The 55,976-nt window shown below is 57.3% G+C and carries 55 protein-coding genes, 3 tRNA genes and 1 pseudogene (1 of these 59 running past the window's edge); 42 read left to right on the top strand and 17 right to left on the bottom strand.

Annotated elements, in window-relative coordinates; translation table 11 throughout:
- The 8 genes from yidC to NE637_RS12915 all read left to right on the top strand — a co-directional run.
- Positions 1–562 carry the end of a membrane protein insertase YidC gene (gene yidC / locus NE637_RS12950; protein ID WP_227118267.1) on the top strand. Its footprint begins 1,088 nt before the window's first position, so only the last 562 of its 1,650 coding nucleotides appear in the window; the start codon falls outside the window, past its left edge; its stop codon occupies positions 560–562.
- A 40-nt stretch (positions 563–602) separates the two neighbouring features.
- Positions 603–2,066, top strand: coding sequence for a protein jag (locus tag NE637_RS12945; protein WP_227118266.1), 1,464 nt, complete (start codon positions 603–605; stop codon positions 2,064–2,066).
- A 159-nt stretch (positions 2,067–2,225) separates the two neighbouring features.
- Positions 2,226–3,650 (top strand): tRNA uridine-5-carboxymethylaminomethyl(34) synthesis GTPase MnmE, encoded by a 1,425-nt coding sequence (gene mnmE / locus NE637_RS12940; protein WP_027180648.1) that lies wholly within the window; start codon positions 2,226–2,228, stop codon positions 3,648–3,650.
- Between the two features lie 3 nt (positions 3,651–3,653).
- Positions 3,654–4,313, top strand: coding sequence for a 3'-5' exonuclease (locus NE637_RS12935; RefSeq protein ID WP_215647965.1), 660 nt, complete (start codon positions 3,654–3,656; stop codon positions 4,311–4,313).
- Positions 4,310–5,509, top strand: coding sequence for a GAK system CofD-like protein (locus tag NE637_RS12930; protein WP_256267751.1), 1,200 nt, complete (start codon positions 4,310–4,312; stop codon positions 5,507–5,509). Before NE637_RS12935 ends, NE637_RS12930 begins: the two co-directional genes overlap by 4 nt.
- On the top strand, positions 5,506–6,612 hold the full coding sequence (locus tag NE637_RS12925; RefSeq protein ID WP_227118264.1) for a pseudouridine synthase: 1,107 nt from the start codon (positions 5,506–5,508) through the stop codon (positions 6,610–6,612). Before NE637_RS12930 ends, NE637_RS12925 begins: the two co-directional genes overlap by 4 nt.
- Positions 6,613–6,987: 375 nt before the next feature.
- Entirely contained in the window at positions 6,988–7,617 is a 630-nt protein-coding gene (locus NE637_RS12920; protein WP_192112313.1) for a DUF47 domain-containing protein, read from the top strand.
- Positions 7,610–8,614 (top strand): inorganic phosphate transporter, encoded by a 1,005-nt coding sequence (locus tag NE637_RS12915; protein ID WP_215647968.1) that lies wholly within the window; start codon positions 7,610–7,612, stop codon positions 8,612–8,614. Before NE637_RS12920 ends, NE637_RS12915 begins: the two co-directional genes overlap by 8 nt.
- Positions 8,615–9,025: 411 nt before the next feature.
- Here NE637_RS12915 and NE637_RS12910 read toward each other — a convergent pair whose 3' ends face one another.
- From NE637_RS12910 to dut, 3 genes are all read right to left on the bottom strand, one after another.
- Positions 9,026–9,247, bottom strand: a complete 222-nt coding sequence (locus NE637_RS12910; RefSeq protein ID WP_022657782.1) for a TraR/DksA family transcriptional regulator — start codon at positions 9,245–9,247, stop codon at positions 9,026–9,028.
- Between the two features lie 129 nt (positions 9,248–9,376).
- Complete coding sequence (locus tag NE637_RS12905; protein ID WP_022657783.1) at positions 9,377–10,576, bottom strand: aspartate aminotransferase family protein; 1,200 nt, start codon at positions 10,574–10,576, stop codon at positions 9,377–9,379.
- A gap of 74 nt (positions 10,577–10,650) precedes the next feature.
- Entirely contained in the window at positions 10,651–11,121 is a 471-nt protein-coding gene (dut, locus tag NE637_RS12900; protein ID WP_227118316.1) for a dUTP diphosphatase, read from the bottom strand.
- A 296-nt stretch (positions 11,122–11,417) separates the two neighbouring features.
- Between dut and NE637_RS12895 the strand changes: the two genes are divergently transcribed.
- From NE637_RS12895 to tnpA, 15 genes are all read left to right on the top strand, one after another.
- Positions 11,418–11,684: a CD3324 family protein gene (locus tag NE637_RS12895; protein ID WP_192112316.1), complete on the top strand. Its 267-nt coding sequence runs from the start codon at positions 11,418–11,420 to the stop codon at positions 11,682–11,684.
- 188 nt (positions 11,685–11,872) lie between these two features.
- Positions 11,873–13,240: a methylenetetrahydrofolate--tRNA-(uracil(54)-C(5))-methyltransferase (FADH(2)-oxidizing) TrmFO gene (gene trmFO / locus NE637_RS12890; RefSeq protein ID WP_227118263.1), complete on the top strand. Its 1,368-nt coding sequence runs from the start codon at positions 11,873–11,875 to the stop codon at positions 13,238–13,240.
- A 184-nt stretch (positions 13,241–13,424) separates the two neighbouring features.
- Positions 13,425–13,501, top strand: a tRNA-Val gene (locus NE637_RS12885).
- A 162-nt stretch (positions 13,502–13,663) separates the two neighbouring features.
- Positions 13,664–15,595 (top strand): threonine--tRNA ligase, encoded by a 1,932-nt coding sequence (thrS, locus tag NE637_RS12880; RefSeq protein ID WP_227118262.1) that lies wholly within the window; start codon positions 13,664–13,666, stop codon positions 15,593–15,595.
- A gap of 1 nt (position 15,596) precedes the next feature.
- On the top strand, positions 15,597–16,133 hold the full coding sequence (gene infC / locus NE637_RS12875) for a translation initiation factor IF-3 (protein WP_022657788.1): 537 nt from the start codon (positions 15,597–15,599) through the stop codon (positions 16,131–16,133).
- A 121-nt stretch (positions 16,134–16,254) separates the two neighbouring features.
- Positions 16,255–16,452 (top strand): 50S ribosomal protein L35, encoded by a 198-nt coding sequence (rpmI, locus tag NE637_RS12870; protein ID WP_022657789.1) that lies wholly within the window; start codon positions 16,255–16,257, stop codon positions 16,450–16,452.
- Between the two features lie 365 nt (positions 16,453–16,817).
- Positions 16,818–17,171 (top strand): 50S ribosomal protein L20, encoded by a 354-nt coding sequence (gene rplT / locus NE637_RS12865; RefSeq protein WP_192112319.1) that lies wholly within the window; start codon positions 16,818–16,820, stop codon positions 17,169–17,171.
- Between the two features lie 328 nt (positions 17,172–17,499).
- On the top strand, positions 17,500–18,537 hold the full coding sequence (pheS, locus tag NE637_RS12860; protein ID WP_192112320.1) for a phenylalanine--tRNA ligase subunit alpha: 1,038 nt from the start codon (positions 17,500–17,502) through the stop codon (positions 18,535–18,537).
- 18 nt (positions 18,538–18,555) lie between these two features.
- On the top strand, positions 18,556–18,981 hold the full coding sequence (locus NE637_RS12855) for a translation initiation factor IF-2 (protein ID WP_256267750.1): 426 nt from the start codon (positions 18,556–18,558) through the stop codon (positions 18,979–18,981).
- A 30-nt stretch (positions 18,982–19,011) separates the two neighbouring features.
- The gene (gene pheT, locus NE637_RS12850) at positions 19,012–21,420 is read left to right on the top strand and encodes a phenylalanine--tRNA ligase subunit beta (protein WP_227118260.1); all 2,409 of its coding nucleotides are present in this window, start codon (positions 19,012–19,014) and stop codon (positions 21,418–21,420) included.
- A gap of 78 nt (positions 21,421–21,498) precedes the next feature.
- Entirely contained in the window at positions 21,499–21,852 is a 354-nt protein-coding gene (locus NE637_RS12845; RefSeq protein ID WP_192112323.1) for a MerR family transcriptional regulator, read from the top strand.
- Positions 21,853–21,958: 106 nt separating this feature from the next.
- Complete coding sequence (rpe, locus tag NE637_RS12840; RefSeq protein WP_227118259.1) at positions 21,959–22,678, top strand: ribulose-phosphate 3-epimerase; 720 nt, start codon at positions 21,959–21,961, stop codon at positions 22,676–22,678.
- Positions 22,679–22,689: 11 nt separating this feature from the next.
- Positions 22,690–24,696: a transketolase gene (gene tkt, locus NE637_RS12835; RefSeq protein WP_192112325.1), complete on the top strand. Its 2,007-nt coding sequence runs from the start codon at positions 22,690–22,692 to the stop codon at positions 24,694–24,696.
- 44 nt (positions 24,697–24,740) lie between these two features.
- On the top strand, positions 24,741–25,910 hold the full coding sequence (locus NE637_RS12830) for a phosphoglycerate kinase (protein ID WP_227118258.1): 1,170 nt from the start codon (positions 24,741–24,743) through the stop codon (positions 25,908–25,910).
- 400 nt (positions 25,911–26,310) lie between these two features.
- Positions 26,311–26,769 carry an IS200/IS605 family transposase gene (gene tnpA, locus NE637_RS12825; RefSeq protein ID WP_215648811.1) on the top strand — a complete coding sequence of 153 codons (459 nt, stop codon included), beginning with the start codon at positions 26,311–26,313 and terminating at the stop codon, positions 26,767–26,769.
- Positions 26,770–26,888: 119 nt separating this feature from the next.
- Here tnpA and NE637_RS12820 read toward each other — a convergent pair whose 3' ends face one another.
- Positions 26,889–27,794 (bottom strand): LysR family transcriptional regulator, encoded by a 906-nt coding sequence (locus NE637_RS12820; RefSeq protein WP_227118257.1) that lies wholly within the window; start codon positions 27,792–27,794, stop codon positions 26,889–26,891.
- 123 nt (positions 27,795–27,917) lie between these two features.
- Between NE637_RS12820 and NE637_RS12815 the strand changes: the two genes are divergently transcribed.
- From NE637_RS12815 to NE637_RS12780, 8 genes are all read left to right on the top strand, one after another.
- Positions 27,918–28,871 carry a DMT family transporter gene (locus tag NE637_RS12815; protein WP_192112328.1) on the top strand — a complete coding sequence of 318 codons (954 nt, stop codon included), beginning with the start codon at positions 27,918–27,920 and terminating at the stop codon, positions 28,869–28,871.
- Between the two features lie 101 nt (positions 28,872–28,972).
- A complete protein-coding gene (locus NE637_RS12810; protein ID WP_227118256.1) occupies positions 28,973–30,049 on the top strand; it encodes an NAD(P)H-dependent amine dehydrogenase family protein in 1,077 nt (358 codons plus the stop codon).
- A 144-nt stretch (positions 30,050–30,193) separates the two neighbouring features.
- A complete protein-coding gene (locus NE637_RS12805) occupies positions 30,194–30,544 on the top strand; it encodes a NifB/NifX family molybdenum-iron cluster-binding protein (protein ID WP_227118255.1) in 351 nt (116 codons plus the stop codon).
- A gap of 6 nt (positions 30,545–30,550) precedes the next feature.
- Positions 30,551–31,456 (top strand): nucleotide-binding protein, encoded by a 906-nt coding sequence (locus NE637_RS12800; protein ID WP_227118254.1) that lies wholly within the window; start codon positions 30,551–30,553, stop codon positions 31,454–31,456.
- The gene (locus NE637_RS12795; protein WP_227118253.1) at positions 31,449–32,372 is read left to right on the top strand and encodes an ATP-binding protein; all 924 of its coding nucleotides are present in this window, start codon (positions 31,449–31,451) and stop codon (positions 32,370–32,372) included. The genes NE637_RS12800 and NE637_RS12795 overlap by 8 nt, the downstream gene beginning before the upstream one ends.
- A 12-nt stretch (positions 32,373–32,384) precedes the next feature.
- A complete protein-coding gene (locus tag NE637_RS12790) occupies positions 32,385–32,762 on the top strand; it encodes a NifB/NifX family molybdenum-iron cluster-binding protein (RefSeq protein ID WP_192112333.1) in 378 nt (125 codons plus the stop codon).
- 6 nt (positions 32,763–32,768) lie between these two features.
- Positions 32,769–33,134 (top strand): response regulator, encoded by a 366-nt coding sequence (locus NE637_RS12785; protein ID WP_215647981.1) that lies wholly within the window; start codon positions 32,769–32,771, stop codon positions 33,132–33,134.
- Between the two features lie 270 nt (positions 33,135–33,404).
- Positions 33,405–34,121 (top strand): DUF134 domain-containing protein, encoded by a 717-nt coding sequence (locus NE637_RS12780; protein ID WP_192112335.1) that lies wholly within the window; start codon positions 33,405–33,407, stop codon positions 34,119–34,121.
- A gap of 101 nt (positions 34,122–34,222) precedes the next feature.
- Here NE637_RS12780 and NE637_RS12775 read toward each other — a convergent pair whose 3' ends face one another.
- The gene (locus NE637_RS12775) at positions 34,223–34,999 is read right to left on the bottom strand and encodes a MipA/OmpV family protein (protein WP_215647982.1); all 777 of its coding nucleotides are present in this window, start codon (positions 34,997–34,999) and stop codon (positions 34,223–34,225) included.
- A gap of 120 nt (positions 35,000–35,119) precedes the next feature.
- Between NE637_RS12775 and NE637_RS12770 the strand changes: the two genes are divergently transcribed.
- Positions 35,120–35,719, top strand: a complete 600-nt coding sequence (locus tag NE637_RS12770; RefSeq protein ID WP_192112337.1) for a TetR/AcrR family transcriptional regulator — start codon at positions 35,120–35,122, stop codon at positions 35,717–35,719.
- 52 nt (positions 35,720–35,771) lie between these two features.
- On the opposite strand, the gene NE637_RS12765 is transcribed toward NE637_RS12770, so the two are convergent.
- Both NE637_RS12765 and purM read right to left on the bottom strand, forming a co-directional pair.
- Positions 35,772–36,239 carry a YccF domain-containing protein gene (locus tag NE637_RS12765; protein ID WP_192112338.1) on the bottom strand — a complete coding sequence of 156 codons (468 nt, stop codon included), beginning with the start codon at positions 36,237–36,239 and terminating at the stop codon, positions 35,772–35,774.
- A gap of 162 nt (positions 36,240–36,401) precedes the next feature.
- Positions 36,402–37,460, bottom strand: coding sequence for a phosphoribosylformylglycinamidine cyclo-ligase (gene purM / locus NE637_RS12760; protein WP_227119522.1), 1,059 nt, complete (start codon positions 37,458–37,460; stop codon positions 36,402–36,404).
- Positions 37,461–37,936: 476 nt separating this feature from the next.
- On the opposite strand from purM, the gene NE637_RS12755 reads away from it, so the two are divergent.
- Genes NE637_RS12755 through NE637_RS12740 form a run of 4 tightly spaced genes read left to right on the top strand, consistent with a single transcriptional unit; the run spans position 37,937 to position 40,822 of the window.
- Positions 37,937–38,740 (top strand): hypothetical protein, encoded by an 804-nt coding sequence (locus tag NE637_RS12755; RefSeq protein WP_215648766.1) that lies wholly within the window; start codon positions 37,937–37,939, stop codon positions 38,738–38,740.
- 2 nt (positions 38,741–38,742) lie between these two features.
- On the top strand, positions 38,743–39,747 hold the full coding sequence (amrS, locus tag NE637_RS12750) for an AmmeMemoRadiSam system radical SAM enzyme (RefSeq protein ID WP_227119524.1): 1,005 nt from the start codon (positions 38,743–38,745) through the stop codon (positions 39,745–39,747).
- Complete coding sequence (locus NE637_RS12745; protein WP_192112342.1) at positions 39,747–40,250, top strand: cob(I)yrinic acid a,c-diamide adenosyltransferase; 504 nt, start codon at positions 39,747–39,749, stop codon at positions 40,248–40,250. The genes amrS and NE637_RS12745 overlap by 1 nt, the downstream gene beginning before the upstream one ends.
- 59 nt (positions 40,251–40,309) lie before the next feature.
- A complete protein-coding gene (locus tag NE637_RS12740) occupies positions 40,310–40,822 on the top strand; it encodes a translation initiation factor 2 (RefSeq protein ID WP_227119525.1) in 513 nt (170 codons plus the stop codon).
- A 14-nt stretch (positions 40,823–40,836) separates the two neighbouring features.
- Here the strand turns inward: NE637_RS12740 and NE637_RS12735 are convergent, their stop codons facing one another.
- The gene (locus NE637_RS12735) at positions 40,837–41,118 is read right to left on the bottom strand and encodes a GNAT family N-acetyltransferase (RefSeq protein WP_227119526.1); all 282 of its coding nucleotides are present in this window, start codon (positions 41,116–41,118) and stop codon (positions 40,837–40,839) included.
- Between the two features lie 192 nt (positions 41,119–41,310).
- Positions 41,311–42,207 (bottom strand): LysR family transcriptional regulator, encoded by an 897-nt coding sequence (locus tag NE637_RS12730; RefSeq protein ID WP_215648775.1) that lies wholly within the window; start codon positions 42,205–42,207, stop codon positions 41,311–41,313.
- A gap of 492 nt (positions 42,208–42,699) precedes the next feature.
- Between NE637_RS12730 and NE637_RS12725 the strand changes: the two genes are divergently transcribed.
- The 3 genes from NE637_RS12725 to NE637_RS12715 all read left to right on the top strand — a co-directional run bounded on the left by NE637_RS12725 (position 42,700) and on the right by NE637_RS12715 (position 45,961).
- Complete coding sequence (locus NE637_RS12725; RefSeq protein ID WP_227119483.1) at positions 42,700–44,457, top strand: methyl-accepting chemotaxis protein; 1,758 nt, start codon at positions 42,700–42,702, stop codon at positions 44,455–44,457.
- A gap of 70 nt (positions 44,458–44,527) precedes the next feature.
- A complete protein-coding gene (locus NE637_RS12720) occupies positions 44,528–44,713 on the top strand; it encodes a hypothetical protein (protein ID WP_227119484.1) in 186 nt (61 codons plus the stop codon).
- A 33-nt stretch (positions 44,714–44,746) separates the two neighbouring features.
- Positions 44,747–45,961, top strand: a complete 1,215-nt coding sequence (locus NE637_RS12715) for an HD domain-containing phosphohydrolase (RefSeq protein ID WP_256267749.1) — start codon at positions 44,747–44,749, stop codon at positions 45,959–45,961.
- Between the two features lie 146 nt (positions 45,962–46,107).
- On the opposite strand, the gene NE637_RS12710 is transcribed toward NE637_RS12715, so the two are convergent.
- Positions 46,108–46,800 (bottom strand): BON domain-containing protein, encoded by a 693-nt coding sequence (locus tag NE637_RS12710; protein ID WP_227119486.1) that lies wholly within the window; start codon positions 46,798–46,800, stop codon positions 46,108–46,110.
- Positions 46,801–46,908: 108 nt separating this feature from the next.
- Positions 46,909–48,159: a UDP-N-acetylglucosamine 1-carboxyvinyltransferase gene (gene murA / locus NE637_RS12705; RefSeq protein WP_192112350.1), complete on the bottom strand. Its 1,251-nt coding sequence runs from the start codon at positions 48,157–48,159 to the stop codon at positions 46,909–46,911.
- Between the two features lie 230 nt (positions 48,160–48,389).
- Here murA and NE637_RS12700 point away from each other — a divergent pair.
- Together NE637_RS12700 and NE637_RS12695 are read left to right on the top strand one after the other, a co-directional pair.
- Positions 48,390–48,465, top strand: a tRNA-His gene (locus NE637_RS12700).
- Positions 48,466–48,501: 36 nt separating this feature from the next.
- Positions 48,502–48,578 (top strand) — tRNA-Pro (locus NE637_RS12695).
- 373 nt (positions 48,579–48,951) lie between these two features.
- Here NE637_RS12695 and NE637_RS12690 read toward each other — a convergent pair.
- From NE637_RS12690 to NE637_RS12680, 3 genes are all read right to left on the bottom strand, one after another.
- Positions 48,952–49,881 carry a class I SAM-dependent methyltransferase gene (locus NE637_RS12690; RefSeq protein WP_227119487.1) on the bottom strand — a complete coding sequence of 310 codons (930 nt, stop codon included), beginning with the start codon at positions 49,879–49,881 and terminating at the stop codon, positions 48,952–48,954.
- 543 nt (positions 49,882–50,424) lie between these two features.
- Positions 50,425–51,492 carry an SPL family radical SAM protein gene (locus tag NE637_RS12685; RefSeq protein WP_227119488.1) on the bottom strand — a complete coding sequence of 356 codons (1,068 nt, stop codon included), beginning with the start codon at positions 51,490–51,492 and terminating at the stop codon, positions 50,425–50,427.
- The gene (locus tag NE637_RS12680) at positions 51,455–52,069 is read right to left on the bottom strand and encodes an RICIN domain-containing protein (RefSeq protein WP_215648788.1); all 615 of its coding nucleotides are present in this window, start codon (positions 52,067–52,069) and stop codon (positions 51,455–51,457) included. The genes NE637_RS12685 and NE637_RS12680 overlap by 38 nt, the downstream gene beginning before the upstream one ends.
- A gap of 707 nt (positions 52,070–52,776) precedes the next feature.
- Between NE637_RS12680 and NE637_RS12675 the strand changes: the two genes are divergently transcribed.
- Positions 52,777–54,546, top strand: coding sequence for a methyl-accepting chemotaxis protein (locus NE637_RS12675; protein ID WP_306804724.1), 1,770 nt, complete (start codon positions 52,777–52,779; stop codon positions 54,544–54,546).
- Between the two features lie 66 nt (positions 54,547–54,612).
- On the opposite strand, the gene NE637_RS12670 is transcribed toward NE637_RS12675, so the two are convergent.
- From NE637_RS12670 to NE637_RS12665, 3 genes and pseudogenes are all read right to left on the bottom strand, one after another.
- The gene (locus NE637_RS12670) at positions 54,613–55,305 is read right to left on the bottom strand and encodes a potassium channel family protein (RefSeq protein ID WP_227119490.1); all 693 of its coding nucleotides are present in this window, start codon (positions 55,303–55,305) and stop codon (positions 54,613–54,615) included.
- 99 nt (positions 55,306–55,404) lie between these two features.
- Positions 55,405–55,578: pseudogene (locus NE637_RS15905) on the bottom strand (potassium channel family protein); the annotation flags it as partial.
- Entirely contained in the window at positions 55,523–55,852 is a 330-nt protein-coding gene (locus NE637_RS12665) for a hypothetical protein (protein WP_225529929.1), read from the bottom strand. The pseudogene NE637_RS15905 and the gene NE637_RS12665, both read right to left, overlap by 56 nt.
- Positions 55,853–55,976 lie beyond the last annotated feature (124 nt).

Genomic DNA, 55,976 nt, shown 5'->3' with positions numbered 1-55,976 from the left:
GGTCCTCATCAAGGCCCTGTTCTGGCCCCTTACGGCCAAGAGCTACGCCTCCATGGAAAAGATGAAGAAGCTTCAGCCGCACATGGTGGCTATCCGCGAGAAGCACAAGGACAACAAGGAGCTCATGAACAAGGAAGTCATGGCGCTCTACAAGACCTACGGGGTTAACCCGGCCAGCGGCTGTGTGCCCATTCTCATCCAGATGCCCGTGTTCTTTGGCCTGTATCAGGCCCTGCTCACGTCCATCGAGTTGCGTCACGCGCCCTTCATCACCTATCTGCCCGGCACTGACATCATCTGGCTGGCTGACCTTTCGGCTAAAGACCCGTTCTACATCACGCCCGTCATCATGGGCCTGACCATGTTTATCCAGCAGAAAATGAGCCCCCCGGCCACTGATCCCACCCAGCAGAAGATCATGATGTTCCTGCCGTTGATCTTCACCGCCATGTTCCTGAGCTTCCCCTCGGGCCTCGTGGTGTACTGGCTGGTCAACAACATCCTGTCCATTGCGCAGCAGAGGATGATGGCGAAGAAGTTCTCTACATCCGCAGCGAAGTAGGCCGCCCCGGCGGGTTCGCGTGACACAGCAAGGGGTTCGTATGGAAGGATTTAAGGAATTCCAGGGAAAGGATCTCGACAGCGCCATAGAGGAAGCCTGCGGCTACTTCAACACAGCGCGTGAAAAGCTCGAGATTGAAATAGTGCAGGACGCCAAGTCCGGCATATTCGGCATCGTGGGGGCGCGCAAGGCCAAGGTTCGGGCAAGGCGCGTGCAGCTGCGCGAAACTATGGAAAGCATTCTGGGCAGAAAGAACGGCGAAGGGGCTTCGGCCCCTGCGCCGTCTGCCGGGCAGCCCGCATCTGCGAGTGAGAACGCCGGATCTGCGGAGCAGCGCAAAAACGGCGGCAATCGGCAGGAGCAAGCACCTACGGCTGCACCTGAATCGTCTGCCCCGTCAGCCCCCAAGGCTCCCGTTGCTCCCACCGCTCCGGAGGTTCAGGCCGAAAAGGGCCGGGGCGATGGGCGCGACCGCCAGCAGGAGGCCCGGCCTCAGCGCAATCAGCAAGACGACAGACGTAACCAGCAGGATGACAGGCGCAACCGGGGCCGCAACCGCAAGCCGCAGTCTCTGGACGCCTTTGAGAGTGAAGAAGAGCTGGACGCCGCCATTAATGGCAATGTGCTGGATAAACCTGCTGATCGGCCTTTTGACCGCCGGGGTGAGCGTAACGGCAAGCCTGACAGAAATGGCGCCAAGCCTTCCGGCAGAAATTCCAGAAACGACCGGGGCCGCGAGCGCACAGGCAGAAATGCCGAAGGCGAAGGCGTGGAGGCGGTTAATCCCGCCGAGACTCCTGCACGCGAAGCCAGAGGGCGACGCAATGATTCCCGGCCGGACAACCGGCCTGACAATCGTTCAGATAACCGCCCCGACAGCAGGGGCAACGGCAGGGCAGAGGTCCGTTCCCCACAGCGCGAGAACAATCGCCCCGAGCGCGCACCGCGCCCTGACGCCCCGGTTGATGGACTGGAAGATGATTTTGAAGCCGCAGGCGAAGGTTTGCCGGTTACTCCTCTGGAGCAGCTTGACGCCGCTAAGCTTGAAGCCCTTGTGGATGAAACCGTGCGCAAGCTCATCCGCCCCATCACTGGGGACGGCGTGGGCATCACCGTCAAGATCGGCGGTGGCAGGGTTTATGTGGGCATTGATTGCGATGAAGACTCCGGTCTTCTGATAGGCCGCGAAGGGCAGACCCTTGCCGCCCTGCAATACATGATATCGCGCATTGTATCGCGCGGCATGAACGCTGCCGTGCGGGTGCAGCTTGACGCCGGTGAATACCGCCGCCGTCAGGATGAAAAACTGCGCGAAATGGCTCTGGCTCTTGCAGACAAGGTGCGCCAGAGCGGGCGCTCCTACTCCACAAGGCCGCTTTCTTCGTACCATCGGCGTATTGTGCACGTGTGCCTGCAAGAGGCTGTTGACGTGCAGACCCGCAGCACGGGCGATGGCCCCATGAAGCGCGTGGTCATCATGCGCAGAAAGGGAGAACGCGTCTAGCTTCAGCCTCACTGGCAGACGCGCGTTTGGCGCGCTCATACCGCAAGCGGGGCCAGCAGGGTCTTGAAGGTGCTTGTAACGTTGCCGGAGAAACAGCCCGACTGGGCGCAGATCTCCGGCAACGCGCGTTGGCGAGGCCGCGCAAACATAGGGCAGGATATGGATACAGCAGTGCAGACAGAACGTGGCGACACCATCGCCGCCATTGCGACCCCTCCCGGTGCCGGGGGGATTGGCATCGTGCGCCTTTCTGGCCCTCGGGCCAAGGAAGTTCTTGCCCGCATGTTCCTGCCCCTTTCAGCACAGGTGGAAAATTTCCATCCCTGGCTTTTGCACCGGGGCCGCGTGCTGGACTGGAACGGCGAGGCGCTCGATGATGCCCTGGCTGTTTTCATGCCTGGGCCGCGTACCTTTACGGGTGAAGATGTGGCCGAAATTCACAGCCATGGCGGCCCTTTTCTGGTGCAGGCCGTGCTTGAAAGCGCGCTGCGCCACGGGGCGCGTCAGGCAGAACGCGGCGAATTTTCGCGTCGCGCCTTTGTCAACGGGCGTATGGATCTGAGCCAGGCCGAAGCCGTCGCCGAGCTTATAGCCGCCCCCTCGCGCGAGGCACTGCGCTACGGGCTCAACCGCCTTGAAGGCGTTCTTGGTCGGCGCACTGCCGAACTGCGTGAAGAACTGGAAATGCTGCGCGCCCAGATGTGCCTTGCCGTGGATTTTCCTGACGAAGAAGTTGAAGGCATGGAGCCAGCCGCCCTCTGCGAAGTTCTCGACAGGGTCATGCTGGCTGTGCGGCGGTTGCTGGCCGGGAGCAGACGGGCCCAGATCGTGCAGCAGGGCGCTGTAGTTGTGCTGGCTGGCGCGGTAAATGCCGGCAAGTCCAGCCTTCTCAATGCGCTGCTAGGGCGCGAGCGCGCGCTTGTGACCGATATCCCCGGCACAACGCGTGATTTTCTGGAAGAAACATGCAATCTTGACGGTCTGCCCGTACGCCTGACAGACACTGCAGGCCTGCGACAGGCTGAAGAAACCGTTGAGCAGCTTGGCGTAACGCGCAGCCGCGAAAAAGTTTCTCAGGCTGATCTTGTTGTTCTTGTGCTTGATGGCGGCCTGCTGGGCGAGGAAGGTGCGGCGGCAGAGGTCTGCCCGGACCCTGCGGCCCGCGAGGTTCTTGACTCTGTGGGCGACACGCCCCTGCTCGTGGTGTGGAACAAATGTGACATTTGCATGCCAAAAGTGTTCCCTCCCCGCTGGATTGGTGCGCGAACCTGTTGCGCAGTGAGCGCACTTTCCGATACATATGTCGAAGAGCTTGCAACCATGTTGCGATCTGTGCTGCTTGGGGGCGGTTCGGATACCGCGCCGGAAGACGGCCTTGCGCCCAACGCAAGGCAATCCATGGCGCTGGAAAAGGCTTTGAAAGAACTTGAAGGGCTGCGTGCTGATGTTGTTGCAGGGCAGCCTTACGATTGTTGCGCGGTCAGACTCGATATGGCCGCCGCTCATCTGGGGGAAGTGACCGGGCTTTCCAGCCCGGCTGAAGTGCTTAACAGCATATTTGCCCAATTCTGCATTGGTAAGTAACCTATGGATATGGACGTTTTGCGCCGCAGGTTGAGTTGCGAAGAAATCAACGCCATGCCCCTTTTTCATTACGAGGGGCCGGTGCAGGTTATTCGCACCCTGGAGGACTGGAAGAACGCGCTGCCGGATCTGCGATCCGCAGACCTGCTTGGATTTGATACGGAAACACGGCCTTCCTTTCGCAAGGGACGCCGCAATTTTCCGGCTTTGATCCAGCTTGCCACGGCCAATGCCGTGTATCTGGTGCAGTTGGCCTTTTTACCGTTCGGGCCACATGTGGTCGAGATTCTGGCAAACCCCGATCAGGTCAAGGCTGGTGTGGGCATCCGCGACGATATGCGTGATCTTGGCCGCCTGCATGACTTTGAGCCAGCGGGGCTGGTTGATCTTGGCGGTGTGGCACGCGCGCACAAAATGCCGAGCCAGGGGTTGCGCACCCTTGCGGCCAATTTTTTTGGCTGGCGTATTTCCAAGGGTTCGCAGTGTTCAAACTGGAGCCTCATGGAACTGACGCCGCGTCAGATTGCCTACGCCGCCACAGATGCCTGGATCGGGCGGCTGATTTTTTTGCGCATGTGCGAAATGGGACTCATCCCCTCCTGTCGCAGCGCCTGTGAGGTTGCGCCGGACAGCGATGCCCTGGCAGCGGGGAGCGCCGTGTGAGCGAAAGTGCTTCGCTGTTCTGCTTTCCTCCGCTTGGCCCCAGACTGGTTTTTTTTACGGGCGGCACGGCTCTGCGCGTTCTGAGCCGTGAACTGATCCACTACACCCACAATTCCGTTCATCTCGTCACGCCCTTTGATTCCGGCGGCAGTTCTGCGGCACTGCGCCGCAGCTTTGCCATGCCTGCCGTGGGCGACATCCGCAACCGCCTGCTGGCTCTGGCCGACAGCGCGGTTGTGCCCGCCTCGGTAATGGAATTCTGCGCCAGCAGGCTGCCGGAACAGTCGGCGGAATGCAACGATCCGCACGAACTGCGCCAACAGTTGCGCGCCATGAGCAACGAGGCGCATCCCGCTTGGGCGGCAATGCCGCCGCTGTTTGCAGATGCCTTGCGCCTGCATCTCAATTTTTTTCTGCAACGCATGCCCGAAGATTTTGACCCCTTCCGCGCCTGCCTGGGCAATCTGATTCTGGCCGGGGGCTACCTGCACCACAAGCGGGTGTTTGGCCCGGTCATGGCCTTTCTCAGCCGCTTGCTGCAAACGCGCGGCGTGGTACTGCCCATTGTGAGCGAAAGCCTGCATCTGGCGGCGGAGCTGGAAGACGGTTCCCTTGTAGTGGGCCAGCACCGCTTTAAAAATCTCAGAGGCGCTGTGCGGCGGTTGTTCCTCACCGTGCACGAGCCTGACCGGGGAACCGAGCAGGCAAAAAAGTTGCAAACCCCCTGCCGTCCGCCCCTTGCCCCGGCCTCGGTGGCCTATCTGCGGTCGGCGGCGGCCATCTGCTACCCCATGGGCAGTTTTTACACCAGCGTGCTTGCCAACTTGTTGCCCCAGAATGTAGGGCGTGCCGTGGCTGCCGTTCAGTGCCCGAAAATTTTTATTCCCAATACCGGAACAGACGCCGAACTGCACGGCCTGACCGTGGCGGGGCAGACTGCCATGATTTTGCGGCATCTGCGCGAAGACGCCCCCGACGCCCCCACCGAGGCCCTGTTGCAGACCGTGCTGGTTGATGCCCGCAATGGTCGCTATGAGGGCGGGCTGGATGCTGGAGAGCGTGACGCCCTCGCCCAACTGGGTGTACGGCTGGTAGAAAAACATATGGTGTACGAAAATGATCCGCAGCGCCATGTGCCGGAATTAACCGCCAAAGCCCTGCTGGAGCTTGTTCCCGGCAGTTCGGTGACCCTGTGAGCAATGAAATTTCCTCCGCATCTTGCGCCGAGCCGCAGGAAGCGACTGCAAAACAGTTTGAAGCCTCCGGTGCAGACATGGTCGGTCAGAGGCTGGACTATGCCCTGACCTTGCTGCTGCCGCAGATGGGCCTGCGAGGGCGCAAGCGCAGCATTGAAAGTGGTCAGGTACTCGTCAACGGGCGCTCCTGCACGGCGGCCCAACGTTTGCGCAAAGGGGATGTGGTTTCACTGGCTGATGCGCCGGGCGCAGATCAGCAGGTTCAGAGTGCCGCTGCTGGGGCAACCGTAACTGGCGCATGCCCCGCAGATGCAAATGTTGACACGTTGCCGCGTCTTTTGGAGCGTCAGGGCGAGTTCTGCTTTTTTTACAAGCCCGTGGGCCTGCACACTGCCGCTTTGACAGGCGGCAGGGGCCACAGCCTGGAGAGCATGCTGCCGCAGTTGATGGCAGGGCAGGGCTCCACTGAGACTGATCCCCAAGATGATGCGGGTATGAGTGCGGAGGCTTTGTCCCCTCAGTTGATGCAGCGTCTTGATTACGGCACTTCTGGCATTGTGTGCGCGGCGCTTTCCCCGCAGGCGGCCAAGGCTTTTCGGCTGGCCGAGGCGGCTGGCCGCTGCGAAAAGCGTTATATTGCGCTTTTGGCCGGGCGGCTGGAAGAAGATTTTACCGTGACTTTTGCCCTGCGCACGGACAAGCGCAGCAAAAGCCGCGTGCTTGATCGCGATGCCGGCTGCACGCGCTGGACAAATTTTACGCCTCTCCATTACTTTGATGGGGACGACCTGCCGCAACTCGCCCTCACAAAAGACTCCCAATTTCACCGTGTTGGGCTGACGCTGGTCGGGTGCCGCATCCGGCGTGGCGCGCGCCACCAAATCCGTGCGCATGCCGCCGCTGTGGGGCACCCCCTGTGGAACGATCCCCTTTACGCAGACAAAGATCCCGAAGCTGAAGCTCAAACATCCCACGGCACGTTCTATCTGCACCACGGCGGCCTGCTGCTGCCGGGGGCAAACTGCGTCATGCCGCCGCCCTGGTCTTTTTTGCCAGAAGCAGTTGCCCGGCAAGTCTTGGAGTGGCTGACATCTATTGATTAAACTCCCACGCAGGTTGAGTTGGCGTCCCCTCCACGCAGCAAAGCATTGCGTGCAGAACACGCCTGGATTATAGATTGTGCGTTCAATCCAACGAGAATCTTTCCCGCGGAAAGTCGCGTCAGACGCGGGAATGCGCAAAAAAGTGACCTCATAACATACCGCCATGATTTGAGTTCTTTTTTGCGCATTGAAAAGTTTAATTTGACGCCCTGTTTTCTCTTGGCACAAAGTTCTGCCCGGTATAAACGGAATGGGTCAAACGGGCTGGCGAAGTGATGCACTGCTCGCCCCCGCAAGCTGCATGCCAGGGCAAAGCCTGCGCAAACAGCTACCATTCGTGGCGCTCCGCGCTTGCAACCAGTTCAAGGAGAAAGGATGTTTCCTGCTCTACTGCCTAAATCCGCTCCGTTTTTTGCCATGCTCAACGAGCAGAATGATCTGCTGCGCCGCATGTCCGCCCTGCTGGTAAACATGCTGGAAGACGTTTCCAACATGGATCACGTGCACAAGGAAATCGCCTTTCTGGAAGAAGAGGCCGACCTGCTGCACAGCAAGATCATCCGGGCGCTTTCCCAGACGTTTATCACGCCCATTGACCGCGAAGACATCCTGCGCATCAACCAGGAACAGGAAGAGTGCATGGACTGCCTGCACAGCCTGAGCACGCGGCTGCATATTTTTGAATTTGCCTCGATCCGCTTTCCCGCCTTGCAGATGGCGCGCACCATCAGCTCCATGCTTGATTTGACCTATGAAATGCTTGCCGGCCTCGCCAATCGGCGCGACTGCCACAAGACCCGTGCTTTTCGCGGCCTGCGCAGCGAATGCGACATGGTGCTGGCCGTGGGCCTGGCGGAACTGATGGACGAGCATCAGGAACTGACAAGCAAGGCCCTCATGCGGGTGCTCAAGTGGAGTCAGGCCTATGAGCGTATGAACATCCTGCTTGAGCAGGTCAATGCGCTGGCGGAAACCATTGAAGAAGCGGTGCTGAAAAATGTTTGATATCCCCGTGCTGCTGGCGCTCATTGTGCTGGTGGCCCTGGTGTTCGACTTCACCAATGGCGCGCACGACTGCGCCAACGCCATTGCCACCGTGGTTTCCACCAAGGTGGTGACGCCGCGTTTTGCGGTGGGCGCTGCGGCCTTGCTCAATCTGGGCGGGGCGCTGCTTGGTACTGAAGTGGCAAAAACACTGGGCAGCGGCATTGTTTTGCCGCACGTGGTGGAGGGGAGCCACGTACTTGTGCTGGCCGCTCTCGTGGGGGCCATCACCTGGAACTGCATAACCTGGTATTTCGGTATTCCGTCATCGTCTTCCCATGCCCTGATTGGCGGGCTTATCGGCGCCGCCGTGGCCGATGCAGGCTTTAGCGCGCTGAACGGCAAGGGCATCTGGGACAAGGTGCTGGTGCCCCTTGTGGCCTCGCCTCTGGCTGGCTACGCGGTGGGTTTTTGCTGCATGTGGATCATCTATTGGATCTGCGGGCATATACACCGGCGCAAGGTCAATGCCTCGTTCCGGCGTTTGCAACTGCTCTCCGCCGCATTTATGGCTACCAGCCACGGCCTCAACGATGCGCAGAAGACCATGGGCATCGTCACCCTGGCCCTGATGATTTTTGGCAAGATCGACACAGTGGAAGTGCCCCTGTGGGTCAAGCTTTCCTGCGCAGGGGCCATGGCTCTTGGCACCGCCGTGGGCGGCTGGAAAATTGTTAAGACCATGGGGCACCGTATTTTCAAGCTGGAGCCGGTGCACGGCTTTGCCGCGGAAAGCTCCGCCGCCCTGGTCATCACCGGCGCATCCCTCATGGGTGCCCCGGTCAGCACCACGCACACCATATCCGCCTGCATTTTTGGTGTGGGGTCTACCAAAAGGCTTTCAGCCGTGCGCTGGAATGTGGCCGCAAATCTGGTGACGGCATGGGTGCTCACCTTGCCCGCTGCTGCAGGCGTGGGGTTTGTTTCTTACTGGCTGCTGCATTTTATCTGGAACTGACCGGACTTGGCACGCACTGCGCTGGCCTGGCGGCCTGCCTTGCAAGCGAGATCATTCAAAAACCCTGTCCCCGCGATCTGCCGGGACAGGGTTTTTCGTTTCAGGGGGATGCAGTGCCGCGGGCATTTATTTGTCTGTCTGATACAGCCAGTGAGCATCAAGTTCTTGTCAGAACAAGAATGGTCCGGGGAATGTCGCAATGATTGCGGAGATGGAAGGGCTTGCAGAGGGGGAGAAAATTGCGCGCAAATGGTGCCGTCACGCTGGCAGGATCAAAAGCCGAGCGCAATCAGTACGCGCTCGCCTGTGTGCGGGCGCGCTGCAATGCAGATATCGCCGGGGGTGTCGGGGCCGCAGCCCTTACAGCACAAGGTACGCCAGCGGCAGGCCGCAAGGGCAACCCTGTGAGGGCTAGTCGCGGCTGCCTTCGCGTTCTTCCTGGCAGGCGCGGCACAGGCCAACACCGGGCAGGGCTTCAAGGCGCTTGGCGGGGATGGGGTCGCCGCATTCACGGCAGCAGGCTACGCCGTTGATCCATTCCGGGCCGCCGCGATCCACAGCGGCGCGGGCCCGCAAGAGGGCTGATTCGCGGTCAAGGCGCTCCAGCTCGGTAGCCTGATCAAAAACGTCCATGAGTACTCCTTGTGTAAAGCAAGCGGCAACCCCGCAGAGCGGGGTTGCCGTAATTTTTGCAGAATATTTTCAGGAAGCACTATGTAGTGTACAATCGTGCTTCTGTAAAGACCCGGACAGGTCGATTTTTTAAAAAGCCTTCAAAATGTCTTCGAGCGTGGTCACAAAGCTGTCCAGATCCGCCTGCTCAATGTTCAGGGGCGGCAGGAGGCGCAGGGTGATGCCGTGGCTCAGGTTGCATATGAAGCCCCGGCGCAGCAGTTCTTCCCACACATCCTTGCCGGAAACGGTCAGTTCAATGCCCAGCATGAGGCCAATGCCGCGCACTTCGCGGATTTTGCCAGGAACGCGCTGCTGGAGAGCGGCCAGCTGGGCCTTCATGTGCTCGCCCAACGTGCTGGCGCGGTCTGCCAGCTTGTCGCGCAGCATGATTTCAACCGTCTTGGCCGCCACAGCGGAAACAAGCGCGCCGCCGCCAAAGGTGGTGGCGTGGCTGCCCGCCTCAAAGCCCTGCGCAACTTCGTCCGTAGCCAGCATGGCGCCCATGGGCAGGCCGTTGGCGAGGGATTTGGCCATGCTGATGATGTCGGGCGTGAGGCCGCAGGTCTGGAAAGCCCAGAACTTGCCGGTACGGCACAGGCCCGCCTGCACTTCATCACACATAAAGAGGATGTCGTGTTTGCGGCACAGGGCCTCAACACCGTGCAGGTAGTCTGCGGGCAGGGGCACAATGCCGCCTTCGCCTTGCACCACTTCAACCAGCACTGCGGCGGTGGCGGGGGTGATGGCGGCTTCCATCGCTGCGAGGTCGTTGGCCGGAACCTGCTTGAAGCCCTCGGGCAGGGGGGTAAAACCATTGCTCAGGCTTTCGCGGCCCGTTGCTGCCAGCGATCCGAGCGTGCGGCCATGAAAGCAGCCCTCGAGGGTGATGATTTCGTAGGCATCACGCTTTTTCACGCTGCGCATGTAGCGGCGCGCCAGCTTTATGCAGGCCTCGTTGGCTTCTGCACCGGAGTTGCAGAAAAAGGCCTTGCTGTGGTGGCTCGTTGAGAGCAGCAGCCGGGCCAGTTCAAGCTGTTCTTCCTGATAAAACAGGTTGCTCACGTGCCAGAGCTTGTGCGACTGGGCCTCAAGGGCGGCGCAGATTTCATCATTGCAGTGCCCAAGGGCAGTTACGGCAATGCCCGCCAGCAGATCGACATATTCCTTGCCGTCCACGTCCCAGAGTCGCGCGCCCTTGCCTCGCACGATAGCCAGCGGGTAACGGCTGTAGGAACGGCAGAGCAGGCTCTCTTCCCCGGCTTTCACGGCGGCAAAGGCTTGTGACATGGACAAACTCCTTCTCGGTGAACGTATGAATGGTGGAATGGATGAAAGTCGCTGGCGGTTGCCAGCGCAGAGTATCAGCGCCCGGTGTGACCGAAACCGCCGGAACCGCGCTCTGTGGCAGACAGTTCCGTTACTTCACGCCATCGCGGTCGCACAAAGGGCTGAAAGATGAGCTGGGCCACGCGCTCGCCGTTCTGGATGCGGCGCTCCTGGCCGGAGGTGTTCAGAAGGAACACCAGAATTTCCCCGGTATAGTCCGGGTCGATGATGCCGACGCCCTGGGCGACGGTGATGCCGTCGCGCGCGCCAAGGCCGCTGCGCGAGTAAACAAAACCGGCAATGCCAGCCGCGCGGGGCTGCACACTGATGCCCGTGCTTACCTTGAGCCTGCCCCCGGCGGGAATAACCGCTTCGGGCGTATCAAGGCAGGCCCGCAGATCCATGCCTGCCGACTGGCTGGTGGCGGGAGCAAGAAAATCGTCCTGCCCCTGGGCATAGAGTTCACGCGCGCCGGGGCGCACAAACGCAATGTCCACGGGGGCCATGCCCTCGTGGAGGTCGTTTGCCTTTTCGGCGGCGTGCTGCTGTGCGTGGTCGTCGTGCATCGGTTGTTACTAGCGCAGCTTTTCGTTGGGGGCAAGAGCCGGATTGGGGCGCAACCCTGTTGACTTGGCATTTTGCTGTGTATACAGAAATTCTATTATTAACACTCAACAGGATTATTGGATGTACACTTACCAGGATTCTGCCCGTTATGCATAGCAGGGGCTATTGCATAACAGCTTGATTGTTTAGGCAATAGCCCTTGCTCCGTCCTGACATCTCATCGGGAGGAAGCATTATGGGCTATAAAAAAGCGACTAAAGTTCTGCCGCAACATTTGTTGCGGGCCATACAGGAATATGTTGACGGGGAATACCTGTACATTCCCCGCAAGGAAGAAAACAGAAAACACTGGGGAGAAGCTGCCCCCAACCGTGCGTTCCGTGTTGCCAGAAACAGCGAGATAGTTGCGCGGCGCAAGGCGGGCTGGTCTGTTGCGCAACTGGCGGAACGGTATTTTCTTTCCGAAAAAGCGGTTTACAAAATTCTTGCGGCCTTGAACTGAGGCTGACTGAGCCCCACTGAATCTGGCGGCGGCTGGCCGGATTATTCCGGCTGTTGCGGCTATGCTCGCAGGAATGCATTTGTTTGCCTTCAGCGCCCTGACGTGTCGGGGCGCTTTTTGTTGAGCAAGAAGCGGGCGGGCTTGCCATCAGGCGGGATTTCTTTCAAGCTGCGCGGCAAGGAGACTATATGCAGACTATGTCCATAGCCGTGGTGGGCGGCGGCCTTGCCGGGTGCGAATGCGCCCTGCATCTGGCCCGCGCCGGTCACTCCGTAACCCTGTTTGAACAAAAGCCCGGCCACAGGTCGGCTGCCCATATCAGCGAACATCTGGCCGAGCTTGTATGCTCCAACTCCCTGCGGTCAGATGAACTCACATCCGGCGTGGGCCTGCTCAAGGCTGAAATGCGCGCCCTTGGCAGTGATTTTATGGAACTGGCCGATGCCCACCGCGTGCCCGCTGGCAAGGCTCTGGCCGTTGACCGCGAAGCTTTTGCCCGTGCCATGACCGAACGCGTGGCGGCGCAGGCCAATATCACGCTTGTGGAACACCAGGTGGCATCGTTGGACGACCCGGTGCTCGCGCCCTTTACGGGCGAGGGCGGGGCTGTGGTGCTGGCTGCCGGGCCCATGGCCTCCGAGGGGCTTTCCGCCTCGCTGGCAGAAGCCGTGGGTGCAAAGCACTGCTATTTTTATGACGCCATCGCGCCCATTGTATGGACGCACTCCCTTAATATGGACGTGGTGTTCCGCGCCTCCCGCTATGGGCAGGAAAACGGCGAGGCCGACGGCGAGGGGGACTATCTCAACTGCCCCATGAGCCGCGACGAATACGATGTTTTTTATGCGGCCCTGCTGGAAGCGCAAAAGGTCTCTGCCCACGAGTTTGAGCAGGAAAAGCATTTTGAAGGCTGCATGCCCGTGGAGGCCCTTGCCGAGCGCGGCCCCCGCACACTGACCTTTGGCCCCCTCAAACCCGTTGGGTTTGTGGACCCGCGCACAGGGCGCAGGCCTTGGGCCATTCTGCAACTGCGGGCAGAAAAGGCCAACAGTGAAACCTGCAACCTTGTGGGCTGCCAGACCAAGCTGACCCAGGGCGAGCAGGCGCGCGTGTTCCGGCTGGTGCCGGGCATGGAAAATGCGGAGTTTGCGCGTTTTGGCAGCATGCACCGCAATACCTATGTGAACGCGCCAGACGTGCTGGCCCCGGATTTGTCGTTGCGGGCGCGGCCCGGCGTGTATCTGGCGGGGCAGATCACAGGGGTGGAGGGATATGTGGAATCGGCCGCCAGCGGCCTGTGGCTGGCCCTGCTGCTCAATGCCCGCGCACGTGGCCTTGAACTGCCGCATCCGCCGGTGGAAAGCGCCCTGGGCGGGCTGCTCAACCATCTGCGCACGCCGGTAAAGCATTTTCAGCCCTCCAACGCGCACTTCGGCCTTGTGCCGGAACTGGGCGAAAGGGCGCGTAAAAAAGACCGCAAAGCCCTGTATTCCGCCCGCGCGCAGGAAACATTCGGCGAATGGCTTGCGGCGCAGCGCGAGGCAGGCGCTATTTAAGATGCTTGCAGCGTCCTGCGTTTTTTGTAATGATATTTGGCACACGTGGTTGTAATGGTTTTTCCGGCTCACACACGCAGGTACATGGCGCATCTATCAGGGTTTCAGAGATAAATTGCGGCAATGTGTCAAAAAAGTGTTGACGGCGGCATGGGGAGTAGCTATATAACCGCTTGCCTCATGTAGGAGCGTAGCTCAGGTGGCTAGAGCACTTCCTTGACACGGAAGGGGTCAACAGTTCAAGTCTGTTCGTTCCTACCAAATGACTCTTCGGGGATAGTTCCCCTAAACGGCGGAAGGCCTTGGCCCCGCCCATAGCACAGGTCGCTTGATGCGACCCGAAGACCGGATTCGGCGCAGTGGGGAGGTTTACCTCCCCACTTTGTTTTATGTGCCTCCGGGTATTTTTGTAAGGAGCTTTTCATGGAAGTCCGTGTGGAAGGGCAGATGGTGGAAGCCGGTGACTCCGTTGCTTCTGTCCTGCAAAAAGCCTTGAGCGGCAAAAAGTTCAAGGCGGCTGTGGCCGCGCGCGCCGATAACGGCGCTCTGCTGGATCTTTCCGCACCCCTGCCTGCCGGCTGCGCCGAGCTTGCGCCCGTGTACGCCGACTCGCCCGAGGGGCTGCAGATGATCCGCCATTCTACCGCCCACGTCATGGCGGCGGCGGTCAAGCGTCTCTTCCCCACTGCCAAGGTCACTATTGGCCCTTCCATCGACACTGGTTTTTACTACGACTTTGACGTGGAAAAGCCCTTCTCCAGTGAAGATTTTCCCGCTATCGAAGCGGAAATGCAGCGTATTGCCGATGCGCGCGAGCCTTTCACCTGCAAGGTGCTGCCCAAGGCGGAAGCTGTTGAAGTGTTCCGCAATATGGGCGAAGTCTACAAGGTTGAGCTGATTGAGAGCATTGATGCCGACACGGTGTCGCTCTATACCTGCGGTGATTTTACGGATCTGTGCCGTGGCCCCCACGTGCCGCACACGGGTTTTGCCAAGGCGGCAAAGCTCATGAGCGTGGCCGGAGCCTATTGGCGCGGTGATGAAAAAAACCGTATGCTTTCGCGCATTTACGGCACGGCCTTTGCCGACCAGAAGGCTCTGGACGCCTACCTGAAGCAGCTTGAAGAAGCCAAGCGCCGCGACCACCGCAAGCTTGGCCGCGAGTTGAGCCTCTTTACCTTCAAGGAAGATGTGGCTCCCGGCATGGTCTTCTGGTTGCCCAGAGGAATGATGGTGCGTACCATTCTTGAAGACTTCTGGCGGCGCGAGCATCTCAAGCGCGGATACGAAATCGTGCAGGGGCCGCAGTTGCTGCGCGTGGAAACGTGGCAGAAATCCGGCCACTACGACCACTACCGCGAAAATATGTATTTTACGCAGATCGAGGAAGACACCTACGGCGTCAAGCCCATGAACTGCATCTCGCATATGCTCATTTATGGCAACGAGCTGCACAGCTATCGCGATCTGCCCCAGCGTTATTTTGAACTGGGCGTGGTGCACCGCCACGAAAAGAGCGGCGTGCTGCACGGGCTGTTGCGCGTGCGCCAGTTCACGCAGGACGATGCGCATATTCTGTGCGCGCCCGAGCAGCTTGAGGGTGAAATTCTTGAGGTCATCCATCTTATCCGCGACCTCATGAATCTCTTCGGCTTCCAGTACAAGGTTGCCGTTTCCACCCGGCCCGAGAGCAGCATCGGCACGGACGAAGCGTGGGAGCTTGCCACCAACGCGCTCACCAGGGCTGTGGAAAAGGCCGGACTGCCCTACGAGATCAATGAGGGAGACGGCGCGTTTTACGGCCCCAAAATTGACGTGCGACTGCTTGACTGCATTGGCCGTGAATGGCAATGCTCAACGATACAGGTTGATTTTACCCTGCCGGAACGTTTTGACCTCACCTATGTGGGTCAGGACGGCGAAAAGCACCGCCCGGTCATGGTGCACCGGGCCATCATGGGGTCGCTTGAGCGGTTCATCGGCATTCTCGTTGAGAACTTTGCCGGTGCGCTGCCCACATGGCTTGCGCCCGAGCAGGCCCGTCTGCTTACCGTGACGGAAGCGGGCGACGAAGCCACCCTCAAGATGTGCGAAGAACTCAAGGCGATGGGCATTCGCGCCACCGCCGATACCCGTAACGAGAAACTGGGCTTCAAGGTGCGCGAGGCGCAGCTGGCCAAGGTTCCGTATATTCTGGTGGTGGGGGAAAAAGAAGTGCAGGCGGGCGGCGCCAATGTGCGCCTGCGCAATGGGGACAATATGGGGCTCAAATCCGTAGCGGAAATCGCCGCGCTGATCCGGACGGACGCCGAAGAGCCTTTCAAACAAGGAGGGATGCGCTATAGCTTCGCCTAATATGAGATTCCGTCGCGACATGCCGCAGGACGGCGTGCGTCGCAACGAGATGATCCGCGCCCGTGAAGTGCGCGTGATCGCCGCCGATGGCGAGCAGCTTGGAATTCTGCAACGCAACGATGCTATTGACCGGGCCAAAGAAGCCGGCATGGATCTTGTGGAAGTGGCTTCCACTTCTGAACCGCCCGTTTGTCGCATAATGGACTACGGCAAGTTCAAGTACGAACAGCAGAAAAAGAAGCAGGAAGCCAAAAAGCGGCAGGCCGTGGTGCAGATTAAGGAAATCAAGGTTCGTCCCAAAACCGACGATCATGATTACGAAACCAAGGTCCGCCACATTCGCCGTTTTCTTGAAGAGGGTGACCGCTGTAAGATTACGGTGTTTTTCAGGGGCCGCGAAATTGTGCATAAAGATCGCGGCATGGCCATTCTTGAACGGGTTGTGCAAGACCTTGCCGATATCGCCAAGGTGGATCAGGAAGCCCGCGCCGAAGGCCGCACCTTGCAGATGATGCTGGTGCCCAAAAAGCAGTCGTAGGCCGTCTGTGCGGGGGATGTGAATTTCCCCTTGCGTGGTTCGGTGCTTTGGGGCATTATGCCCTTCCCTCGGTGCGCCCGTAAAACGGCGTCCGAGTGTATACGTTTTTAAGGAGTACGCCATGCCCAAGATCAAAACCCGGCGTTCCGCCGCCAAGCGTTTTTCGCAGACCGGCAGCGGCAAGTTCAAGCGTCGCCGCCAGAACCTGCGCCACATTCTGACCAAGAAGGCCGCCAGCCGCAAAATGCGCCTGGGTCAGTCCACCCTGGTGGATCAGACCAATGAGAAGGCTGTGCGCCGGATGCTGCCCAACGGATAGCTGACTTGCCCATTCGCCCGTTGGCTTTGTCAGCCTGCGGGGCGCGCCTCGGTCACATAGGACTAACTATGCTCCGCTCGGCGCTTCCCTTGGCTTCCGCGCCAACGAACGAATTTGCTGTGTCAGCCTGTCGAAGATGACAGGAATGATCGGCAAGGCAAAGTATGCGCAAATTGCAGCGTGAGCTGCAGTGCAAAAGGCAGATTCTGACGGGAAAATGTAATTCAGCGCGATGCTACGGCATCGGCGGCGCATGCGGAGCCGCGACTGACGTTCAATCCGCGTCTCTCGTTTGAGAGCATGAAGTTTTTTTACGCTCCCCAACGGGCATTCCTCCGCCTAGTTGGGAGAAGGAGGCAACGCATATGCGTGTGAAGAGAGGTCTTGCAAGTCATCGTCGTCATAAGAAATATTTGACCGCAGCCAAGGGTTTTCGTGGTGGTCGCAGCCGTCTGTACCGCACTGCGCGCGAGGCTGTGGAACGCTCGATGCAGTATTCCTATGTGGGCCGCAAGCAGAGGAAACGCGATTTCCGCACTCTGTGGATTCTCCGCATCAACGCCGGCGCGCGTCTGAGCGGTCTTTCCTACAGCCGCTTCATGCACGGCCTCAAGCAGGCTGGCATTGAACTGAACCGCAAGGTTCTGGCTGACCTTGCCGTGTATCACAAGGACGACTTCGCCAAGATCGTCGATCTGGCCAAGGCCGCTCTGAATTAAGAGCGGTGCTCCCCGCGCCGGAGGGAGACCTCCTGGCAGCGACGCCTGCGGCTTTTAAAGCGCAGCGCGGCTTGCGGGAGCGGGGCCTTGCATGGTATAAGGCGCGGGCGGTGCACAAGCGCCGTCCGCGCCTTGATTTTTTTGTATCGCCGGGGATTGCCCGGCGGGCAGGGCGAATTCATGCCGTGAGGATGCGTAGATCGCAGAAATGGCTGGATGTTCCGCAGGGCAGGGCCGTCAGGTCAAGCCGCGAGCGGGTGCCGTCATTTCCGTTTTTCTGCGTCTCCCTTAACAAAAAGCCGCGCCGCGCGGCATTGGGATATCCGCTATGGATCTGATTTCTGCACTGGAAAGCCTGGTTCCCGAACTTGAAAAAGGTCTGGGCCAGGCTTCTTCGTTGGATGCCCTTGAGGCTTTGCGCGTGGATGTTCTGGGTCGCAAGGGCCGCATAGCCCAGATCATGGCCCAGTTGCCCTCGCTGGCCCCTGCAGAGCGCCCCGCCGTGGGCCAGACCGCCAACAGCGTCAAAGAGCGTTGCAACGCCCTGTTTGAAGCCCGCAAGGCCGCTCTTGAGGCCGGGCGCGAGGCCGAAGCCCTGCGCCGTTTCGATCCTTCCGTTCCCGGTCGCGCGCCCTGGCGCGGCAGCCTGCATCCCACTACCCTGGTGACGGAAGAAATCTGCCAGATTTTTCAGGGTTTGGGCTTTGACGTGGCTTCCGGCCCGGAAGTGGAAATCGACTACTACAATTTTGAAGCCCTGAACATGCCGCCCGAACACCCCGCCCGCGACATGCAGGATACCCTGTATGTCACCGAAAAGGTGCTCATGCGCACGCACACCTCGCCCGTGCAGGCCCGCACCATGCTGGCGCGCAAGCCTCCTCTGGCCGTCATTGCCCCCGGCAAGGTGTACCGGCGCGACAGCGACCTCACCCACACCCCCATGTTCCATCAGATCGAAGGTCTCATGGTGGGCGAGGGCATCAGCATGGCCCATCTGCGCGGCACGCTCACAGCCTTTGTGCGCGCTGTCTTTGGCGCGGAAACCCAGGTTCGCTTCCGCCCCAGCTTCTTCCCCTTTACCGAGCCTTCGGCAGAAGTGGACATCTCCTGCTGCATGTGCGGCGGCAAGGGCCACATTGGCGATGCGCCCTGCCGCGTGTGCAAAACCACGGGCTGGGTTGAAATTCTTGGTTGCGGCATGGTCGATCCTGCCGTGTTTGAAGCCGTGGGCTATCCTGCGGACGTCAGCGGCTTTGCCTTTGGCATGGGCGTGGAACGCGTGACCATGCTCAAGTACGGCATCGGCGATCTGCGGATGTTTTTTGAAAACGACGTGCGCTTCCTTGGCCAGTTTGCCCGGTAGGACACTATGCCCAGCGTCATGAGCCCCATAGATTGCAGCAATGCCCGCATGCGCGCAGGCCGCTTCACGGCCCTGCCCATGTGGCTTGTATTGCTGGGCCTCTTGGCGGCGGCCTCCCTGTTGCCCAGTAGCCCGAGCTGGCTGGCGGCGGATGAAGCTCAGGCCGCCTCAGCCTACACCCCGCGCCATTCGGGCATGGATGCGCCGGGCGAACCCAAGCGCATTGAATCCTTGCCCAGCAAGAACGCAGGGCGCACGGCAGAGGGCGGCATGGGGTATACGGACGCTTACGGCAACACCATTGACGACCGCCAGCCGGAAGAAAAACCCGCTCCCAAACGCCCCAGACCCGGGGCCTACGGCGTGGGCGCGGGCCAGAGCGAGCGCTACGAGCGCCCACTGCCCGATCCGCAAAATCAGACTCCTGCCTGGAGTTTCAAATAACCACGCCAAGGCGCGGAAACAGGACGAACTATGCTGCTCTCACTTTCATGGCTGCGTGAATTTACTCCGTATGAAGGAACGGCTGAGGCGCTGGGCGACCGCCTGACCATGCTCGGCCTTGAGCTGGAAGACATCAGGCGGCCCTACGATGCCATAAGCTCCATTGTGGTGGGGCATGTGGTTTCGTGCGACAACCATCCGGAATCCGACCATTTGCACGTCTGCAAGGTGGACGCCGGGCAGGGCGAGCTGCTTGATATCGTGTGCGGCGCGCCCAACGTGGCTGCGGGCCAGAAAGTGCCTGTGGCTCTGGTGGGCACCAAGATGCCCGACGGCATGATGATCAAAAAGGCCAAACTGCGCGGCGCGCCTTCTTTTGGCATGATCTGCTCCGAGCGTGAACTGGGCCTGACCGAAGACCATACCGGCATCATGGTGCTGCCCGAAAGCTTTGTGGTGGGCAAGCCTCTGGTGGAGCAGCTTGAGCTTGACCGCGAAGTGCTGGATATCTCCATCACGCCCAACCGCGCCGACTGCCTTTCGGTTCTTGGCCTTGCGCGTGAAACGGCGCTGGCCTGCAACCTGCCGCTCTCCATCCCCGATCTGCCGCTGGAACTGGACTCCGGCGCGGAAGTGCTGGTGCCCATTGATATTGACGACCCCGAGCACTGCTGGCTGTATTCCGGCCGCGTCATCACAGGCGTCAAGATCGGGCCTTCGCCCATGCGCCTGCGCCACCGCCTGCATGCCGTGGGTGTGCGCCCCATTTCCAATATTGTGGACGTGACCAACTACATTCTGTTTGAATATGGTCAGCCCCTGCACTCTTTTGACATGGACAAGCTGGAAGGCGGCCGCATTGTGGTGCGCCGCGCGCAGGAAGGCGACACCTTCACCACCCTTGACGGGCAGGAACGCGCGCTTACCGCAGCCGACCTCTGCATCCGCGACGGCGCGCGCGCCGTGGCCCTTGCTGGCGTTATGGGCGGCCTGAACAGCGAAATCTCCGATGCCAGCACCAATGTGTTTCTGGAAAGCGCGGTCTTCAAGCCCGCCACCATCCGCAAAACATCGCGCCGCCTTGGCCTCTCGTCCGAGGCGTCCTACCGCTTTGAGCGCGGCATCGACCAGCAGCGCACCGTGTGGGCGCTTGACCGCGCCTGCGCCATGATGGCCGCCGTCAGCGGCGGGCGCGTGCAGCGCGGCCTTTCCATCAACGAGCCCCGTCCCTTCAAGGCGGCCAGCATTGAATTCCGCCCGGCGCGGGCCGATTCCCTGCTTGGCGTGCAGCTTGGCGCGGATTTTGACGAAAAGGTGCTCACCGGCATGGGCTGCAATGTGGACAAGGGCGAAAGCAGCCCCGTGTGGCGCGTGAGCCAGCCCTCCTGGCGGCCCGACCTCACCCGCGAGGCCGATCTGATTGAAGAAGTGGGCCGCGTGCACGGGCTGGATACCATTGCCCCCGTGCTGCCCCCCATAGCACGCAACCTCGACCGCGCAGGCGAGCCGGAATCGCGCTACGGATTCTGGTCGCGCCTCAAGCACTGGGGCGCTGGCCTCGGCCTCAACGAAGCCGTGAACTACAGCTTTGTGGGCCACAAGGATATGGATCACCTTGGCATGCCGCGCGAGGGCCGCATTTCCATCATGAATCCGCTCTCGGCGGAGCAGGATGCCCTGCGCACCGCCCTAGCCCCCGGCCTCATGTACGATCTGCGCAACAACCTCGCCCAGGGGGCTCAGGGCCTGCGGCTGTTTGAACTTGCCAATATTTTTGAAGCTGACGCCGCTTCTGAAACCACCGCCCGCGAAACGGGCATGCTGGGCGTGCTGCTGTATGGCGCGCGCTACGATACGGCCTGGCCCCAGGCTGAGGGCGACATGGGTTATGCCGACCTCAAGGGCGTGGTGGAAAACCTGCTGCACTATCTGCATCTTGGAGCGCCCAGCTATGAACTGGCTCAGGAGCATGCCTTCTTGCTGCCCTGCGTGAACGTCTTTGTGAATGGCCGCGCCGTGGGCTTCATGGGCCGGGTCAAGCCCGCCATGGCCGACGAATACCACGCCCGCAAGGATGTGTGGCTGGCTGAAATGAACCTCGACATCCTGCGCGAACTGCACGATGCCGCTACTGTGCGCTTTGCGCCCCTACCGGTGTATCCGCCGGTGCGGCGCGACATTACCGTGACCGCCGGGCCAAGCCTCAAGGTGGCCGACATCACTGCTCACGTGCAGGGGCTCAAACTGGCCCTGCTGGACGACGTGGCCCTCGTGGACTGCTTTGAACCCAAGACGGAGCAGGGCGGGGAGCCCGTGCGCAACCTGACCTTCCGGCTCACGTTCCGCCATGCGGAGCGTACTCTCAAGGACACGGAAGTGGACAAGGAGCGGGAGAAGGTGGCACAGTCGCTTGTAAGCGCTCTGGGCGTGAAAATTTAACACAGTGCGCGCAGGCCCGGCTTTTTCGGGCCTGCGCAATTCCGGCACATTTTCAGAGAGTGTCAGGAGGGGTATGACATGTCGGACCACACGCCCGACAATACCTACCGCATAGGTGAGGTCGCAGAACTGCTCGACCTCAAAACCCATGTGTTGCGCTTCTGGGAAACTGAGTTTCCCCAGTTGGCGCCGCTGCGCACCGGTAAGGGGCAGCGCCTGTACACGGAAGAAAACGTGGCCCTCTTGAGGCGTATCCGGCAGTTGCTGCACGAGCAGGGCATGACCATTGAAGGCGCGCGCCGCGTACTTGCGGGCAGCGCCGTGGTGGACGAAAGCCTGCCCGAACGCGTGGCGGCGGTGCCGGACCCGGATTTTATGCGCATGCTCCAGCGGGAGTTGATCTCGCTGCGCCGCCTGCTCAGCGAAAAATAGACTGCGGCCTGCTGGCGCAACTAAATATTTCAGGGAAGGGACGCGGGGGAGGCGACCCTTTCTGTTGGTGGCCCTCCCCCGCAAACACGCTCACCCCGATATAATCATGATCTTATCGCCCTCATTGCTGTCTGCCGATTTTGCCCGTCTGGCCGAAGAGCTTGGTGACCTTGAGGCTGCCGGAGTCACCTGGCTGCATCTGGACGTGATGGACGGGGCTTTTGTGCCCAACATCACCTTTGGTCCCCCGCTGATAAAGGCTCTACGGTCTGTCAGCGGGCTTTTTTTTGACGTGCACCTCATGGTGAACGATCCGGCCCGCTATATTGCCGACTTCCACAAGGCAGGGGCAGACATGCTGGTCATCCATGCCGAGGCCGACAAACACCCGCAGCGCACCCTCACGGCCATCCGGGCCATGGGCTGCAAGGCGGGGCTTGCCCTCAACCCCGGCACGGATGTGAACGCGGCCCGCTGGCTGGCGGCGGATATGGACATGCTGCTGCTCATGAGCGTGAACCCCGGTTTTTCGGGTCAGGCATTCATCCCCGCCACGTTCGACAAAATCCGCGCGGCCCGGCAGATGCTTGACGCCAACGGCGGGGCCGAGGCGCTCATCCAGATCGACGGCGGCGTATGCCCCGAAAACACGGCCGAGCTTGTGGACGCCGGGGCGGAAGTGCTTGTGTCCGGCTCGGCCTTTTTTGGCCACAAACCTTACGACAAACGGCTTGCCGCCTTTATGGCTCCGCTTGCGGGCAGAACGCCCCGCCATGCGGAAGATGCCCTGAGACGCCGTGCCGCCAACCATATCACGCAAAAGTAGAGGAAAGAGTCATGCCCACCCGCAGACAGTGCGCCAATGCCATCCGCGCCCTTGCCATGGACGCCATTGAAAAAGCCCGCTCCGGTCACCCCGGCGCACCTCTGGGCATGGCCGACATGGCCGAAGCCCTGTGGCGTCATGGTTTCAAGCACAATCCGAGCAACCCCCGCTGGTTTGACCGCGACCGTTTTGTGCTTTCCAACGGCCATGCCTCCATGCTGCTCTATGCCTTGCTGCACCTCACGGGCTATGACCTGCCCATGGAGGAGCTGCGCAACTTCCGCCAGTGGGGAGCCAAAACCGCAGGGCACCCCGAATACGAGCCTGATCTGGGCATTGAAATGACCACCGGCCCGCTGGGGCAGGGTATTTCTTCCGCAGTGGGCATGGCACTGGCCGAGAGCATGCTGGCCGCCCGTTACAACACGCCCGAGCATAAGGTTGTGGATCACCACACCTATGTGTTCACCGGCGACGGCTGCCTCATGGAAGGCGTTTCGCACGAGGCCTGCTCCCTGGCTGGCACCTGGGGCCTGGGCAAGCTCATAGCCCTTTACGACTCCAACGGTATTTCCATTGACGGCAAGATTGACGGCTGGTTCAACGAAGACGTGGCGGGCCGTTTCCGCGCCTACCACTGGCAGGTTATCGGCCCCATCAACGGGCATGACGCCGCCGCTCTGGACGCTGCCATTGCCGAGGCCAAGGCTGACCACAGCCGCCCCAGCCTGATCATCTGCCGCACCCACATTGGCTTTGGTTCGCCCAAGGCCGATTCCGCATCCTGCCACGGCTCGCCCCTTGGCGACGATGGCATTGCAGCCACCCGCGCGGCTCTGGGCTGGACCGAAGAGCCCTTTACCGTGCCGCAGGAACTGTATTCCGCATGGGACGCGCGTGAAAAGGGCAAGGCTGCCGAGGCCGCCTGGGAGCATACCTATGCCGCCTATGCCAAGGCCAATCCCGAACTTGCCGCAGAATTTACCCGCCGTATGCGTGGTGAACTGCCCGAAGACTGGGCCTCCATTGCGCGCGGCATGATTGAAGAAGCCGTGAGCAAGGCCGAAACCACGGCAACGCGCGTGGCCTCCAAGAAAACCCTTGAATGCCTTGTGCCCCGCCTGCCCGAACTTGTGGGCGGCTCCGCCGACCTCACCGGCTCCGTGGGCACGCTGACCAGCTCTTCCGAGCACATGGACGTGCAGACCCACAAGGGCAACTATGTTTCCTACGGCGTGCGCGAATTCGGCATGAGCGCCATCATGAACGGTTTTGCCCTGCACGGTGGGTTCATCCCCTACGCGGGCACGTTCATGTCCTTTGCCGATCAGGCCAAGAACGCCCTGCGGCTGGCTGCCATCATGGGCATCCGCGCCGTGTGGGTGCTGACGCACGACTCCATCGGCGTGGGCGAAGACGGCCCCACGCATCAGCCTGTGGAACAGCTCGGCATGCTGCGCCTTATGCCCAATTTCAATCTGTGGCGTCCCTGCGACACGGTGGAAACAGCCGTGGCCTGGCGTAGCGCCCTTGAAAGCGTCCATACGCCCACTGGTCTTTCCCTCTCGCGCCAGAATTTGCCTTTCTGCCAGCGCGATGCCGCCCAGGTGGAAGCCATCGCGCGCGGCGGTTATGTGCTGCGTGACTGCGAAGGCACGCCCGAGATCATCCTTATCGCCACTGGTTCAGAAGTATCGCTTGCCCTTGAAGCCGCTGACCAGTTGACCGCCGACGGCCGCAAGGCCCGCGTGGTCTCCATGCCCTGCGCAGAGATTTTTGACGCGCAGGACGCGGCCTACAAGGAAAGCGTGCTGCCCCGCGGCGTGCGCGCCCGCATTGCCATTGAAGCCGCCGCTGCGGATTACTGGCGCAAGTATGTGGGCCTGGACGGCGCGGTGGTCGGTATGGAGCGTTTTGGCGCTTCCGCCCCTGCCAAGATCGTTTTTGAGCGTCTGGGCTTTACCGTGGCGCATGTGCTGGAAGTGGCGGAAGGCCTTTTCCGGCAGCTTGGGAAGTAACTGGCCGACAGAACGAAGCAAATCCTCTTACAGGGAGAACGCATATGCCCATCAAGAAAATGCAGGATCTGGACCTGACCGGCAAAACCGTTGTGATTCGCGAAGACCTGAACGTGCCCATGAAGGACGGACAGGTATCCAACGACAAGCGCATCCGCGCTTCGTTGCCCACCATTACCACGGCCCTTGAAAAAGGCGCGGGCGTGGTGCTGCTTTCGCATCTGGGCCGCCCCACAGAAGGGCAGTATGAAGAGCAATTCTCCCTCAAGCCCGTGGCCGCCCGCCTTTCCGAGCTGCTGGGCAAACCTGTTGCCCTCGCCGCCACGCTGGAAGAAGCCAAGGCGGCTCCCGGTGCGGTGACCCTGCTTGAGAATGTGCGTTTTCTCAAGGGCGAGAAAAAGAACGACCCCGCTCTGGCCGCGCAGCTTGCCGCCCTGGGCGATGTATATGTGATGGACGCCTTTGGGGCGGCCCACCGCGCGCATGCCTCCACCGAGGGTGCGGTGCGCGTTGCCAAGGTTGCCTGCGCCGGGCCGCTGCTTCAGGCGGAGCTGGATGCCTTTGCCAAGGTGCTGAACAATCCCGCCCGCCCGCTTGCTGCCATCATCGGCGGCTCCAAGGTGTCCACCAAGCTGGCCCTGCTGGAAAATCTGCTGGAAAAAGTGGACGTGCTTATCGTGGGCGGCGGCATTGCCAATACCTTCCTTGCGGCTGCCGGGTACATGGTCGGCAAGTCGCTGTACGAGGAAGATCTGGTAACGGACGCCAAGCGCATCATGGAGCAGGCCAAGAATCTTAACAGAGAACTGCCCCTGCCCGTGGATGTTGTGACCGCCGAGGAACTGGCCCCCGGTCAGGCGGCTACCACCCGCGCCGTGGGCGACGTGCCCGCCGACCAGATGATTCTGGACGTTGGCCGCGACACGATTGCACAGTACAAAAAACTGCTGTCCAAGGTTGCCACAGTAGTGTGGAACGGCCCTGTGGGCGCGTTTGAAACTGATCCCTTTGGCGAAGGCACCAAGGAACTGGCGCACTATCTTGCTGATTCCAAAGCCTTTGTGGTGGTGGGCGGCGGTGATTCCGTGGCTGCGGTGGAAAAGTACGGCCTGTCCGAAAAGATGGGCTATATCTCCACCGGCGGCGGCGCATCGCTGGAACTGCTGGAAGGCAAGGTGTTGCCCTCCGTGGCGGCGCTGGAAGCCAGAGGCTAGGGCCTGTGCACTATGGCTCTTTTGCCCTCTGTCTACGTCAGGAAATCTTTTTATTTCGGTCGAGTACCGGAGCTCTGCTGTCTTTAGCCGTAGCTTCCTTCGTCGCAACGGCTAAAGCGAGTACACTCCCTTCATAAAAAGGCTTCCTTCCTTGGCAGAGAACAAAATTGCTCATAGTGTTAACAAACCCTTGTACATGCCGCTCTGCGGCGGAGTTCATAGCTGATTCAGGCCCCCGGATCTCAGGATTCGGGGGCTTTTTGTATGTAGAAAACCCCCCGCTAGGCGGGGGGTTCCGTAAAGCTTAAAGCTTTAAGCATGTCAGCAAAACTCCTTTTGATTTGTTACAACGACTTGCGGTCTGGCAACTGCAAACGAAACAAATCAAAAGGAGGTCACAATGGGTGACGCAAAAAGTTTAGCTCACACAACGTGGAACTGTAAATATCACATCGTCTTTGCCCCCAAATATCGTAGACAAGTATTCTATGGTGAGAAAAGGCGAGCAGTAGGGGATATTTTACGTAAGCTGTGTGAGTGGAAGGATGTAAAAATACTAGAAGCAGAATGCTGTCCTGACCATATCCACATGCTGCTTGAGATACCCCCGAAAATAAGCGTATCGAGTTTTATGGGGTACTTAAAAGGTAAAAGTAGCTTGATGCTCTATGAGCAATTTGGTGATCTTAAATTTAAATACCGTAGCCGTGAGTTTTGGTGCCGTGGCTTTTATGTAGATACAGTAGGTAAAAACACGGCTAAGATTCAAGATTACATAAAGAAACAGCTGGATCGGGATAAACTCGGCGATCAGTTGAGTCTCCCGTATCCTGGAAGCCCGTTTACGGGCCGCAAGTAACAGAAATGCAAATGTCAGATCGTACAATGCGCCTGCTAGGGCGCAGCTGGTAAGAGAGCCTTACAGGCGCACATGAAAAACCCCCGGCTATGCTGGGGGATATTTATTGCGTGCGGCGCTCAGGCCCGAGGGCGCAGGTTTTTAAAAAACGGCAATTGCATGATGAAGTCGCAAAATTGCCGCAGCACCGGGCTGGACGCGGCTGTTTTAAGCACTGTTCGCACCTGCGGCAGGGGAGGCAGAGCGCACGTGCCGTCAAGGATGACAAAGCGTCCGTCCATATCCCAATCGGGCAGCGCTGTTATGCCAAAACCCGCCAGCACCGAGCTGCACAGGCTTTCGTACGAGGCGCTCACATAGGCAAAATCGTAGGGCCGTCCGGCTGCGTTGAGGCTTTCCAGCGTGGCGGCGCGCCAGGGGCTGCCCTCGCTGTAGGTGGCCAGAGGCACCGGCATGGTCGGCGCAAGCTCAATGTGCCCACCGCTGGCCCAGTGCAGGGGTTGCTGCGCCAACACCTCGAATATGCCCTCGGCCGCGTGGCTGCTGTCAAAGCGGTGTTGGTTGATCAGGGCCACGTCCAGGCTGGCGTCCGCCAGCATGCGGTCAATATCCGCAGACATGGCCGAGATGACGCCGATCTGAAGGTCAGAGTTCAGGGCCAGCAGGCGGGCCACGGCAGCCTGCAATTCCACCGTGCTGAAACTTGGCGGAATCCCCACCGTTATGCGCCCCCGCAATTCAGGTTGCCGGGCTGCGCGCAGCACCGCGTCAAAGCGCAGCAGAATATCCTCCAGTTCTGGCAGCAGGCGTTGCCCAGCCGTGGTAAGGCCAAAGGTGTGCCCGTTGCCTCTCTCCACCAAAGTGCAGTTGAGGTGCGCCTCCAGCCTTTTGACAGATTGAGTCACCGCCGACTGGCTGCGGCAGAGCTGCTCCCCGGCTTTCTGAAAGCTGCGGCAATGGGCCACGGCAATAAAAGCCCGCATATGCTCAAGGGTAATACTGCGCGTGTCTGCCGGGAGTTCCATAGCTGCTGACCACCTTAAAATAAGATGAAATGATTTGTTCATGATAAAAATAAATTTTACAAATTATCAAGCCCCCGCCTACTGTGGACGCAATTATATTGCTGCAAGGGGTAGGGGTGAAAAATGGGAAAAACAGCAAGTGTGGAAAGGCCGCTGGAAGCGCACGGGCCAGGATTGGGGAACGGAAGCGCGGCAAGCACGGTCCAAAAGCGTCTGAACTGGCGGCACGTGGCTGCGGGCGTGTGCTTTAGCGTTATCTGGAGTTCAGCCTTTGTGGCGGGCAAGATTGTGGTGACGGAAATGGGGCCATTCGTAAGCCTGTTTTACCGTTTTGTGGGCACCGTTTTTGTGCTTGGCCTCTTGTGCGGCAAAAGCCTGTGGGGGCCGCAGGCAGGCAGGGCGCTGCGGGCTGGACTTGTGCTCGGCTTGCTGAACAACGTGGCCTATCTGGGGCTGAGTTTCTCCGCCCTGCAACTGGTCTCGCCGCCCTGGGTTGTGGTCATTGTGTCCTGTTCGCCCTTTGTCACTCTTATGCTTGGCGTTGCGCGCGGGCTGGAATCGTTTAGCGCGGCAAAGCTGCTGGGCTTTGGCCTGTCGCTGGCTGGCATTGTGCTCATGGTGGGCGTGGGCAAGCTTGAGGGCGGGGCCGTTCAGGGACTGCTGCTGGCTGCCGGGGCAACTGTGGCTTTTTCCTTAGGTGCGGTGCTCTTTCGCGGCAGATACAGCAACATGCCGCTGCTGCCCGTAAATTTCTGGATGTCAGTCTGCGCCATGTTTTGTTTTGCCCCATCTGCCATGCAGAGCAGCGTGACGCCTCTTGCGGTTTCCATTCCGGCCCTGCTGGCGCTGGGCTGGCTTGCTGTGGTGAGCCTGCTGGGCATGGCCCTGTGGCTGTTGCTCATCCGTACGCAAGGGGCATCCACTGCGGCTGCGTATAACATGCTCAATCCCCTGAGCGGACTGGCCCTTTCAGCTTTGTTGCTGGGCGTGCCCACCCTGCCCGCCGATGTGGCGGGGGCTGCCGCCATTGTGGCAGGCCTTGCAGTGGCTTTGGGCGTGAGGCTGCCAAAGCGCTAGTTTTTTCAATCCGTGACATGCTTGTTTTTTCACAAGCGGCGCGTATGGTAGAACTGAAAGCGTATTTCAGGTTGCGCGCATTCCAAACCAGGAGGAAACTCATGAGCAAATTGCGGATTGCCCAGTATGGTTGCGGAAAAATGTCCAAGTATTCCATGCGATACGTGTACGAAAAAGGCGCGGAAATCGTAGCTGCCTTTGACGTGAACCCCGCAGTGATCGGCCGGGATATCAGTGCAATCATTGGCGGGCCGGAGCGGGGCGTTGTGGTGCATCACGCGGATGAGGCCGACAAGGTGCTGGCCGCACTTAAGCCCGATGCCTGCATCATCACTACCATGAGCCTCATGCGCGACATTGTGGATGCCCTCATGGTCTGCGCCAGAAACGGCGTCAACGCCATCACCACCAATGAGGAAGCCATCTTTCCCATGAATTCTTCGCCCGCCATCACCTGCGAGGTGGACGCAATGGCGAAAAAAACGGGCTGCACGGTTTGCGGTTCCGGCTATCAGGACGTGTTCTGGGGCAACCTGATCGCCACCCTGGCCGGGGCCATGCACACCATCAGCAAGATCAAGGGCAGCTCTAGCTACAATGTGGAAGACTACGGCATCGCCCTTGCCAAGGTTCACGGCGCGGGGCTTGACCTGACCGCCTTTGAGAAGGAAATTGCCTCGGCGGATGCCATTTCGCCCGCCGAGCGCCAGCAGTTGATCGAGCGCGGCGAGTTTTTGCCCTCCTATATGTGGAACGTCAACGGCTGGCTGGCGGAGCGTCTGGGCCTTACGGTCAAAAGCCAGGTGCAGAAGTGCGTGCCCCAGACCCACAGCGCCGAGCTGCGCTCTGAAACGCTGGGCATGACCATCCCTGCCGGGCACGCCACGGGCATGTCTGCCGTGGTGACCACGGAAACGGCGGAGGGCATCGTCATCGAGAGCGAATGCGTGGGCAAGGTTTACGCCCCCGGCGAGGTTGACCGCAATGACTGGACGCTCATGGGCGAGCCGGATACGCAGGTGGTCATTACCCGCCCCGCCACGGTGGAACTGACCTGCGCCACCATCGTCAACCGCATACCAGACCTTATCAACGCCGCGCCGGGCTATGTGACCACAGACCTTATGCCGGTCAACAGCTACAGGGTAAAGCCTCTGGATCATTACGTACTCAAGTAGTTTCTACATTCCCCCCCGGGCCGCCTTGTGGCGGCATGTCCGCCGTGTCAGCAAAAGTTGGTGCGGCGGATTTTTTATGGTGTTGACATTTTTGCGTACAGGATTATGCTCATTTGAGCAAAAATAACGAGCAAGGGAGTAGCCATGAAAGTAGCCGTTTCAAGCGAAGGGCCGGGGCTGGAATCGCAGGTTGATCCGCGGTTCGGCAGGGCTGGCGGGTTTGTGATCGTGGATATGGACACCATGCAGGCAGATTATGTGGACAACGGCGCATCGCAGGCGGCGGCGCAGGGCGCTGGCATTCAGACTGCGGAGCGGCTTGCGGGTCTTGGCGCGCAGGCCGTCATGAGCGGCTATGTGGGCCCCAAGGCTTTTACGGCCCTCAAGGCGGCGGGGCTGGACGTGTATCAGGACATGGACAACCGCAGCGTGGGCGAAGCCGTGCGCTGCCTTGCCGATGGCTCGGTCAGCCCGGCCACGGCTCCCAACAAGTAGGCCCTTATGCGTATTGTGATTGCCAGCGGCAAGGGCGGCGCAGGAAAGACCACCGTGACCGCCTGCCTTGCCGGACAGTGGGAGCGCGATCTGCTGCTTGTGGATGCGGACGTGGAAGCGCCCAATCTGCACCTTTTGCTGCACCCGAACCTCGCTGAGCCGGAACCGGTATATCTTGAAGTGCCGGAACTGGTGGAGGAAAAATGCACGGGCTGCGGCGCATGCCGCCCCATGTGTTCCTACGGGGCCATTGCCATGATGGGCGCAAAGCCCATGTATTTTCAGGATATGTGCCACGGCTGCAGCGGCTGTTTTGAGGTGTGCCCGGAACAGGCGCTGCGCGTGGCGCAGCGGGAGCTTGGCGCCTTGTTGCTGGGTTCTGTATCCGCTGGCGGTAAAACAATGCCCTTCCTCATGGGCCGTACCCGCGTGGGAGAGGCCATGACTCCGCCGCTCCTGCGCGCGCAGGAACGCAAGCTGGCAGAGCTGCTTGCGGGGCATCCTTCTGACGTGCTCATGGACGCCCCCCCCGGCGTAAGCTGCCCGGCCATGACAGCGGCGCGTGGCGCGGATGCCGTGTTGCTGGTGGCGGAACCAACGCCTTTTGGCTTTTATGATTTCAAGCTGGCGCACGCGGCTTTTGCGCAGTTGGGGCGGCCCGTTGCCGTGGTGATGAACCGCGTGGGCATGGAAGGCAACGCCGATTGCGAGAATGAGCTGCGCGCATGGTGTGCGGGTGCAAAACTGCCCATACTGGCAGAACTGCCCTTCCAGCGCGAGGCCGCCCACGCCTATGCCCACGGCTTGCCCCCCACGGAAGCGCAGGGCGCGACGGGCCAGGAATGGCGGCAGCGCATTGCAGAACTTGCCTCCAGACTGCGGGAGTTTGCCAAGGGGGCCAACAATGCGTGAGATAGTTGTTATCAGCGGCAAGGGCGGTACGGGAAAAACCACCGTCTGCGCCGCATTTGCCGCACTGGCCCATGCGCAGGGGCAAAAGGCAGTACTCTGCGACCTGGATGTGGACGTGCCGGACATGCACATTCTGCTGAATCCGCAGGTGCAGCAGAAGGAAGTTTTTATTTCCGGCAATACGGCCCGCATCAATCCTGACCTGTGCACAGCCTGCGGGCGTTGTGCCGAGCTGTGCCGCTTTGACGCGGTGCGGTTTAAAGATGGCGTGTACTCCATAGACGAACTGGGCTGTGAAGGCTGCGGCGTGTGCCACAAGCTTTGCCCTGCGCACGCTGTGGAATTTCCCGAACGGCGCTGTGGCGTGTGGTATGTCAGCGACACCCGTTTTGGCCCCTTTGTGCATGCGCAGCTAGACCCAGGGCAGGAAAATTCGGGACGGCTTGTGGCCCTGCTCAAGCGTCAGGCCCGGGACAAGGCAACCCAAATGGGCGCAGACCTTGTGCTGTGCGATGGATCGCCGGGTGTTGGCTGCCCTGTGATCAGCTCCCTTTCCGGCGCGGCCTTGGCCGTGGCGGTTGTTGAGCCAACGCCTTCGGGGCGGCATGACTTTGCCCGTGTGGCGGAGCTGTGCGCGCATTTCCGTATTCCCGTGGCGGTGCTCACCAACAAGGCCGACCTGAACGCGGATGAGGTGGCCCGCATACACGCAGTGGCCGATGAGGGCGGGCACCATGTGGTGGGCGAGTTGCCCTTCAGCCCGCTGGTCACGCAGGCCATGGTGCGGCGGCAGGCCCTGACCGAAGAAATTTCACCCCTTACCAAACCCCTGGCCGAAACTCTGGCAGCAGCCTGGGAGCGCGTGTGCTCTCTGGCATCGCAACCGGGGCGGCAGGGCGACATAAAACACCTGTAAAAGGAAAGCATCATGAGCAAGACTATTCTGGCAATTCCTTCTCAAATGCCCGGCGGCATGGATTCCGGCATGGGTATGCATTTTGGACATTGCGACATTTACACCATCGTGGAACTGGAAAACGGTCAGGTCGCTGCCCAGTCCACCCTTGAATCCATCCCGCACCAGCAGGGCGGGTGCATGGCTCCTGTGCAGTATCTGGCCTCCCACGGCGTCAATGCGCTTCTGGCTGGCGGCATGGGCATGCGCCCCCTCATGGGCTTCAACCAGATGGGCATCAGCGTGTATTTTGCAGGCAACCAGCCCACCGTGGGCATGGCCGTGCAGGCATTTTGCCAGGGCAAACTGACGGAGTTCACCCCCGAGCATACCTGCGGCGGCGGGCATTAAACCGTTATGAAACGCTCCATTCTGTTGCAGACAGGGCGGCCCGCAGTTTTTGCCGCCTTTGTGGAGGAGCTTGAGCGTCAGGGCTGCGCCGTAACGACAGTTGCCGATGCAGAAGCCTGCAAAAAAAGCGTCCAGGGGCATGCCCCAGCGCTGGTGGTGCTGGATTCCGCCTCGCAGGAGCAGGCGAAGCAGGATGTCATCGACATCATGCGTGTGAACGCACTGGTGCATACGGCGGTTGTCAGCGATATGCCGGAAGATGTTTTCCATGACGTCATGGAAGGTCTGGGCATTCTTGCCTCGCTGCCAACCTCTCCTGCAGCAGAAGATGCGCGCCGCGTGACGCGCCTGCTGACGGAGCTTCAAGCCTGATAAAATAATAGCCGCATGCGCGGCAGGCTTTACTGTTCCCGCAAACCATTGTCCGTACCCTTGGTTTGCACGGCGCCTTGGGCGCGCGCTGCCTGCGCGCAAGCAGCCTCCGGCCCACGGGAAGCATGGCCGGGCCTGAACCGGGTTTACCCCTCCCGTTTTTGGCTCGGCCATGCGCAGAGCGGCAGATGTGCATGGCTACGGCTTGCGCCACTTGCGCGAGGCGTGGCATTGGCTTATTCTCAAATAAAACCATATTACTGGGGAATTATGCCAAGACCTTGCCATTGCAGGCGCGTAAGCGCCCTGCCAAAAAACAGATGTTTCAAGCCCAACGGTATTCCCCTGCACGAACTTGAAGAGGTTGTGCTGTCGCTGGATGGCCTGGAAGCCCTGCGGCTGGCTGATTTTGAAGACCTGAACATGGATGCCGCCGCAGCCCGCATGGGTGTTTCGCGGCATACCTTTGGCAGGCTTTTGCGGCGCGCGCGCCGCAGCGTGGCTCAGGCTCTTGTGCAGGGGCAGGCCCTGCGCATTGAGGGCGGGGTGTGCGCTGTGGATGCAACTGCCGGGGGGGCGGAAAGCGAGGATGCCATGCCGGGCGGGCTGGTGGTAGCTGTGCCGAGCATTGCCCCCGGCGGGCCGGATGCTGCGCCCAACGCGCATTTTGGCCGATGTCAGTTCTATACCCTTGCCAGGGTGGAGGACGGCAAGATTGGGGAGGTCAACATTCAGCCCAATCCCATGCATCAGGGCGGGGATTGCGCCGGGCCAGTACAGGCCTTGCTGCGTCTTGGTGTTGGCGCTCTGCTTGCGGGCGGCATGGGCATGCGGCCCCTGCGGGCTTTGCAGGAGGCTGGTATAGCCGTGTATTACAATGCCAATCTGCCCACAGTGGCAGACTGTCTTAACGCCTTTGCTGCGGGCAGGCTTGTTCCTTTCGGCCCTGGGCATCTTTGCCAGGGCGGTTGCGCTTCTGAACGGTAGAGCCGTGCAGGTCGCGGCAAAGGCCCGCAATTCCCGACCGTTCAGAAAGCGCCCTTGGTGATAACCCGGCGGAAAGCCGCCGGGAACAACGTCAATATGCTCTAAAACGCGTAAAGAAAGCCCCCGCTCATTGAATACTTGTTGTTGCGCTCAACCATGGGGCTGTCGGTTATTTCCTGTCCCAAAAACTGGCTTTTACCACTCACAAATGCGCTCCAGCTTTCTGTAAGGCCGACCCGTAACGTCAGCTCGGCATATGGTGAGAGGGCTGATTCCGGCGAGTAGTGGCTCAGTCCGCTGGCCCGCGCCTCGCTTTTGCTCACGCCGTAATAATAGTCGTTGTAGTTCACGTCGGTCCACTGCACACCCGCTGTGGGAATTAGCGACATGTTGGCAAAGCGGATGGGGTAGGAATAGGAGGCATCGGCCATCACGCCCTTGTTCACACCCAGCGCATCGGTGGAAAGGGTGGCTGCCAGCACGCCAAGTTCGGTGCGCAAGCGGTAGTTGATGCCGGCCATGGCCGATGCATAGCGGTCATCAAGCTTTTTCATGCCCGAGTTGTCGCTCCATGAGGCATAAAAATGCTGCGGCAGATACGAAAGCTGCACGTTGACTTCATGGTATTCGTTCTTGAACAGGTGCACGCCGCCGCTCAATCCCCGCAAATACAGATACTCGCCTTCATATCCCAGCAAGGGCAGGGCCGTGCCCAGCCTTTCCACTCCCTTGTATTCCGAGGTGGAAACAGTGCCGCCAATGCCGAGGTTGAATCCCCAGCGGCTGCTGTCGTTTTTGCCTTCTTCCGCAATGGCAGAAAAAGCCGTTAAAAGAAGAATGGTTAATGTCGCCAGATACGACAATCCCCGTATTTTCATGAACCCTCCCGTGCAACAAAGCCATTGCACTTTTCATGGAAAATCTGTAATCAATCGATTACTCAAAAGTAGCCTCATGAAACCAACTGTGTCAAGTCGCAGCAACCATAGGGGATAGCAATGGCTCCTGAACGTAAACCAGCCACGGGCCCGCAGCGTAAACGCAATGCCGCAGAAACCAGAAACCGTCTTTTGCAGGCGGCGCGACGGCTCTTTGCCAAAGCCAACTACGGCAACGTCGGGATACGGGAAATCGGCGCGGCGGCAGGGGTAAACCCGGCACTCATCAGCCGCTATTTTGGCTCAAAAAGGAATCTTTTTCTTGAAGTGGCGTCCATTCTGAATTCAGAAGGCATTGAGGCCCTGCCTGATGTGCCGCCTATGGAAAAAACCAGTATGGCCATGGGCAGCATTCTCTCTGGCGGAGCGCAGAGTGCATGGGCCACAGATTTTCGCATCACGGCCCTTTCTGCGCTGGATCCCAATGTTTCGGACGTGATGGCAAAAACGTACGACAACATCCGTCAGCAGATCATGGAGGTCCTGCCCGGTGAACAGGCCGCCACGCGGGCAGAGCTGATACTAGCGCAGATCATGGGGGCCTCAATGGTAGTCAATCTGCTGCGGGGAGCTGATTCGCCCAGGATCGACATTGAGTACATGAATAAATTTTATGCAAAGCAACTGGCAGAACTGTTCGCGTGCGAATCCTCTGACTAAGCTGCGCCAGCTCCGCGACTTTTGGTCAGGCAGTGATGCGGCAACTTGAAGCCTAGTAACGCCCGTCGCGGAAGCCTCGCTCTGCGGCGGCGCGCTCGGCAGCATCGGCCAGGGGTGCGGGTACAATGGTCTTGCCGATGGGGCAGAGGGCCAGCGCCGCTAGTTTGACGTGCTGCCACGCAAAAGGAATGCCGATTATGGTTACCGCGCACATGACGGCGGAAACCAGATGCCCAAGGGCAATCCACACGCCAGCCAGCAAAAGCCAGATGATGTTGCCTACCGTGCCCCACGGGCCGGTGCCCACATCCTGCCTGCCAGTGAGCACATCGCGTGCAACGGGCATTTTGCCAAAGGGGAAAAAGGCGAAGTTGCCCATGACAAAGCATGCCCTGCCCCAGGGAATGCCCACGATGGAAATAAAGCAGAGCACCCCGTATATCCACCACACAAGGCCCATGAGAATGCCGCCGCACAAAAACCAGATGGCGTTTCCAAGGCAACTTATGGCGCTGTTCATGATATCCTCCTGAAGTGGGCCGTGCGGTATTCTTGCGGCCATTGACGGCTGATTATGTCAACGCAATGCGAAAAAGAAAAGCAGTTTGAAACGAAAAGGCCGCCCGGTGATGCCGGGCGGCCCTTTATAATCTGGGCTAGAGCAGATAAATAATGGCATGCTCTAGAAATTGATGATGACCTGTTCCTGTTCGTCATCCTTGGAGCGGCGGGCTATCTCGCCGATGCACCATGCACGCAGCTTGAAGGCCTGGATGCGGTTGATCGCTTCCTCGGCCTGATCGGCGGGCACCACCAGCACATAGCCGATGCCGCCGTTGAATATTTGCAGAATTTCCGGCCAGCTGAGGTTGCCCGCTTCCTTGAGCCAGTTGAAGACGGGGGCCATCTGCCAGCTGCCAAAATGAATGCGCGCTTCCACCTGTGCGGGCAGCACGCGGGGAATGTTGTCGTAAAAGCCGCCGCCGGTGATGTGGGCCATGCCCTTGACGTTCATGTCGCGCAGCAGGGAGCGCACCGCTTCCACGTAGATGGTGGTGGGCGTCAGCAGCACATCGCCAACGCTGGCTCCATCCCCGCCGGGGAAGGGATCGGTGAGGGAAAGGCCGCTCTGGTCAAGCACCTTGCGGGCCAGGGAAAAGCCGTTGGAGTGCAGGCCAGAGGAGGCGATGCCGATGATTTTGTCGCCCACCTGAATGCCGGAGCCGTCAATGAGCTTGGCATTATCCACAATGCCCACGCAAAAACCGGCAAGGTCATACTCGCCTGGCGCGTACATGTCGGGCATTTCAGCGGTTTCACCGCCAAGCAGGGCGCATCCGGACTGGCGGCAGCCCTCGGCTACGCCGCCAATGACGGTCTGGGCGGTTTCTACGTCAAGCTTGCCGGTGGCAAAGTAGTCAAGAAAAAACAGGGGGTTGGCACCCTGAACCAGAATGTCGTTGACACTCATGGCCACAAGGTCGATGCCCACAGTATCGTGCTTGTTGCAGGCAAAAGCCAGTTTGAGCTTGGTTCCCACACCATCGGTGGAAGAAACAAGCACAGGTTCGGTCATGCCGTTGAGGTCAGGCCGGAACAGGCCGCCGAAGCCGCCAATATCGGAAATGACGCCTCTGGTCTGCGTGCTCTGAACCATGCCTTTGATGCGTGAAACAAGAGCGTTTCCCGCCTCAATATCAACGCCTGCCTGAGTGTAGGCTTTTGCGCGGTCGCTGGACATCCGTTGCCTCCTTTGAATCTGCGCTACATACCACAGGTTCTTTCAAACCCCAAGCGACTTTTTGAGGCCCTGCCCGCGTGTTTTTTCATAGACCGGCCCGCCCGCCACTGCTAGAATAAAGCCGGAGGGGTAAGGAGCGTGCCATGCGTAGATATGCCGGATTGTATATTTTCTGCGCCGTACTGACGTTCGTTTGTTCCGGCGCGTCCCTTGCTGCGGATGGCGCTGCGGAATACCGCGCGCCTGTCTCGGGTGTAAAGCTTGGCCCTGTGCAGGCGGTCCAGCCTGAGCCGCCTGCTGCGCCAGGCCAGCCATCTGTAGAGAAACCAGATGCGCCGCAACATCCTGACCCGCAGCCGGGGCAGCAGCCTGGGCAACCGGTGGGCCAACAGCCAGGCCAACAAGCGGCTGGGCAGTCACCCGCTTTGCAGTCTGCCGCCCCCGGGCAGCCGACCCCCTGGCCCGGTGCAGGGGGCATGGCTCCCTATTCCTCTTTTGGTTCCCTGCCGGGGCCAGCGGAGGCTCCTGCCCCCGCTCCCGCACCCTCTGCGGCTCCTGTGCCAAATCCTGCGGCCGTGCCGCCGCCAGCGCCTGCCCCCGGCTTTGCCCCCGAGTATGCGCCAGGTTATGGGCCTGGCTATGCGCCTTATCCTGCGCCCGCGCCAAGCTGGCAGGGACAGGGCGGCAGCGTTGTTTCAGGCACGGGGCAGCTCCAGGGTGAAAATTTTAACGACAGGGGCATCGCGACCCAGTATCGGGATCCGCAGACTGGCGACATCATTACCTCTGTCGTGCCGCCCGCTCCCCCGGAACAGCAGAATTACGGCACTTTTTTTGTGGCCCCGCAGATTTACCCCGATGGCAACCACTGGGGGCCCAATCCGTATGGGCCCATGCCCAAACCCGGCGGTCCTGTGTGGCCGGGGCAGCAGAACATGCCTTCGGTTATCTGGCAGCCCGCGCCGCAGCCAGACCATAACAGGCCTCGCCATGACGACAGGCGGCATGATGACAGGCGTTATGACGATCGGCGCTATGACGACCGACAGTATGATAACCGACGGTATGATGACAGGCCGCACGATGGCCGTTACGACGGCCCGCGCCGCGATCAGCATGATTCGCGCGATGGTGGCTACAGCGGCCCCGGCAGGCCCCGCGACAACAGCCATGACCAGCGGGGAGACGACAGGTATAACCCGCGCCCCGGCAGTCAGGGCGATTCACAGTATGACCAGCGCGGCGCCGACAGGGGCCGTGATGGAAGGGAGAGGCGTTGAGCATGCTTGCCGCGCTTTGGGATTCTCAGCCTGACGGCACTGTTGTGTGCCGCCTGTGCGCTCACCGTTGCCGCCTGCGCAAAGGGGCCAAGGGCATTTGCGGGGTGCGCGTCAACATGCGGGGGGAAATGGTTTCTCTGGTCAGCAGGGTTGTTACCGCTGCTGCCATGGATCCCATCGAAAAAAAGCCTCTTTACCATTTTTTACCCGGCAGCAAGATTTTTTCTGTCGGCAGCGCCGGGTGCAACTTTTCCTGCCATTTCTGCCAGAACAACAACATAGCCCATGTGCCGGAAAACGGCCTTGTGCCCGGCAAGCGCGCTGCGCCAGAAGACCTGCTGGCTCACGCTCTGGCCAACCACGCCCAGACCCTGGCCTTTACCTACAACGAGCCTACGGTCTTTTTTGAGCTGCTGTACGAGACAGCGGGTATGGCGGCCAAAAAGGGTATACGCAGCGTGCTTGTGACCAACGGCTATATGTCCAAGGATTGCCTGACGGCCCTCAGCCGGTGCATCTGCGCCGCCAATGTGGATCTGAAGTCGTTCAGCGAGGCCTTTTACCGCAAATATTGCGGCGGGCACCTTCAGCCTGTGCTGGAGAATCTGAAAGCCATCAAGAAGCTTGGCTGGTGGCTTGAGGTCACAACCCTTGTCATCCCCGGTCTCAACGACGGGCAGGCGGAGATGGAAGCGCTGGCGGCTTTTATTCGCGACGAGCTGGGGCCGGATACTCCATGGCATGTGACGGGGTTTCACGGCGCGCACCTGATGATCGACCATCCGGACACGCCGCTGGCAACACTTGAAGCCTGTTGGCGCATCGGGCGCGAGGCTGGCCTGAATTACGTTTATATAGGGAACACGCGCAGCCCTCTGGGCAGCAATACGTTTTGTCCAGAATGCAATGCGCTGGTTATTGAACGGAACGGATACGACACGCGGGTGCGGGGCGCAGAAGGCAAGTGCCCCAAGTGCGGCGTGCAGATCCCGGGAGTCTGGAAATAATGATTCTTGTGTATACAGGTGACGGCAAAGGAAAAACCAGCGCCTGCGTGGGGCAGACCGTGCGTGCCCTGGGGCAGAATATGGTTGTGGCCTTTGGGCAGTTTATGAAGCGCGATGGGCAGGCGGGCGAGCAGGCCATGCTTGCCAAACTGCTGGGAGAGCGCTTTTTTGCCGGAGGGCTGGGTTTTTTGCGTACCGATGCAGAGCGCCCCGCGCACCGTGAGGCCGCTCTGAGGGTGCTCGGCTGGGCGCATGAGCAGCTTGAGCAGGCCGACATGCTGGTTCTGGATGAAGCCCTGTATGCCCTGAGCGCCGGGATTCTTGAACAGCAGGAGCTGGAAGAGCTCATGGCGCTGGCTCGCGCCAGGGATTGCCATCTGGTGCTGTCTGGCCGCAGTGCGCCTGAGTGGCTGGTGGATGCTGCAGACCTTGTGACCTCCATGACTGAAATCAAGCACCCCTGGCGTACAGGAGTCAAGGCTGCGCCGGGCATAGAGTTTTAGCCGTAGCTGATTGCCCTTCAGGGTGTGTTTGCCAGTATTTGTAAAAGGAATTCGGGTATATGTCTGTATTGACCATCTATGTGGCCGGGTCTTTCAAACACAAGCACGGCGTGCGCCTTTTGGGGCGCGAACTGCGGAATATGGGCTGTTGCATGCTGGACTGGACAGACAAAGCCGTGCCCCCGCCAGGGTTGACCCCCGCCGAACGCCGCATCTGGATGGATACCGATCGTGACGGCGGCGAGGTGTACGCCTTTTGCCACAGTGCCTGCCTGACGGCGGATATGGTCATCTATTACGGTGCTTCCGGGCAGGATGCCGGGGTGGAGGTGGGGCTGGCCGCCGGGGCTGGAGTCCCTGTGCTGGGTATTCGCGGCCCGCTGGAAGGGCCGGGGCTGATGCTGCACGGGGCTGTCAGCGGATGGGTTGACAGCGCGGAAGAAGCGCTGGACGTTGTGGGCGCCTTGCTGGCTTACGCCGATGCCGACTGGAAAGATTTTGAAGTCGAGCCGAACCCGGTTTTGCGCCGCATGGGCGAGAAGCTGCTGGAGCGGGCTGATAAAAAAATATAATATTCAGCCGATAGTTAACGCCTTTTTTCAAAACGGGCATCGCCGTTTTCCAGTTCTGCCGCGCGTGTCCACCCCAGGTGAGCATAAAATCCAGCGGCGCGGCTACTTCCATCTGTTTCGAGCCACATCATTTCATGCCGGGCAGGCAAAAAGGCCTCCAGCTTCTCCAGCAACTGCTTGCCCACGCCTTTATTCTCCCACTCCGGGCGCACAAAAAGCGCAAAAACGCTGCCGTCTTCCGCATCCGCAACGGCAAAGCCCATACTCACGCCTTCCGCCTCGCAATCCACGTGCATTCATTCTCGTTAATAAGGTCGCCGATGTCAGCGGTGGTAGCTGGCCGGATGGTCATGATTGATCCTGGGCAGCATTTTTTTGTGAGGCTGCCGCTAATGGGGAGTGGATGGTGGAAAAGCCGTATTCTGGCGGCATTCAACATTTTGCCCATCTGGCGTGGATGATTCAGAGATATGAAAATAATAATTTTGTTATATATCTGACAGTCCAAAGTTGCAGAATTGATTGCGAATTATTGATATAATGTCGATGACTTCTTTTCTGTTTTCGCCCTTCCGCAAATAGCAGGTTATATCAATGAAATTATCTCTGGCTCGTATGGGGATATATACATAGCCAGGTATGATTGAATTGACAATTCCGCGTGGAAAAATCCCCACACAGGATCCTGCTGCAATGGTTGCCAGTGCGGCGACGTATCCATTGGCACTAAAACCGATGCGCGGAATGAACCCGGCATTTTTGCATATGGCAGTCATGGTGCTGTTGTAAAATGGAAAGAACTTTTCAGACAGTGTTACAAACTGGTCGTCTTTCATCTCGTCCAGATTGAGCGTCTTTTTTCCAGAAAGCCGATGCGCAGCCGGAATGACCGCGAAAAGCTCCGCCTTATGCAGCGTTATTTGCTCAAGGCCTTCACTGTGGGCTGTGTCCGCACCCCGTGTGATTGAAATATCAATCTGATTGTTCTTTAGCGCTATAAGCTGTCTTTTTGTATTGAATTCATGAAATCTGATGTAATCCATGCTAAAATTTGCGTAGCGCAATTGTTCAATGAGGTCAAAAATCATAATACTTGGACAAAATCCAATGTTTATAACGCATTTTTTATGTGAATTTTTTAGATCAGATATAGTTTTATGAAGCGACGAGGTGATTTTTGTGGCGAGTTTGTAGAATTTTTTTCCATCATTTGTGAGAATCATGCCATCTTTTGTTCTGGAAAACAGTGGGGATCCTACAATAGTCTCTATTTCTTGCACTATTCTTGTCACAGATGGCTGAGACAGGTGTAATAAGTGTGATGCTTTTGAAATGCTCCTTGCAGATGCAACCATCATTAATGTCTTAAGATGTCTTATTTCCATGGTTGTACCTGGTGCATCAAGCGCTTGTCTTTGCAGTTGAGAGTGTGGCCATCAATAAGTAAGCATCAAATTGAAACGTAGAATGTTTTATCCAGATTTTTTTGCATTAGGAAATTTTTCGCACAATATTCCATAGTGCATAAGCCTTTTTACATGACAGTATATGTCAGGAAAATGGTTGAATCAATGTTAAACTCATATATTTGCGGTATGCATGCGGCATGCAAAAATACTATTTTACTTATCAGTATTGATGACATAGCGCATTAAAGTAGGAAAAGTTATTCAATGGCGCATTATGAAGAGGTGTGACGTGAGCTGAGCCTGTACATATATTTATATAGTGCTCGGGTCGATATCGCTGAAATACATCTTATTGTCCATGTATATGCAGCATTATCATCAATAAAAAAGGCAGACTGGAGATTTTGACGTGAGGTCATGCCCCTTTGGGCAGTAAAAATAACGTGCACGCGATGCGGGGATCAAAATATGCGGTTGTCCACAAAACTTATCTTGTCATTTGCTGGCATGATTGTTGTGATTCTGGCGATTTCAACATCATCAATAATCAGTACTTCAAAATTAAATGGAAGTATCGATGATGTTGATAAGGCATATATTCCTGCTGTTATAGCTGTTGGTGATATGCATCTAAACTTTTGGACAGTGAGAGCAAATCTAACAACAATGCTCCTTGCACGCGAAGCCTCAGCCGCTGCGCGGTATGACTCAGCAATCAAAGAATCCTTACAAAAAATCGCCGAAGATCAAAAAAGATATATTGAATATACAGCGTTGTTTGATGGCGACATTGCTGCGCAGGCAAAAAAACTGATCCGGCAGATTGACGATATTTCCGCAGACATGGGAATTGTAAGGAGAAATTCGACAAAGCTTGTTGCTGAAGGAAAATTTGATGAGGCAACTGCCCTGTTTTCCGCAGAATATGGCCCCCAGTTTCGTAAGCTTGCCCCTGTCTACGCGGAGCTTGTCAACCTGACGACCCGGAGCAGCAAGGAAAATATGCTTGATGCCATAGCGCTTGGCATAATGGCAAAAAATACAGGTTTGGTGCTCAGCCTGATTGCAGTCGTCATCAGCATAATAATTACCTACCTGCTGACGCGCAGTGTTATGCGGCAGTTGGGCAAAGATCCTGGGCAGTTGAATTCGCTGGCCCGCCGCGTTGTTGATGGTGATTATGAAATCGCTGACGGCAGTGCCAGAATTGGCGTCTATGATTCAATTGTTTCAATGGTTGAATCGCTCAAAGCCCATATGGAGAAGGCGCACAATGAATCGCTGAACGCCCAGAATCAGGCTGCAAAGGCCACAGAGGCCATGCGCAATGCAGAAGAATCCGGCAAGATTGCCCAGTCAAAATCCAGCGCAATGCTTGTGGCGGCAGCGCAACTGGAAGAAGTAGCCCATGCGGTCAGCTCTGCTTCAACGCAACTTTCTGCCCAGATAGAACAGGCCGACAGGGGCGCAGTGCAAACTGCCCAGCGGCTGGGTGAAGCAGCCACAGCCATGAACGAGATGAATGCCACCGTGCAGGAAGTTGCAAAAAATGCTGGCGCTGCTTCATCCGCATCGGCAGAAACCAAGGCGAAGGCCGAGCACGGGGCCACGATTGTGGGCAACTCGCTGGAGAGTATCCAGCTTGTGCACCGCCTCTCGATGGAGTTGAAAGATGACATGGCGCAACTGAATGGGCATGCGCAGGATATTTCACAGATCATGACGGTCATTTCCGATATCGCCGATCAGACCAATCTGCTGGCCCTCAATGCTGCCATAGAAGCGGCGCGGGCAGGCGAGGCAGGGCGCGGATTTGCCGTGGTGGCGGACGAAGTGCGCAAGCTTGCAGAAAAAACCATGGCTTCAACAACAGATGTTGGGCGGGTTATCCGCTCCATTCAGGAAAGTACCACGAAAAGCCTTGTTTCAATGGATAACGCCGTCGAGCAGGTCAATACTGCTACAGAGAGCGCCAGCCTCTCCGGGCAGGCCCTGAGCGAAATTGTTGTCACCGCAGATGTTACAGCCGATCAGGCCAACGCCATTGCCACTGCCAGCGAGCAACAGTCTGCCGCCAGCGAAGAAATCAACCAGACAATCATTGAAGTTAATGAAATGTCGCGCCAGACAGCCGAGGGAATGGCCGAAGCTGCCAAGGCCGTAAGCGATCTGGCCGTGCAGGCGGGCAAGCTTGCAAGTCTTATTTCTGAGATGCGCAACGGCTAGGTCTGCAAGGATTATTGGGATCAATTTGCCAGAGTGCTGAACATTGCCTGCTGCGGAGGTGCGCCGCCGTATGGTGCACCTCCGCCATCTGAAAGCAGAAAACTGCTTCGCTTATCAATCCAGCTTTTTGTCTTCTTCAGGCTGGTTTTGTTCTCTCCTCAAAGATGCCGCTTTGCCTGCCCGTTTTGCAAAAAAAGCAAGCGGCGCGATTGTTAGCGTCGGAAATACCTTGCTGAAATTCTCTCCTCTAGCTTGAGTGGTGCCAATGGAGTCAGTTCGCCTTTACAGTTTGCTTTCTGGTTTTTCGCGGGCGCTTGGGCTTGTTTGCAAAAAGCTGACAGAACACAACCTGCGTGTGGCCTATCTGGCGCAGGTGTTAGCAGGGCATTGCGGCCTGGATCATCAGGAAAGAAAATACCTGCTTATTGCCAGCATGCTGCATGAGATAGGGACAATCCCGCTGAAGGATGGCCTGGCCAATTTTGTTTTTGAAAAAGAAGACTACTGCGTGGCTGGCTGGGTATTTTGCAGAACAGCCAAGCTTCCTGAAGATGTCTGCAACATGGTTCTGCTCAGAAAGACTCCGTGGAACGAACTGAACCCGCAGGAAGATAACGCCATAGCGGCAAACTGCATTTATTTTGCTGATGCGGTTGATGCTGAAATGCTCGCCCATCCAGAGGTGGAATTTCACCATCTGGCAGCGGCGATGCTTGAGAAAGCGGACAATTTCTCATCCATTTGGCGTGATGCCTTTGCAAAACTGGCAGAAAACAAAACCATTATTGCTGCATATCAATCATCCAGGGCGATGAATGCGTATTTGAGCAATGAATTTTGCAAAGACATTCTTTCAACCAAAAATCTCTTGATTTTGTGCGATCTGTTTTCTCAGATTATTGACTCAAAAAGTCCGTTCACTGCAACGCATTCACACGGCGTTGCCCACACTGCGCAGGAAATACTCAAGCTGACTGGTCTGGCATCAAGCGAAGATTACCTGACGATCTACATTGCAGGGCTCTTGCACGACATAGGCAAGTTGGCGGTTCCTGTGGATATTCTTGAGAAACCTGGGTCGCTTTCTGATCAAGAACGGCATGAAATAAAGCAGCATGCCGAGATTGGGATACAGCTTCTTGATTCAATCCCCGGTTTTCACTGCGTGTGCGATTGGGCCGGGATGCATCACGAAAGGCTTGATGGAAAAGGGTATCCGTATGGTCTGGGAGCAGCAAAGCTCACCTTGCCAATGCGCGTTATGGCTGTGGCTGATGTGTTTACCGCCTTGACAGAGAGCCGCCCGTACCGGGGCGGCATGGAACTGACCCGCGTGGTTGCCTGTATGTCGGCCATGGCGGAGAACAGGCAGCTTGATGCGGATATTGTGGCGCTGGTTGTAAAAAATGCGTTGCAGATCAATCAGGTGCGGTTTAGAGCGCAGCGCGATGCGGCTGCAAAATTTCTTGCCATGCGCAAATTGTGCGCATGGACTCGCGTCTAGGGCGGGTCTTTCTGCGATCTAAACGCAAAAAGCTTACCGGCGAACTTTTTCACCGGTAAGCTTTTTATTTCAAAGGGGAATGCGCTGGAGGGGAGGCGTAGCTGCCAGTTGCGGGGATCTGGAATTATCAGCGGCCTGCGCCGGGTCTAGGGCAGCTCGCGCGACTCCACATCGCCCGAACCACCGGAGCTGTTTGCTCCGCTGGGAACCGGCGTGCTGCTTGGGCTGCCGGAGGGTTCCATGCTGCCGTCCATGGGGCTCACGCCGGTGGCGTGTTCTGGCTGCATATTATCAAGCTGGCCCGCCTTTTGGGGAAACATGAGGTAGCTTGTTACGCCGGTCACGCCACCAACCCCGCGTGCGGCCTGGATGGCGAGCTGCTTTTCCGCATCATCCCTTACCACGCCAAGCAGAACCACACGCCCGGAGTTCACTTCCGTATCTATGCGGGTGGAAGAAAGCCCCTTGGTTGCAATAAGGTCTTTGCGCAGCTTGGTGGCCAGCACAAAGTTGCTGGTGTCGCTGGTGGCGGGGGTAAACCAGTGCGTGGTGACCGAGCGGGGTTTGTAGCGGTTGGCTATGGTCACAGCCTTGCCCTGCATGGTGTCGGGTATTTCGCCCACAAGGAAGACATGGCCGTAAAAACTGTATACCGCAACAGACCAGCCGCCGGAGAAGCTTTCGTCCAGCAGGGCCGTCTTGATCTTGGCAGAGAGTTCCTTGTCGTCCGACATGGTACCCATCAGGCGCTGGTCGTCATAAATGGAATAGCCGGTGTATGCGCAACCGTTGAGCAAGGTGACGCAAAGCAGCAGCAGTAGAAGCGCCAGTCGTTTCATGGAATCCTCCTGAAACCCGCGTTGCGGGCGAAGCGTCTTAACGTAGACGTTCAGCTCGTTTTTGCTGGCAGCCAGCATGGCGCAACCGCAAAAGGAGCTGAACGATTTTTATTCTTTCTCGCGGCGGATACGCGCGCCAACGGCATTCAGTTTGTGTTCAATGCTCTCATAGCCACGGTCGAGGTGGTAGATGCGCCGCACTTCGGTGACGCCCTTGGCCGCAAGACCTGCCAGAACCAAGGATGCGCTGGCGCGGAGATCGGAGGCCATCACCGGCGCGCCGGTGAGCTTCTGCACGCCGCGCACCATGGCCGTGTGGCCGGAAACCTTGATCTGCGCGCCCATGCGCATGAGCTCAAGCACGTGCATGAAGCGGTTTTCAAAAATGCTTTCTTCCACAACGCTGGCCCCTTCGGCAAGACACATGAGCGCCATAAGCTGGGCCTGCATGTCTGTGGGAAAGCCTGGGTAGGGCTGGGTTTTCACATCCGTGCCGCGCAGGGGGCCAGCGCAACGCGCCAACACGCCCTCGGGGGTGTTGGTGATCTCCATGCCCATGCTGCGCAGCTTGAGAATGACGGCTTCAAGATCCTTGAAAGGACAGTTGCGCAGCATCAGCTCGCCGCCGGTAATGCCCGCGGCCACGAGGAAGGTTCCCGCCTCAATGCGGTCGGGCATGACGGGGTATTCCCCATCGTGCAGGGAGGTAACGCCCTGAATGCGGATAACGGACGTGCCGTGCCCTTCGATTTTTGCGCCGCAGGCCCGCAAAAAGTTTGCGAGGTCAACAATTTCTGGCTCACGGGCGGCGTTTTCAAGCACGGTCTCGCCATCTGCAAGAGCTGCGGCCATGAGCAGGTTTTCCGTGCCGCCCACTGTGGGCATGTCAAAAGATATGTGCGCGCCCTTGAGCTGGCGGCAGCGGCCAATGATATAACCTTCTTCAAGCTGAAAGCTGGCGCCCATCTGCTCCAGACCCTTGAGGTGCTGGTCTACGGGGCGCGCCCCAATGGCGCAGCCGCCGGGCAGGGCCACACGCGCCTGACCTATGCGGGCCAGCAGCGGGCCGAGGCACAGAACAGAGGCGCGCATGGTGCGCACCAGGTCATATGGAGCTTCCGGCAGTAAATTGCCGGGCTGCACCTGTACCCGATGATCGTTGTATTCGCAGGTGCAGCCCAACATGTTCAGGAGCTTGATTGTGGTATGTATATCGCGCAGGTTGGGCACATTGGTGATGGTGACCGGCTCTGACAGCAGAATGCAGGCAAAAAGAATGGGCAAGGCCGCATTTTTGGAGCCGCTGACCTCAATGCCGCCAGTAAGCGGAACGCCGCCTTCAATAACCAGTTTGTCCATGGAGTGTCCCCGAAAAAATGTTTGACGCCTGACGTGCCGGAAGCGCCTGAATCACAGATGCGATATCCATGGCTTGCGAGGCGGGCAAATGGCCTGGCTGGCGGGTATTTTGCCGCCAAGCCAAGCAGCGGATGCAAGTGTAGTTACTTTTCTAGATAAAATCCAGATGAAGCTATGTGGAAAAAATGCTTGCCAAACTAAAATAACCTGCTTATAAGAATTTTCCCGTGGCGGAAGTAGCTCAGTAGGTAGAGCACCTGGTTGTGGCCCAGGTGGCCGTGGGTTCAAGTCCCATCTTTCGCCCCACAATTTTCCCGCGCCGCAACGGCGCGGGTTTTTTTTCGGAGCGTGGCGCAGCCTGGTAGCGCACCTGCTTTGGGAGCAGGGGGTCGAAGGTTCGAATCCTTTCGCTCCGACCATTTATCCAAGAAAGGGATAGTTAGACGAAAGTTTAACTATCCCTTTCTTGCGTTGAATGGGATCGCAAAGGTGTGATTTACAGAATTTCACAATTGTTGCGCAACGTTAAGAAAGTGTAGGCGATCAGCGTGTGATTTGGTAATTGGCTGGCTATTGGATGATCTGCTTCATTGCTATTTTTTTAAATGTACACTTTTGTGGAATGCGCTGACAAAAATATCAATGCAATATATTAACTTTGTAGTATTTCAATGTGATAGTAAAACTGAGTCAAAGGCGTGTTTAGCGTGGCAGGCTTTTGGGGTGCCGGATGTGAATGGTTCTGCGCCCGCGGCACAGCACGCAGTTGTCGCAAGTAGCTCGCCGTATATTCTACAGTTGCGTCACTTCCCATATTGCCAGACATTTGTCCTGGTACTGACCGGCATTCTCCGTACAGTTTTCGTTGATCAGGTCAGAAGGGGCGGGGAGGTTGAAGGGCGGCAGGCACAGGTTCAAGGGGCGCCAGCGGGTGATCTGGTCCAGATCGTAATTTTTTGTGCAATTGGTAAATGTTGTGGCGGCAAAATAGTTGATGTCACTGTTCTTTATGGTGGCCAGAGCCTTAAAAATTTCCTCAAAGCTCAAATGCACAAAGCAGTCTCGTGTCAGCAGCATGTCTGCTGCTGGCAGCGGCCCACGGCACAAATCAAGCACCAGGAATGAAAACCCTCTGCCCAATTTAATTTTATTGTTCTCTATCAAATCCTCAACGATATCTCCTCCGGTATATGTGATACCTGTAAAATCCATTGCAGAAATCCAATTGCAGTCGCCACAGGGAACGTCCAAAACACTTTTGATAGTATATTTGAGAAAGATTTTTTGCAGCTCTGGGCGCAATGTTGCAGTTTGCCGTAGTGATGACCCTGTGCCTGAGCAGCTTTCATTCCCACCAAATCCGCCGCAATGGTAAATCTGGTGAAAATCAATATCTGTTTGCGATGACAGTTCGGTCACCTGTCTGAAGTTTTGTATATAGTGCAGCAGCGGATTGATGTTTTGCGTCAGTGCTTCCGGGTGAAATCTCAGATAGTTCAGCGGCATGAAGTGTCTGTTTGGCTGATAGCCCTTGCGCGGTCCAAACTGCATATAATGCACAAGCGGGGGCATGGTGGCGGTTCTGCCCATCAGGTAGCAACGGCGGTACCATGTCTCGTCAAACAGGCCGCTTTCTTCCACCATGCGCAATTGATTTGCAGTGGGCATGGGGTAAATTGGCAGTTCTTCGCAATCAAGCGGCAGGGATGTTGGCATGGTCATGTGCAGATGCTCCGTTAGTGCTGGGTACCGCACTCCAGTGCTTGTTAGTGGCAGGATGTCGTGATCTTTTACGCCCGCAGCGCAGGCGAATGGAATCACAGGTGCTATGGGGGGCAAGCCCCGATTGATGCATTTTGCATCAGGCTGAAAATTGCCGGTTTATTATGCTCTGCCTGTGCAAGAATTTCAGCCAACACACCCGAAGGGTGATCCTGATATGTTGAACCGTTTGGCGACAAGCTTAAGATAGAGGTGATTGTGCTTTGCAGCGCCTTTTTGCTTTCTTCTTTCTTCGGATAGGTTTCATCAAAATTGTGGATGTCCTTATGTACTTCGTTGGGGATGCAGTGTCCAGACTGCTGTCCACCCGTTCGGTGTTGTAATCTGCTCTGCCAGCTTGTGGTTCTGCACGAACAATTCGCGATGCAATAATTCATGCAGGTGCGGTGAACCGAAACTCCGTTGTTGTTCTGCCAGTTTCAGCACGCGAACACGCAAACGCATCATGGCTTTTATTTCTGCATAGTCACAGAATGCAGCACATCACCCGAAGAGGCTCAGTTGCTTGGAGGCCTGCTTTTCTTCTAGCGTACTCAGGTATTGAAAAATTTGCTCAGGCTCATGCATGATGCCACGCTGCGAACAGTAGTGCCGGAAAAAGTCCATCAGGTATTTGTTGTTCGGACTACTCAATATGTATTGCGTTCCGTAGGTGCGAATGTATCTTTCCTTCATTCCGGGAAAATGACGATCAAGCTGGCTATAGAAGTATTGCCGGTTTCCATGGCGAAGAGTCATTCCCATGCCAAAGTTGATGATGCCGCGCACCCTTGCCTCGGCGCAATACTCCAAGATCCCTGCAATATTCTCTTTTGTATCATTGATGAACGGTAGAATGGGGCAAAGCCATACCACAGTCGGGATCCCGGCATCGCGTAAGCGAAGCAGCACATTAAAGCGCTCCCTTGTGGTGCTTACGTTGGGTTCCAGCTTTTTGCACAACTCTTCATCGTGTGTGGTCAAGGTTATCTGAACAACGCACTTGGTCTTTTCATTAATTTTTTGCAGCAGATCGAGGTCGCGCAATATTCGATCTGACTTTGTGATCACGGTAAAGCCAAAACCGTACTCATGTATCAGCGACAAAGCCCTTCTCACATTCCCGATTTCCATTTCAGCCGGGATATAGGGATCCGTCATGGAACCTGTGCCAATCATGCACTTTTTGCGTTTGCGCTGAAGCGCGCTCTCAAGAAGTTCTATGGCGTTTTCTTTAACTTCTATATCTTCAAATTCATGCTCCATGCCATAGCAAGCGCTGCGCGAGTCGCAATAGATGCATCCATGCGAACATCCGCGATAGATGTTCATGCCATTTTTAGCGGATAAAATTCCCTTCGCCTTCACAAAATGCATCTGTTCGTTCCCGCCTGAATATTGTGCAGCGGTGCTGTTGTCTTGACTTGACGTGTCGCGCCGTTCTTGCCATGTGCGCCAGCTATCCCCGCTGTCGGGCGTTTCCTTCGCAGGCTGGCGCAGGCAAGCGGCGGCAGAGTTTGTTCTCTGGGCTAATCTACTGCCCCGCAGGCCCGTTGCTGAATGATTTAACAAGCGGTTCCTTTTCTTGACCGTCGCGCGCCTTTGTTGGCGGGCTTTGTCTGCCCATTGGCGTCAGGCGGAAGAGCTGCCCGCGTGATGCGTTCTCCGTGTATCCCTGAAAAACCGTTCCCACGCGTTGCACATTGCCTTTAAGGTCAAGGGCGAGGCCTGTTTCCTGATTGATAAGCTTGTATAATTCCCCTTTTTCAATGACCTTCCATCGCTGATTTTTGGCGCCATGCCAAGGAAATATGATGGTGGGAACTCCATTGTATTTTTTGCTTTCAGATGAATCCAGAACCATTGCCAGCTTGGGCGCAATAATTTTGTAGTTGTCGTTGGCGAGGTGCTCAAAGCGCCAGATGCCCGCCTGCTCGTTCTGTCCGAGTGTAACCCGCTCCCTCACGGTCATGCCGCTGGAAACTACTGCCAGATCGCTGTCTGCCATCTGAATGAGGTAGTCGCCATCCGCAATTACAGCGGCAAGGGCAACCTGCGGAAGAATAAGGGAGGCGGTCAGCAGTATCGCCAGGCTAGAGCATGCGGCGATGCCTGAAATTTTTTTCATGACTTTCTGGATGTTCTTCATGGGGGCTCATCACAGGGCAAAGTGCCGTTGTACGTGGCTGCCTGCTGGCAGGAAGAGGGGCAAGGGAACTGATCGTATCCAGTATCGTGCGCTGCAGGTATCTGTTTGGTATTTAGCTCAGTTTTAATAAACTGGTCTAGATATTTGTTACAGTTGACTGCCAAGCAGTACTGTCTGTGACGACACATGTACGAATCATTTTGGTAATGTCATTGTCAAACTTAATTAACAATTTTGTTCTGATAAAAAAATAATTTATTCTCTATTATACGATGTTGTGGAAGAAATATTTGTAAATTTTATCGTCAAGTAGTCTATGTCGTGTCAAATTTTTTATAGTAAACATGAGAGTCTGGTGTGGTGCTGTGTTGTAAAGTGTAATTGAATATGGAAGATGCGCAAGTGTTGTATTTGCAAAAGGGACTGCAGGGCTTGGTGGGGAAAATTTTTTTTGGATAGCCGATACTTTCATATCGATTATATTGCTGAAAATTTAGACGAATAATTAATAAAACTTTTTTATAATTGTATCATTTTCTATTTTAAATCTAAAAACTACTTAAAATATGTTTTTAGATAAGGTACGTTTTTAAAAAATTCCCCTAAGCGTATATTTGTGATTGCCGAATATATAATAATGCCGATTTTGTGGGGGCGAGTGACTGGTTCACGCTTTATGATGCACACACAACAAGGAAGGAACGAACATGTCTAAAATTTCAACTATGCAAAAACTGTTTGGGTTAAGTTTGTTGCTTTCATTATTTACAGTTGGCGTAGGAGCATTTAGCGTAAGGGAATTGAGCAATATATCTAATGATGTTGATGAGCTGTATTCAATTCATATGCGAGGGCTTGATATAGCGAGATCCATAAACATCAGCGTGCTGCGTATTGTCCGTGAAGAAAAAAACCTCATCATAAGTACCACGGACGAAGAAAGCAAAAAACAGCTCAAATCGCTTGCGGATGAATACGCTGTTCTTGATAACTATCTTGGGGAAATAAAAAAATATTTTGTTTCAGCAGAGGGGCAAGCGATCCTTTCAAAGATGTCTGGCGTGGTCAAGGAGTGGCGGGACGTTCACAATAAGACAGTCGAGTTGGGAAAAACCACAGACCCGGCTATGAAAGCCAAGGCGCAAGAGATGTCCTTGACTACAGGCAGAGAAAAAACGCGCAATCTTGCAGCGACGATTCAGGATGTTGTTAATACAAAGATTGCTTATGCCCAGAAAGTCAGCCAGCAAAGCAAGGCGGATTTTATACTAGCCAGAAATATTACCATGGCGGGGGTTGTGGTGTCCTTGCTGCTTGGCCTTGGCCTTGGCTACCTGCTTGCCCGCAATATGCTCCACCAGCTTGGTGATGAACCTGCATCGCTTGCTGACCTTGCCCTGCGCATCGCTGGCGGCGACCTGAACGCGCAGTTTAATCCCAGCCGGAAAGAAATTGGCGTTTTTGGCGCCATGAAGCAAATGGTTGCAGCCCTCAAGGGAAAAATAGCCGAGGCCGATCAAAAGAGTCAGGAAGCCAGAGAAGAATCTGAACGCGCCCAGCAGGCCACCCTTGAGGCAGAAGCAGCACGGAAGCAGGCGGAACGAGCCAAGGCAGAGGGCATGCTGCAGGCGGCCCGGCAGCTCGAGGGCGTTGTTGAAATAGTCACCTCTGCATCGGAGGAGCTGTCTGCCCAGATTGAGCAGTCCAGCCGTGGGGCGGACGAACAGTCGAGCCGTGTGCGGGAAACAGCTACGGCTATGGAAGAAATGAACGCCACCGTGCTTGAGGTGGCAAAAAATGCGCAGCAGGCGGCGGACGTCTCCAGTCAGGCGCAGACGCAGGCGCTTGAAGGCGCAAAAATAGTCAGTGATGCCGTCAAGGGCATAGAATCTGTGCATGAACAGTCGCTGTCCATCATGGAAGATATGAACGCTCTGGGCCAGCAGGCAGAAGGTATCGGCCAGATTATGAGTGTTATCGCCGATATTGCCGACCAGACAAACCTCCTGGCGCTCAATGCCGCCATTGAAGCTGCACGGGCCGGTGATGCAGGGCGCGGATTTGCCGTGGTGGCCGATGAAGTGCGCAAGCTTGCTGAAAAAACCATGACTGCAACGCAAGAAGTGGGGCAGGCCATCAGAGGTATTCAGGAAGGCACAAAAAAGAATATTGATAATGTGGATAAGTCTGCAGAATCCATCGAAGAAGCCACAAAACTTTCAATCCGTTCCGGCGAATCGCTGAAGCAGATTCTGGAAAATGTGCACCTGGTCAACGATCAGGTGCAGTCCATAGCCACGGCCAGCGAACAACAGTCGGCAGCCAGCGAGGAGATCAATCATTCGGTGGAGCAGGTTGCCACAATTTCGTCAGAAACAGCGCAGGCCATGGAGCAGGCGGCAAAGGCAGTGGCGGATTTGGCACAGCAATCTCAGGTACTTCAGGGGCTTATCCGCGACATGAAAAATCAGGGTTAGCGGGATACTCTGGCAGAAGGCCGCTCAGCTTGCGCGGTCTTCTGCCTCGGCAAGGGATGTGTGGTGCTACATCATTTCATTGAGGCCTTGCAGATGGATTTTTGATCCAGCCACAAGCAGCACATCACCCGCCTGAACTACCGTGTCAGCCCTGGTTTTTTGCAAAATGGGGCTATCCTGGCTTTTAATGGCGAGGATGATAACATCATGCGATCTGGTCAGGGCAGCTTCCGCCAGGCTTTTGCCCACAAGAGGCGATGTATCCGAAACCAGAAACTCATCGAGCAGCACTTCATCGTTGGTGTTGCTGCGGTGCATGAAGGATTCCACCAGGGGCCGCTGAATGGCTTGGGCGATGGACTGTCCGCCGATCATGTGCGGCAGTATGACCCGGTTGGCCCCTGCGGTTTTGAGCTTGCTGATGTGGCGATTGTCGCTGGCGCGTGAAACAATGTAGAGATCGGGGTTCATGGCCCGGGCAGAGAGCACCACATACACGTTGGCGGGGTCGTTGGACATTGAAGCCACAAGAGCCTTTGCCCTGTCGAGCCCGACACGCATCATGACGCTGTCTGATGTCGCATCGCCAAGCACAAGAAAATAGCCCGCGCTCTCGATTTCTTCTGCCTTTTTGTCATCGGTTTCAACCACCACCACGTCAACGCCGTCTGCGGCCAGTTCAGCGGCCACAACCCGGCCCACCAAGCCAAAACCGCACAAAACGCAATGGCCGGAAAGTGCCGCAATTGCCTTGTCCACTCTGCGCCTCCGCATCATTTGAAATACGCGTCCTTCTGAAGCCAATTGCACAAAATAACCAATGAGAAGCGCAAAATATACTACGCCAGAAATAATAACAGCACTGGTAAGCAGCTTTCCCTGCTCGCTCAGGGGGTGTATTTCGCCGAATCCGATTGTTGAAAGGGTGATAAGCACCATGTAAAAACCGTCAAACAGCGACCAACCTTCAACATATTTATACCCAAGGCTGCCAAGTATAAATATAACAAAGAGTACTGTGCCGTTGATCATCAGCGGCCAGAATATGCCCATGCGCTGTCTGATGCGCAACAATTTTATGTAGAGCTTTTTTTTCAATTATTGCTCCATTGGTGAGCAGCCAAGCGCATCTTGCGGTGTAGCTTGCTGTTGCAAGTGTACTTACGCCACCTTCAGCAAGCATGTTTGATTTGCTTGTTGTGCTAAGTGATTTACGAGCGAATCCTCCAGAATTCAACAGAATATGGAGCATATTTGAAATATTTTTTCTTTTTATGAAAAGTCCAGAAAAAGCTCCGTGCAGCATGTCTATGGAAGTTGTGTGGAACGCTTAGTCTGCGGATGGAAAATTTTTTGCAATGAGCTCTTTTGTAGTGGCGGATTCAACTTGCAAGTGCAACACCCTCAAAGTTGAATGAAAAGGCAAGGTG

This window comes from Desulfovibrio desulfuricans (genome assembly GCF_024460775.1).
Classification (GTDB): domain Bacteria; phylum Desulfobacterota; class Desulfovibrionia; order Desulfovibrionales; family Desulfovibrionaceae; genus Desulfovibrio; species Desulfovibrio desulfuricans_E.
The sequence above is the reverse complement of the archived record's forward strand: the minus strand, read 5'-3'. Positions and strand labels throughout refer to the sequence as shown.

Excerpts from the sequence above, each read along its gene's own strand:
- NE637_RS12765 (WP_192112338.1), bottom strand. The coding sequence starts at position 36,239 with ATGAACAGCGCCATAAGTTGCCTTGGAAACGCCATCTGGTTTTTGTGC.
- NE637_RS12935 (WP_215647965.1), top strand. The coding sequence starts at position 3,654 with ATGGATATGGACGTTTTGCGCCGCAGGTTGAGTTGCGAAGAAATCAAC.
- rpe (WP_227118259.1), top strand. The coding sequence starts at position 21,959 with ATGATCTTATCGCCCTCATTGCTGTCTGCCGATTTTGCCCGTCTGGCC.
- NE637_RS12855 (WP_256267750.1), top strand. The coding sequence starts at position 18,556 with ATGAGCCCCATAGATTGCAGCAATGCCCGCATGCGCGCAGGCCGCTTC.
- rplT (WP_192112319.1), top strand. The coding sequence starts at position 16,818 with ATGCGTGTGAAGAGAGGTCTTGCAAGTCATCGTCGTCATAAGAAATAT.
- NE637_RS12730 (WP_215648775.1), bottom strand. The coding sequence starts at position 42,207 with ATGGAAATAAGACATCTTAAGACATTAATGATGGTTGCATCTGCAAGG.
- dut (WP_227118316.1), bottom strand. The coding sequence starts at position 11,121 with ATGGCCCCCGTGGACATTGCGTTTGTGCGCCCCGGCGCGCGTGAACTC.
- NE637_RS12845 (WP_192112323.1), top strand. The coding sequence starts at position 21,499 with ATGTCGGACCACACGCCCGACAATACCTACCGCATAGGTGAGGTCGCA.
- NE637_RS12815 (WP_192112328.1), top strand. The coding sequence starts at position 27,918 with ATGGGAAAAACAGCAAGTGTGGAAAGGCCGCTGGAAGCGCACGGGCCA.
- trmFO (WP_227118263.1), top strand. The coding sequence starts at position 11,873 with ATGCAGACTATGTCCATAGCCGTGGTGGGCGGCGGCCTTGCCGGGTGC.
- NE637_RS12795 (WP_227118253.1), top strand. The coding sequence starts at position 31,449 with ATGCGTGAGATAGTTGTTATCAGCGGCAAGGGCGGTACGGGAAAAACC.
- NE637_RS12810 (WP_227118256.1), top strand. The coding sequence starts at position 28,973 with ATGAGCAAATTGCGGATTGCCCAGTATGGTTGCGGAAAAATGTCCAAG.
- mnmE (WP_027180648.1), top strand. The coding sequence starts at position 2,226 with ATGGATACAGCAGTGCAGACAGAACGTGGCGACACCATCGCCGCCATT.
- NE637_RS12805 (WP_227118255.1), top strand. The coding sequence starts at position 30,194 with ATGAAAGTAGCCGTTTCAAGCGAAGGGCCGGGGCTGGAATCGCAGGTT.
- purM (WP_227119522.1), bottom strand. The coding sequence starts at position 37,460 with ATGTCCAGCGACCGCGCAAAAGCCTACACTCAGGCAGGCGTTGATATT.
- thrS (WP_227118262.1), top strand. The coding sequence starts at position 13,664 with ATGGAAGTCCGTGTGGAAGGGCAGATGGTGGAAGCCGGTGACTCCGTT.
- NE637_RS12710 (WP_227119486.1), bottom strand. The coding sequence starts at position 46,800 with ATGAAACGACTGGCGCTTCTACTGCTGCTGCTTTGCGTCACCTTGCTC.
- NE637_RS12680 (WP_215648788.1), bottom strand. The coding sequence starts at position 52,069 with ATGAAGAACATCCAGAAAGTCATGAAAAAAATTTCAGGCATCGCCGCA.
- NE637_RS12820 (WP_227118257.1), bottom strand. The coding sequence starts at position 27,794 with ATGGAACTCCCGGCAGACACGCGCAGTATTACCCTTGAGCATATGCGG.
- NE637_RS12780 (WP_192112335.1), top strand. The coding sequence starts at position 33,405 with ATGCCAAGACCTTGCCATTGCAGGCGCGTAAGCGCCCTGCCAAAAAAC.
- NE637_RS12785 (WP_215647981.1), top strand. The coding sequence starts at position 32,769 with ATGAAACGCTCCATTCTGTTGCAGACAGGGCGGCCCGCAGTTTTTGCC.
- NE637_RS12905 (WP_022657783.1), bottom strand. The coding sequence starts at position 10,576 with ATGTCACAAGCCTTTGCCGCCGTGAAAGCCGGGGAAGAGAGCCTGCTC.
- infC (WP_022657788.1), top strand. The coding sequence starts at position 15,597 with ATGAGATTCCGTCGCGACATGCCGCAGGACGGCGTGCGTCGCAACGAG.
- NE637_RS12920 (WP_192112313.1), top strand. The coding sequence starts at position 6,988 with ATGTTTCCTGCTCTACTGCCTAAATCCGCTCCGTTTTTTGCCATGCTC.
- amrS (WP_227119524.1), top strand. The coding sequence starts at position 38,743 with ATGCTTGCCGCGCTTTGGGATTCTCAGCCTGACGGCACTGTTGTGTGC.
- NE637_RS12735 (WP_227119526.1), bottom strand. The coding sequence starts at position 41,118 with ATGCACGTGGATTGCGAGGCGGAAGGCGTGAGTATGGGCTTTGCCGTT.
- NE637_RS12720 (WP_227119484.1), top strand. The coding sequence starts at position 44,528 with ATGGTGCACCTCCGCCATCTGAAAGCAGAAAACTGCTTCGCTTATCAA.
- tkt (WP_192112325.1), top strand. The coding sequence starts at position 22,690 with ATGCCCACCCGCAGACAGTGCGCCAATGCCATCCGCGCCCTTGCCATG.
- pheT (WP_227118260.1), top strand. The coding sequence starts at position 19,012 with ATGCTGCTCTCACTTTCATGGCTGCGTGAATTTACTCCGTATGAAGGA.
- NE637_RS12740 (WP_227119525.1), top strand. The coding sequence starts at position 40,310 with ATGTCTGTATTGACCATCTATGTGGCCGGGTCTTTCAAACACAAGCAC.
- NE637_RS12725 (WP_227119483.1), top strand. The coding sequence starts at position 42,700 with ATGCGGTTGTCCACAAAACTTATCTTGTCATTTGCTGGCATGATTGTT.
- pheS (WP_192112320.1), top strand. The coding sequence starts at position 17,500 with ATGGATCTGATTTCTGCACTGGAAAGCCTGGTTCCCGAACTTGAAAAA.
- NE637_RS12800 (WP_227118254.1), top strand. The coding sequence starts at position 30,551 with ATGCGTATTGTGATTGCCAGCGGCAAGGGCGGCGCAGGAAAGACCACC.
- NE637_RS12690 (WP_227119487.1), bottom strand. The coding sequence starts at position 49,881 with ATGACCATGCCAACATCCCTGCCGCTTGATTGCGAAGAACTGCCAATT.
- NE637_RS12775 (WP_215647982.1), bottom strand. The coding sequence starts at position 34,999 with ATGAAAATACGGGGATTGTCGTATCTGGCGACATTAACCATTCTTCTT.
- NE637_RS12745 (WP_192112342.1), top strand. The coding sequence starts at position 39,747 with ATGATTCTTGTGTATACAGGTGACGGCAAAGGAAAAACCAGCGCCTGC.
- rpmI (WP_022657789.1), top strand. The coding sequence starts at position 16,255 with ATGCCCAAGATCAAAACCCGGCGTTCCGCCGCCAAGCGTTTTTCGCAG.
- NE637_RS12755 (WP_215648766.1), top strand. The coding sequence starts at position 37,937 with ATGGCTCCCTATTCCTCTTTTGGTTCCCTGCCGGGGCCAGCGGAGGCT.
- NE637_RS12915 (WP_215647968.1), top strand. The coding sequence starts at position 7,610 with ATGTTTGATATCCCCGTGCTGCTGGCGCTCATTGTGCTGGTGGCCCTG.
- NE637_RS12895 (WP_192112316.1), top strand. The coding sequence starts at position 11,418 with ATGGGCTATAAAAAAGCGACTAAAGTTCTGCCGCAACATTTGTTGCGG.
- tnpA (WP_215648811.1), top strand. The coding sequence starts at position 26,311 with ATGGGTGACGCAAAAAGTTTAGCTCACACAACGTGGAACTGTAAATAT.
- NE637_RS12665 (WP_225529929.1), bottom strand. The coding sequence starts at position 55,852 with ATGCTGCACGGAGCTTTTTCTGGACTTTTCATAAAAAGAAAAAATATT.
- NE637_RS12830 (WP_227118258.1), top strand. The coding sequence starts at position 24,741 with ATGCCCATCAAGAAAATGCAGGATCTGGACCTGACCGGCAAAACCGTT.
- NE637_RS12770 (WP_192112337.1), top strand. The coding sequence starts at position 35,120 with ATGGCTCCTGAACGTAAACCAGCCACGGGCCCGCAGCGTAAACGCAAT.
- NE637_RS12790 (WP_192112333.1), top strand. The coding sequence starts at position 32,385 with ATGAGCAAGACTATTCTGGCAATTCCTTCTCAAATGCCCGGCGGCATG.
- NE637_RS12675 (WP_306804724.1), top strand. The coding sequence starts at position 52,777 with ATGTCTAAAATTTCAACTATGCAAAAACTGTTTGGGTTAAGTTTGTTG.
- NE637_RS12910 (WP_022657782.1), bottom strand. The coding sequence starts at position 9,247 with ATGGACGTTTTTGATCAGGCTACCGAGCTGGAGCGCCTTGACCGCGAA.
- NE637_RS12945 (WP_227118266.1), top strand. The coding sequence starts at position 603 with ATGGAAGGATTTAAGGAATTCCAGGGAAAGGATCTCGACAGCGCCATA.
- murA (WP_192112350.1), bottom strand. The coding sequence starts at position 48,159 with ATGGACAAACTGGTTATTGAAGGCGGCGTTCCGCTTACTGGCGGCATT.